General features: G+C 72.7%; 56 protein-coding genes and 2 riboswitches (1 of these 58 cut by a window edge). Of the genes, 15 read left to right on the top strand and 41 right to left on the bottom strand.

Translation table 11 applies throughout. The annotated features are described in order from the left end of the window. From ABZ877_RS16275 to ABZ877_RS16220, 12 genes are all read right to left on the bottom strand, one after another. Positions 1–428, bottom strand: the start of a protein-coding gene (locus ABZ877_RS16275; protein ID WP_361070662.1) for a glutamate--cysteine ligase. Its footprint begins 670 nt before the window's first position; 428 of the gene's 1098 nt are visible here — the first part of the coding sequence; its start codon is at positions 426–428; its stop codon lies beyond the left edge, outside the window. Between the two features lie 64 nt (positions 429–492). Beyond that, entirely contained in the window at positions 493–1557 is a 1065-nt protein-coding gene (locus ABZ877_RS16270; protein WP_361070660.1) for an LCP family protein, read from the bottom strand. 50 nt (positions 1558–1607) lie between these two features. Next, positions 1608–2207 carry a transglycosylase SLT domain-containing protein gene (locus tag ABZ877_RS16265; RefSeq protein ID WP_361070657.1) on the bottom strand — a complete coding sequence of 200 codons (600 nt, stop codon included), beginning with the start codon at positions 2205–2207 and terminating at the stop codon, positions 1608–1610. Positions 2208–2522: 315 nt separating this feature from the next. Continuing rightward, positions 2523–3350 (bottom strand): aldo/keto reductase, encoded by an 828-nt coding sequence (locus tag ABZ877_RS16260; RefSeq protein ID WP_361070655.1) that lies wholly within the window; start codon positions 3348–3350, stop codon positions 2523–2525. A 51-nt stretch (positions 3351–3401) separates the two neighbouring features. Then, on the bottom strand, positions 3402–4817 hold the full coding sequence (locus tag ABZ877_RS16255) for an NAD-dependent succinate-semialdehyde dehydrogenase (RefSeq protein WP_361070652.1): 1416 nt from the start codon (positions 4815–4817) through the stop codon (positions 3402–3404). A 140-nt stretch (positions 4818–4957) separates the two neighbouring features. Further along, the gene (locus ABZ877_RS16250) at positions 4958–5671 is read right to left on the bottom strand and encodes a GAF and ANTAR domain-containing protein (RefSeq protein WP_361070649.1); all 714 of its coding nucleotides are present in this window, start codon (positions 5669–5671) and stop codon (positions 4958–4960) included. A gap of 168 nt (positions 5672–5839) precedes the next feature. Next, positions 5840–6505, bottom strand: a complete 666-nt coding sequence (locus ABZ877_RS16245) for an HAD family hydrolase (RefSeq protein ID WP_361070646.1) — start codon at positions 6503–6505, stop codon at positions 5840–5842. A 35-nt stretch (positions 6506–6540) separates the two neighbouring features. Continuing rightward, complete coding sequence (locus ABZ877_RS16240) at positions 6541–7107, bottom strand: type 1 glutamine amidotransferase domain-containing protein (RefSeq protein WP_361070643.1); 567 nt, start codon at positions 7105–7107, stop codon at positions 6541–6543. Between the two features lie 75 nt (positions 7108–7182). Beyond that, the gene (locus ABZ877_RS16235) at positions 7183–8256 is read right to left on the bottom strand and encodes an iron-containing redox enzyme family protein (RefSeq protein WP_361071087.1); all 1074 of its coding nucleotides are present in this window, start codon (positions 8254–8256) and stop codon (positions 7183–7185) included. 5 nt (positions 8257–8261) lie between these two features. Then, positions 8262–8504: a CDGSH iron-sulfur domain-containing protein gene (locus tag ABZ877_RS16230; protein ID WP_361070640.1), complete on the bottom strand. Its 243-nt coding sequence runs from the start codon at positions 8502–8504 to the stop codon at positions 8262–8264. After that, positions 8488–9186, bottom strand: a complete 699-nt coding sequence (locus ABZ877_RS16225; RefSeq protein WP_361070637.1) for a HemK2/MTQ2 family protein methyltransferase — start codon at positions 9184–9186, stop codon at positions 8488–8490. Before ABZ877_RS16225 ends, ABZ877_RS16230 begins: the two co-directional genes overlap by 17 nt. Before the next feature lie 223 nt (positions 9187–9409). Next, positions 9410–10594, bottom strand: coding sequence for an alcohol dehydrogenase catalytic domain-containing protein (locus ABZ877_RS16220; RefSeq protein ID WP_361070634.1), 1185 nt, complete (start codon positions 10592–10594; stop codon positions 9410–9412). 219 nt (positions 10595–10813) lie between these two features. On the opposite strand from ABZ877_RS16220, the gene ABZ877_RS16215 reads away from it, so the two are divergent. After that, positions 10814–11200, top strand: a complete 387-nt coding sequence (locus ABZ877_RS16215) for a hypothetical protein (RefSeq protein ID WP_361070631.1) — start codon at positions 10814–10816, stop codon at positions 11198–11200. Positions 11201–11212: 12 nt separating this feature from the next. Here the strand turns inward: ABZ877_RS16215 and ABZ877_RS16210 are convergent, their stop codons facing one another. Further along, complete coding sequence (locus ABZ877_RS16210) at positions 11213–12286, bottom strand: aromatic acid exporter family protein (RefSeq protein WP_361070628.1); 1074 nt, start codon at positions 12284–12286, stop codon at positions 11213–11215. Positions 12287–12552: 266 nt separating this feature from the next. Continuing rightward, positions 12553–13416, bottom strand: a complete 864-nt coding sequence (locus ABZ877_RS16205; protein ID WP_361070625.1) for a SigB/SigF/SigG family RNA polymerase sigma factor — start codon at positions 13414–13416, stop codon at positions 12553–12555. A 378-nt stretch (positions 13417–13794) separates the two neighbouring features. On the opposite strand from ABZ877_RS16205, the gene ABZ877_RS16200 reads away from it, so the two are divergent. After that, a complete protein-coding gene (locus tag ABZ877_RS16200; protein WP_361070622.1) occupies positions 13795–15072 on the top strand; it encodes a YeeE/YedE family protein in 1278 nt (425 codons plus the stop codon). A 243-nt stretch (positions 15073–15315) separates the two neighbouring features. Here ABZ877_RS16200 and ABZ877_RS16195 read toward each other — a convergent pair whose 3' ends face one another. Further along, on the bottom strand, positions 15316–18327 hold the full coding sequence (locus tag ABZ877_RS16195; protein WP_361070620.1) for a family 16 glycoside hydrolase: 3012 nt from the start codon (positions 18325–18327) through the stop codon (positions 15316–15318). A 314-nt stretch (positions 18328–18641) separates the two neighbouring features. Between ABZ877_RS16195 and ABZ877_RS16190 the strand changes: the two genes are divergently transcribed. Together ABZ877_RS16190 and ABZ877_RS16185 are read left to right on the top strand one after the other, a co-directional pair. Next, complete coding sequence (locus ABZ877_RS16190) at positions 18642–19457, top strand: DUF1206 domain-containing protein (protein WP_361071084.1); 816 nt, start codon at positions 18642–18644, stop codon at positions 19455–19457. 100 nt (positions 19458–19557) lie between these two features. Next, entirely contained in the window at positions 19558–19926 is a 369-nt protein-coding gene (locus ABZ877_RS16185) for a hypothetical protein (protein ID WP_361070617.1), read from the top strand. Between the two features lie 9 nt (positions 19927–19935). Here ABZ877_RS16185 and ABZ877_RS16180 read toward each other — a convergent pair whose 3' ends face one another. Then, positions 19936–20826 carry a LysR family transcriptional regulator gene (locus tag ABZ877_RS16180; protein WP_361070615.1) on the bottom strand — a complete coding sequence of 297 codons (891 nt, stop codon included), beginning with the start codon at positions 20824–20826 and terminating at the stop codon, positions 19936–19938. 121 nt (positions 20827–20947) lie between these two features. Between ABZ877_RS16180 and ABZ877_RS16175 the strand changes: the two genes are divergently transcribed. Further along, entirely contained in the window at positions 20948–22177 is a 1230-nt protein-coding gene (locus ABZ877_RS16175; protein WP_361070612.1) for an MFS transporter, read from the top strand. A gap of 15 nt (positions 22178–22192) precedes the next feature. On the opposite strand, the gene ABZ877_RS16170 is transcribed toward ABZ877_RS16175, so the two are convergent. The 4 genes from ABZ877_RS16170 to ABZ877_RS16155 form a co-directional block, all read right to left on the bottom strand. Then, complete coding sequence (locus ABZ877_RS16170; protein ID WP_361070609.1) at positions 22193–23233, bottom strand: LacI family DNA-binding transcriptional regulator; 1041 nt, start codon at positions 23231–23233, stop codon at positions 22193–22195. A 9-nt stretch (positions 23234–23242) separates the two neighbouring features. Beyond that, positions 23243–25708 carry a glycoside hydrolase family 3 C-terminal domain-containing protein gene (locus ABZ877_RS16165; protein WP_361070607.1) on the bottom strand — a complete coding sequence of 822 codons (2466 nt, stop codon included), beginning with the start codon at positions 25706–25708 and terminating at the stop codon, positions 23243–23245. A gap of 63 nt (positions 25709–25771) precedes the next feature. Beyond that, positions 25772–27547: a discoidin domain-containing protein gene (locus tag ABZ877_RS16160; protein ID WP_361070604.1), complete on the bottom strand. Its 1776-nt coding sequence runs from the start codon at positions 27545–27547 to the stop codon at positions 25772–25774. Positions 27548–27953: 406 nt separating this feature from the next. Beyond that, positions 27954–29036, bottom strand: a complete 1083-nt coding sequence (locus ABZ877_RS16155) for a DUF1996 domain-containing protein (RefSeq protein WP_361070602.1) — start codon at positions 29034–29036, stop codon at positions 27954–27956. A gap of 252 nt (positions 29037–29288) precedes the next feature. Here ABZ877_RS16155 and ABZ877_RS16150 point away from each other — a divergent pair, with 252 nt between their 5' ends. Further along, entirely contained in the window at positions 29289–29870 is a 582-nt protein-coding gene (locus tag ABZ877_RS16150) for a histidine phosphatase family protein (RefSeq protein ID WP_361070599.1), read from the top strand. Positions 29871–29935: 65 nt separating this feature from the next. On the opposite strand, the gene ABZ877_RS16145 is transcribed toward ABZ877_RS16150, so the two are convergent. The 8 genes from ABZ877_RS16145 to ABZ877_RS16110 form a co-directional block, all read right to left on the bottom strand. Beyond that, positions 29936–30697: a CbtA family protein gene (locus ABZ877_RS16145; RefSeq protein WP_361070596.1), complete on the bottom strand. Its 762-nt coding sequence runs from the start codon at positions 30695–30697 to the stop codon at positions 29936–29938. A gap of 22 nt (positions 30698–30719) precedes the next feature. Continuing rightward, positions 30720–30941: a CbtB-domain containing protein gene (locus ABZ877_RS16140; protein ID WP_361070594.1), complete on the bottom strand. Its 222-nt coding sequence runs from the start codon at positions 30939–30941 to the stop codon at positions 30720–30722. A 65-nt stretch (positions 30942–31006) separates the two neighbouring features. Continuing rightward, positions 31007–31092: riboswitch (cobalamin riboswitch) on the bottom strand. Between the two features lie 97 nt (positions 31093–31189). After that, a complete protein-coding gene (locus ABZ877_RS16135) occupies positions 31190–32251 on the bottom strand; it encodes an enoyl-CoA hydratase/isomerase family protein (RefSeq protein WP_361070591.1) in 1062 nt (353 codons plus the stop codon). Positions 32252–32381: 130 nt separating this feature from the next. Beyond that, positions 32382–33455, bottom strand: coding sequence for an ABC transporter ATP-binding protein (locus ABZ877_RS16130; RefSeq protein WP_361070588.1), 1074 nt, complete (start codon positions 33453–33455; stop codon positions 32382–32384). Beyond that, the gene (gene modB / locus ABZ877_RS16125) at positions 33452–34303 is read right to left on the bottom strand and encodes a molybdate ABC transporter permease subunit (RefSeq protein ID WP_361070585.1); all 852 of its coding nucleotides are present in this window, start codon (positions 34301–34303) and stop codon (positions 33452–33454) included. Before modB ends, ABZ877_RS16130 begins: the two co-directional genes overlap by 4 nt. Then, a complete protein-coding gene (gene modA / locus ABZ877_RS16120) occupies positions 34300–35127 on the bottom strand; it encodes a molybdate ABC transporter substrate-binding protein (protein WP_361070582.1) in 828 nt (275 codons plus the stop codon). The genes modB and modA overlap by 4 nt, the downstream gene beginning before the upstream one ends. Positions 35128–35337: 210 nt before the next feature. Further along, the gene (locus ABZ877_RS16115) at positions 35338–35733 is read right to left on the bottom strand and encodes a helix-turn-helix transcriptional regulator (protein ID WP_361070580.1); all 396 of its coding nucleotides are present in this window, start codon (positions 35731–35733) and stop codon (positions 35338–35340) included. Between the two features lie 80 nt (positions 35734–35813). Continuing rightward, complete coding sequence (locus ABZ877_RS16110) at positions 35814–36908, bottom strand: chemotaxis protein (protein WP_361070577.1); 1095 nt, start codon at positions 36906–36908, stop codon at positions 35814–35816. Positions 36909–37066: 158 nt separating this feature from the next. Further along, positions 37067–37264, top strand: a riboswitch (cobalamin riboswitch). A gap of 64 nt (positions 37265–37328) precedes the next feature. Between ABZ877_RS16110 and ABZ877_RS16105 the strand changes: the two genes are divergently transcribed. Genes ABZ877_RS16105 through ABZ877_RS16095 form a run of 3 tightly spaced genes read left to right on the top strand, consistent with a single transcriptional unit; the run spans position 37329 to position 40173 of the window. Continuing rightward, entirely contained in the window at positions 37329–38363 is a 1035-nt protein-coding gene (locus tag ABZ877_RS16105) for an ABC transporter substrate-binding protein (protein WP_361070575.1), read from the top strand. Then, positions 38360–39391: an iron chelate uptake ABC transporter family permease subunit gene (locus ABZ877_RS16100; protein WP_361070572.1), complete on the top strand. Its 1032-nt coding sequence runs from the start codon at positions 38360–38362 to the stop codon at positions 39389–39391. Before ABZ877_RS16105 ends, ABZ877_RS16100 begins: the two co-directional genes overlap by 4 nt. Next, a complete protein-coding gene (locus ABZ877_RS16095) occupies positions 39388–40173 on the top strand; it encodes an ABC transporter ATP-binding protein (RefSeq protein WP_361070569.1) in 786 nt (261 codons plus the stop codon). The genes ABZ877_RS16100 and ABZ877_RS16095 overlap by 4 nt, the downstream gene beginning before the upstream one ends. 3 nt (positions 40174–40176) lie before the next feature. On the opposite strand, the gene ABZ877_RS16090 is transcribed toward ABZ877_RS16095, so the two are convergent. Further along, a complete protein-coding gene (locus tag ABZ877_RS16090) occupies positions 40177–40797 on the bottom strand; it encodes an L-threonylcarbamoyladenylate synthase (protein ID WP_361070566.1) in 621 nt (206 codons plus the stop codon). Positions 40798–40956: 159 nt separating this feature from the next. On the opposite strand from ABZ877_RS16090, the gene ABZ877_RS16085 reads away from it, so the two are divergent. Next, the gene (locus tag ABZ877_RS16085; RefSeq protein WP_361070563.1) at positions 40957–42108 is read left to right on the top strand and encodes a hypothetical protein; all 1152 of its coding nucleotides are present in this window, start codon (positions 40957–40959) and stop codon (positions 42106–42108) included. Positions 42109–42131: 23 nt separating this feature from the next. Here the strand turns inward: ABZ877_RS16085 and ABZ877_RS16080 are convergent, their stop codons facing one another. Next, positions 42132–42497, bottom strand: a complete 366-nt coding sequence (locus ABZ877_RS16080) for a hypothetical protein (RefSeq protein WP_361070561.1) — start codon at positions 42495–42497, stop codon at positions 42132–42134. 75 nt (positions 42498–42572) lie between these two features. Between ABZ877_RS16080 and ABZ877_RS16075 the strand changes: the two genes are divergently transcribed. Both ABZ877_RS16075 and ABZ877_RS16070 read left to right on the top strand, forming a co-directional pair. Continuing rightward, complete coding sequence (locus ABZ877_RS16075; RefSeq protein WP_361070558.1) at positions 42573–42944, top strand: DUF779 domain-containing protein; 372 nt, start codon at positions 42573–42575, stop codon at positions 42942–42944. 38 nt (positions 42945–42982) lie between these two features. Continuing rightward, positions 42983–44215 (top strand): phosphodiester glycosidase family protein, encoded by a 1233-nt coding sequence (locus ABZ877_RS16070; protein WP_361070555.1) that lies wholly within the window; start codon positions 42983–42985, stop codon positions 44213–44215. Between the two features lie 18 nt (positions 44216–44233). On the opposite strand, the gene ABZ877_RS16065 is transcribed toward ABZ877_RS16070, so the two are convergent. The 6 genes from ABZ877_RS16065 to ABZ877_RS16040 form a co-directional block, all read right to left on the bottom strand. After that, the gene (locus ABZ877_RS16065) at positions 44234–44428 is read right to left on the bottom strand and encodes a hypothetical protein (RefSeq protein WP_361070554.1); all 195 of its coding nucleotides are present in this window, start codon (positions 44426–44428) and stop codon (positions 44234–44236) included. 111 nt (positions 44429–44539) lie between these two features. Then, entirely contained in the window at positions 44540–45397 is an 858-nt protein-coding gene (locus tag ABZ877_RS16060; RefSeq protein WP_361070551.1) for a phosphatidylinositol-specific phospholipase C/glycerophosphodiester phosphodiesterase family protein, read from the bottom strand. A gap of 198 nt (positions 45398–45595) precedes the next feature. Next, positions 45596–46705 carry an acyl-CoA dehydrogenase family protein gene (locus tag ABZ877_RS16055; protein ID WP_361070549.1) on the bottom strand — a complete coding sequence of 370 codons (1110 nt, stop codon included), beginning with the start codon at positions 46703–46705 and terminating at the stop codon, positions 45596–45598. Next, a complete protein-coding gene (locus ABZ877_RS16050) occupies positions 46702–47889 on the bottom strand; it encodes an acyl-CoA dehydrogenase family protein (RefSeq protein ID WP_361070546.1) in 1188 nt (395 codons plus the stop codon). The genes ABZ877_RS16055 and ABZ877_RS16050 overlap by 4 nt, the downstream gene beginning before the upstream one ends. Next, on the bottom strand, positions 47886–48872 hold the full coding sequence (locus tag ABZ877_RS16045; RefSeq protein ID WP_361070543.1) for an NADPH:quinone oxidoreductase family protein: 987 nt from the start codon (positions 48870–48872) through the stop codon (positions 47886–47888). The genes ABZ877_RS16050 and ABZ877_RS16045 overlap by 4 nt, the downstream gene beginning before the upstream one ends. Positions 48873–48974: 102 nt before the next feature. Continuing rightward, positions 48975–49550 carry an XRE family transcriptional regulator gene (locus ABZ877_RS16040; protein WP_361071081.1) on the bottom strand — a complete coding sequence of 192 codons (576 nt, stop codon included), beginning with the start codon at positions 49548–49550 and terminating at the stop codon, positions 48975–48977. A gap of 152 nt (positions 49551–49702) precedes the next feature. Between ABZ877_RS16040 and ABZ877_RS16035 the strand changes: the two genes are divergently transcribed. Then, a complete protein-coding gene (locus tag ABZ877_RS16035) occupies positions 49703–50722 on the top strand; it encodes an NAD(P)/FAD-dependent oxidoreductase (protein ID WP_361070540.1) in 1020 nt (339 codons plus the stop codon). A 35-nt stretch (positions 50723–50757) separates the two neighbouring features. Here the strand turns inward: ABZ877_RS16035 and ABZ877_RS16030 are convergent, their stop codons facing one another. Next, positions 50758–51189 carry a PPOX class F420-dependent oxidoreductase gene (locus ABZ877_RS16030; RefSeq protein ID WP_361070537.1) on the bottom strand — a complete coding sequence of 144 codons (432 nt, stop codon included), beginning with the start codon at positions 51187–51189 and terminating at the stop codon, positions 50758–50760. Between the two features lie 125 nt (positions 51190–51314). On the opposite strand from ABZ877_RS16030, the gene ABZ877_RS16025 reads away from it, so the two are divergent. Then, the gene (locus ABZ877_RS16025; RefSeq protein ID WP_361070534.1) at positions 51315–51704 is read left to right on the top strand and encodes a hypothetical protein; all 390 of its coding nucleotides are present in this window, start codon (positions 51315–51317) and stop codon (positions 51702–51704) included. 17 nt (positions 51705–51721) lie between these two features. On the opposite strand, the gene hemC is transcribed toward ABZ877_RS16025, so the two are convergent. Further along, positions 51722–52654 (bottom strand): hydroxymethylbilane synthase, encoded by a 933-nt coding sequence (gene hemC / locus ABZ877_RS16020; protein ID WP_361070531.1) that lies wholly within the window; start codon positions 52652–52654, stop codon positions 51722–51724. 50 nt (positions 52655–52704) lie between these two features. On the opposite strand from hemC, the gene ABZ877_RS16015 reads away from it, so the two are divergent. Next, a complete protein-coding gene (locus tag ABZ877_RS16015) occupies positions 52705–53262 on the top strand; it encodes a hypothetical protein (RefSeq protein WP_361070528.1) in 558 nt (185 codons plus the stop codon). Here the strand turns inward: ABZ877_RS16015 and ABZ877_RS16010 are convergent. The 3 genes from ABZ877_RS16010 to ABZ877_RS16000 are packed head-to-tail and all read right to left on the bottom strand — an operon-like array spanning position 53259 to position 54505. Beyond that, positions 53259–53516, bottom strand: coding sequence for a hypothetical protein (locus tag ABZ877_RS16010; protein WP_361070525.1), 258 nt, complete (start codon positions 53514–53516; stop codon positions 53259–53261). The two genes, ABZ877_RS16015 and ABZ877_RS16010, sit on opposite strands and share 4 nt — an antisense overlap. Then, positions 53513–53731, bottom strand: coding sequence for a hypothetical protein (locus ABZ877_RS16005; RefSeq protein WP_361070522.1), 219 nt, complete (start codon positions 53729–53731; stop codon positions 53513–53515). Before ABZ877_RS16005 ends, ABZ877_RS16010 begins: the two co-directional genes overlap by 4 nt. A gap of 21 nt (positions 53732–53752) precedes the next feature. Beyond that, on the bottom strand, positions 53753–54505 hold the full coding sequence (locus ABZ877_RS16000) for a PIG-L deacetylase family protein (RefSeq protein WP_361070519.1): 753 nt from the start codon (positions 54503–54505) through the stop codon (positions 53753–53755). Positions 54506–54862: the final 357 nt, after the last annotated feature.

Raw genomic sequence — 54862 nt, 5'->3', positions numbered from 1 at the left:
CGGTTGAGCACCGCCACGCCTTCCTCGTCGGACTCGACGTGGACGTGGACGTGGCAGCCGCAGGTGAGCTGCTCCTGGGTGGTGAGGCCGAACTGCTCCTCGAGCCACTGGTAGCGCTCGCCGCTGCCGACGGTCGGGCTGACCGGGAGCGGTGAGGTGGCGAGGGCGGCGATGGTGGCGCCGAGGGTCTCCGCGTGGCGGGCGGCCTGCTCGCGCCAGCGGACGATCTCCTGGGCGAGGTCCGGCATCTTCTCGTGCGGGCTGGTGGCGAACTCCAGTTGCTGGCGGTGGAGTTCGGCCTCGAATGCCTCGCTGTCGCCCTGTCCGCCGCGCGCGGCCCGCGCCAGGACGGCGTGCGAGAGGGCTCGTGCCTCACCGCTCTCGCCGTCGACGAGCAGCAGCTCCTCTTCGACCCCGACACTGCGCATCCGTACCGTCCCCAATGTTGTGAGTGAGCAAATGAACGATCCGTTGTAGCAAACGGACCGGAACTCAGGAGTCCGCCGCCACCGGCGAGTCGGTCCTGTCGGCCACCGAGCCCCGCGTCGCCGACTTCGGCACGGGCCGGTCGTGGCGCAGCGCGCTCCAGACCCGCCGCGCGGCCTTGTCGAGCGGCAGCACCCGTCCGGGGCCCTGCGCGTCGTAGGTGACCGGCAGCGTGATCATGTCCGTGTTCTCCGGACTGATGCCCTTCAAGTCCTTGCCCAAGCCGAGCAGTTTGTCGGTGGAGGCCAGACCGGAGTCGGCGCTGACGGTCTTGGTGGCGGTGTCGGCGAGGTCGTAGGCCTTGGCGGGGTGGCTGAGTGGGTCGACGGTGTTCACGCGGTGGATCAGCGCCTTGACGAACGCCTGCTGGAGCTGGATGCGGCCCAGGTCGCTGCCGTCGGCGACGTGGTGCCGGGTGCGGACGAGCTGGAGGGCCTGCTCGCCCTTGAGGGTGTGCCGGCCCGCGGGCAGGTCGAGGCCGCTGCCGGGGTCGTCGATGGCCTTGCGGGTGGTGATGTCCACGCCGCCGAGTTCGTCGATGAGCTTGCGGAAGCCCTTGAAGTCGACTTCCAGGTAGTGGTCCATGCGGACGCCGGACATCTTCTCGACCGTCTTCACGGTGCAGGCGGGGCCGCCGACCTCGTAGGACGTGTTGAACATGGCCTCGTGCGCGGCGGGCGCGCTGCCGCCGTCCTCGGTCGCGCACCGCGGCCGTTCGACCAGTGTGTCGCGCGGGATGCTGACGACCGTGGCCTTCTTGTGGTCCCTGCTGACGTGCAGCACCATCGCCGTGTCGGCGCGGGCCCCGGCGATGCCGCGGCCGTACTCGCCGTGGGTGCCTGCCCGGGAGTCCGAGCCGAGCAGGAGGATGTTCATCGCGCCGTTGTGCTGGGCGCCGGGCCGGTCTTCGCCGAGGACGGCGTCCACGTCCGTGCCCTCGATGTTGCCGTTGAGGTGCTGCCAGGCGTACGCGGTGCCGCCCGCTCCGGCCAGGACCAGGCCCAGGGCGCCCCACGCGGTCCAGCGCAGGATCTTCTTCCGCCTCGTCCTCGTGCTGTCGTGCTGCGGCATGCGCTCCCCTTCGTCGTCGGGCCGTGTACCCGGTTTCGTCGGTTTGCTGCTCAGTAAGCCGAGTTCACATTGTCGATGGAGCCGTAGCGGTGGGCGGCGTAGTTGGCGGCCGCGGTGATGTTGGCGACCGGGTCGGTCAGGCTGTCCTTGGTGCCCTCGACGTGGAAGCGGTCGAAGGTGGGCTGGATGACCTGGAGCAGACCCTTGGAGGGGATGCCGTTGCGGGCGTTGATGTCCCAGTCGTTCACGGCGTTCGGGTTGCCGGAGGACTCGCGCATGATGTTGCGGTGCAGGCCCTCGTAGGAGCCGGGGATGCCCTTGGCCTTCATGATGGCGAGGGCCTCGCGGATCCAGCCGTCGAGGTTGTCCGGGTAGCTCACCGCGGCGGCCGCGGTCTTGGCGGGGGCCTTGGTGGCGGGCTTCGCGGGGGCGGCGGGCTTCGCGGCGGTCGTGACCGGGGTGGTCGTCTTGGCGCTCGGCGCGGCGGCGAACGCGGCGGCGTTCGCGGTCGAGGGGACCAGCGTGAGGGCGGCGGCGACGGCACCGGCGACGGCTATGCCGGAGAAGGAGAGCTTGCGCAGGCGCAGGGTGCTCTCGGTGCGGTCGGCGGCGTTGCGGTCGGTGCTGGTCTGCGTCAGGGCGATCGACATGCGGGGGTGACTCTCCAATGCGTGCTGTGGTGAGGGGCCCGGCGCGGTGTCGGCGACCGGAACGTTCACCAGGTTTAGGGACGCCTGGAGAGAGATGCAAGATTGTGACGTACTACGCCATTACGGAGAAAAGTCCGATTCGATCACCCAGGGGGGTTTGCGACCGCTCAAGCATCGCGAATCGGGCATTTATGGCACTACTACCCTCTTTCGCATGTGATCTGGCTCCTATGGGTGGGGTCACGGAAAACGCGCGGAAAACGCACGCGAAAAGGCCCGGTCCGAGGGGACCGGGCCTGGGCGGAAGCGGATGTGTCAGCCGTTGAACGTGTCCGGGTCGGGGCCCGTGCGCTCGTCGCGGTTCAGGGCGGAGATCGTGCCCATGTCGGCCTCGCTCAGCTCGAAGTCGAAGAGGTCGAAGTTCTCCTCGATCCTCTTCCGGGTCGAGGACTTCGGGAACACGATGTCCCCGCGCTGGAGGTGCCAGCGCAGCGTCACCTGGGCGGGCGTCTTGCCCACCGCCTGCGCGATGCGGTTGATCGCGGGATCGTCGAGGACCTTGCCCTGCGCGATGGGCGACCAGGCCTCGGTGGCGATGTGGTGCTCGGCGCCGAAGGCGCGGGCGTCGTCGTTGGTGAGGTAGGGGTGGACCTCGATCTGGTTGACCGCGGGCACCACCTCGGTCTCGCCCAGGAGGCGGCGCAGATGGTGCGGCTGGAAGTTGGAGACGCCGATGGCCTTGGCGCGGCCGGAGCGGTAGATCTCCTCCAGCGCCTTCCACGTCTCGACGAAGTCGCCCCTGCCGGGCAGCGGCCAGTGGATGAGGAAGAGGTCCAGGTGATCCAGGCCCAGCTCGTCCATGGTGGTGTCGAAGGCCCGCAGCGCGTCGTCACGGGCGTGCGCGCCGTTGTTGAGCTTGCTGGTCACGAAGATGTCGGCGCGGTCGAGACCGGAGTCGCGGACCGCCTCGCCGACGCCCTTCTCGTTGCCGTACATCTCCGCCGTGTCGATGTGCCGGTACCCGGCCTCCAGGGCGGCCAGCGTCGTCTCCCGGGTCTCCTCCGGCGGGATCTGGAAGGTGCCGAAGCCGAGCTGGGGGATCTGGACGCCGTTGTTGAGCGCGATGGTGGGGACTGCGGTCACAGTGGTTCTCCTGACTCGTGAGTAGAAGGGGTACGGGTACGGGGCCGGGTCTCAGCCCGCGATGCCGCTCAGCTCCGCGTCCGGCGGCAGGACGCGCACCAGCTTGCGGTTGACGAACTCCCGCATGCCGAGCTTCGACAGCTCCCGGCCGTAGCCCGAGCTCTTGATGCCGCCGAACGGCAGGTCGGGCTGGGTGGAGGTGGGGTGGTTGACCCAGACCATGCCGGTCTCCACCCGCTCCGCGACCCGGCGCCCGCGGTCCACGTCGGCGCAGAACACCGAGCCACCGAGGCCGTACCGGCTGTCATTGGCGAGCGCCACGGCCTCGTCCTCGTCGGCGACGCGGTACACCACGGCGGCGGGGCCGAACAGCTCCTCGCCGTAGGCGCGCATGCCCGGCTTCACACCGGTGAGGATCGTCGGCTCGACGAAGGCACCGGGCCGGTCGATGCGGTGGCCGCCGGTGACCAGCTCCGCGCCCTGCTCGACCGTCTCGCGGATCTGGTCGGCCAGCTCTGCGGCGGCCTTCTCCGAGGAGAGCGGGCCGAGGGTGGTCGACTCGTCGAGCGGGTCGCCGGGGCGCAGCTCCTCGAAGGCGCGGCGCAGCCCGTCGACGAAGTCGTCGTAGACCTCGTCGAGGACGATGAACCGCTTGGAGGCGACGCAGCTCTGGCCGGTGTTCGCCATCCGGCCCGCGACGGCGGCGCCGATGGTGCGCTCCAGGTTCTCGCCGTCGAGGACGATGAAGACGTCGCTGCCGCCCAGCTCCAGGAGGCTCGGCTTCATGTTCCGTCCGGCGCGCTCGGCGACCTGGGCGCCCGCGCGCTCGCTGCCGGTCAGGGAGGCGCCGCGCACCACGGGGCTGTCGATGATCCGCTCGATGTCCTCGTGGCTCACGAAGAGGTTCGTGTAGACGCCTTCGGGGGCTCCGGCGTCGCGGAACAGCGACTCCAGAGCGAGGGCGGACTGCGCGCAGATGCCGGCGTGCTTGACCAGGACGGTGTTGCCGAGCACCAGGTTCGGGCCCGCGAAGCGGACCACCTGGTAGAGCGGGAAGTTCCACGGCATGACGCCGAGCAGGGTGCCGAGCGGCTCGTTGACGAGGTATGCCTCGCCGTCCCGCACGTCCAGGGGCTCGGGGGCCGTGAACGCGGGCCCGTGCTCGGCGTAGTACTCCAGGATGGACGCGGCGAGATCGACCTCGCCGCGCGCCTCCGCGATGAGCTTGCCCATCTCCGTGGTGATGGTCCGCGCGAGGTCCTCCTTGCGCTCCCGCATCAGTGCGGCCGCGCGGCCGACGACGGCGGCGCGCTCCTTCACGGGCCGCGCGCGCCAGCTCTCGAAGGCGTGCCCCGCGGTCTCCAGCGCGGCGTCCACCTGGGCGCCCTCTAGGGCCGGGAACTCCGCGAGGGTCTCCCCCGTGTACGGGTTGACCGTCGCGAACGAGCTCTTCCGCTGGTCCGACATGAGAAACATCTCCAGAACGACTGCTGAGGGCGTTCGACGGAACGTGTCGTTCCGTCTCCTTCACAGAGGTCGGAGTACCCGGGCGCCCGGGGCGGAAACAGGACAAACGTCCCTGTCGGGCTCCGGTGGGGCGTGTGGCTCTACGGCGTGATGCACTCGGGGTCCGCGAGGATGTCCTCGGCGACGTCCGGCAGCGAGCGGCCGGAGCCGAAGGCGTGGGCCCGCATCCGGGTCAGCGCCTCGTCGGCCGTGATGTCCAGCTCACCGGCGAGGAGGCCGACGGCGGCGTGGGTGGGGCCCCAGTAGGAGTCCATGATGTCCTCGGGCTCCCACATCGGCAGGCCGCCCTGGTCCACGGTCTCCTGGTAGGAGTGGAGCAGTTCCCGGCTCGCGGCGCGGGCGGCGATGACACCGGCCCGGACGGTCTCCGGGTCCGGGTCATGAGGGTCGCGGCACAGCACGTCGACCGCGCCGAGGGTGCGATGGGCGTCGAGCCGCAGGGGAAAGGCGTAGATCGCGCCGACGTCGCCGAGCTGTTCCTGGGCGCAGGAGCCGAAGACGGGCCAGCCCGTCAGCTCGGTGTGCAGATCCCCGACCACGACCTTGTCGCCGGTCCGCGCGGCCGTCACGCAGGGCCCTTCGCCGAGGCCGAACTGGAGCTTCTCCAGGCGCAGCGCCGCGTCACTGGTCGCGCAGAGCAGTTGGCGGTGCGGGGTGTCCGTGAACAGCGAGAGCGTCCCGGCCTCCATCGACACGCTCTCCCTGATGGCCTCGCACAGGCGCCGGGGCAGCCGCGCCGGGTCGCCCTCGGCGGCCTCCCGTACCGACCGCTCCACAGCGATGCGGTCCACCATGGTGTCCCTCCTGCCTCGTTCGTCCTGCTCCCGGACTGGTCGGGTGTCCCACTGAACTCCGGGCAAACAGGGCAGGACAGCGGGGCGCACGCGAAAGTCCCGGGTCCGGCGTGGTGCCGTACCCGGGACTGCGTCGCGCGCTTTCTCCGCCTCGCGGGAATGCCTTTCCTACTTCTTACCGAAGGCGCTGTCGTCCAGCTCACGCAGGAGTTCGGCGGTGTCCGCGTAGACCGCCTCGGCGCCGGCCTTCTCCAGCTCCGCCCGGCTGATCCCGCCGCTGAGGACGCCGAGGGGGACGACGCCCGCGGCCCGCGCCGCCTTCATGTCCCACACCGAGTCGCCGACGAAGACACTGTCCTCCGCCTTCGCGCCGACGAGGTCGAGTGCGTGCTGGACCGGTTCGGGGGCGGGTTTGCCCTCCTCCACGTCGTCGGAGCTGGCCGTCGCGTCGATCGCGTCGTCCGCGTCGATCGCCGCGCGCAGCGCTTCGAGTTCGGAGCCCTCGGCGGAGGTGGCGAGCACGACCGACCAGCCGTCGGCGTGCAGACGCCGCAGCAGATCCGCGGCGCCCTGGACGGGGGCGAGGCGCTCGAACCAGGTGGCGTACAGCGTCTTGTGCGCGGCACTCAGTGAGGCGTCCTCTTCGGTGTCCCGGTCCTTGCCGAGCAGGTGGTCGAGGAGGTCGGAGGAGCCGAGGCCGATGGCGCCGTGCACCGCGGCCATCGGCACCCGGTGGCCTGCCTGCCGCAGCGCCTCCCACCAGCACACGGTGTGCAGATGGGTGGTGTCGGCGAGGGTGCCGTCCACGTCGAAGACGGCGGCGCGTGCACTCACGGGGGCTCCTTCCGGGGCAAAGGCTGATGGGCTGGTCAGGCGGCGGTGAGGGTCTCGCCGATGCCGCCCACGAAGTCGTCGAGGTCCTTCGGCGTCCGCGAGGTGATCAGCGTGAAGCCGGACGCGGTGCACCGGACGACGGGCTCGTCGACCCAGGCCTTGGCGCCCGCGTTCTTGATGTCCGTCTTGAGCGACGGGTAGGACGTGAGCGTCTTGCCGTCGAGGACGTCCGCCTCCACCAGGAGCCAGGGGCCGTGGCAGATCGCGGCGATCGGGCGCCCGGAGGCGACGAACGCCTTGGCCGTGGCGACCGCCTTCTCGTCGAGCCGCAGCGTGTCGGCGTTGAGCGTGCCGCCGGGCAGCAGAAGCAGGTCGTACCCGTCCGCGTCGACCGCTTCGATGGTGGTGTCCGGGTCCACGTTCTGGCCCGGGTCCTTGTCCCCGACGAGCGTCTGCACGGCGTCCGAGGACTGGGCGGCGATGGTGACGTCCGCGCCCTGCTCCTTCAGCTTCTTGACCGGGACGACCAGTTCGTCCTGCTCCACGCCGTAGTTGGTGACGAGAGCGAGGACACGACGGCCGTTCAGCGACGTTTCCACCATGATGGTGCGCCTCTCTGTGTGGGGGTTGCTTTGTCCCTTTCGGGTCTCCCTATGGAGTGACCGTTGCGGCCCCGGTCATTCCTCCCAATTTTCGACCGTTTTGTTCGTGTTTTCTTGCCCCGGCTCTCCGGGGGACGGCAGCGGGACGCGCAGGGCGCTCTCGCCCTCGCGCCAGCGCGACAGCAGGTGCGCGCCCAGGCGGTCCTCCAGGAAGCCGGTGGCGGTGACGCCGAAGGCCACGTCCTCGTCGAGGCCGGGCTCGGCCTCCAGCAGTCCGCCGACCACCTCGCGCCGCACGATCTGCTCGTGCACGGCGTCCGCCTCGACGTGCTCGTCGTAGAACCGCTGCGCGGCCGGGCCCGCTCCCAGGCGCCGGAGCGCTTCCGCGAGGCGGCGCGAGCCCGGCGAGGAGGTGATCTCGACGGTCGCGAAGTGGCCGACCAGGGCGCCGCGCAGACTGCGGTGCAGGCCGAACAGCGACATCAGGTTGACCGTGGCGAGGGCCTCCGCGGGGGCCGCTTCGAGGTAGCGGCCGTACGTGGTGTCCAGGCCGAGATCGGCCATCAAGGCGGCGAAGAGACCGGCGTGGATCTCGTCCGCGCGGCCCCCGCCGAACTCGTCGAACTCGATCGCCACCATCGCCGCCTTCGCCCGGCCGTGCAGGCGGGGGATGACCCAGGCGTGCGGGTCCGCCTCCTTCAGGTGGTACAGCGAGCGCAGCGCGGCGTACTCGCGGAACTGCCACAGCTCGCCGTCGCGCTGGAGGTGGTGGCTGACACTGGCGTCGTCGAACCCGGCGGGCTCGATCTGCAGCGCGGCCAGGGTCCGCTCGGCGTCGGCCTCGGGGGTCGCGTCGACGCGCAGGGCGTCGAGGAAGCGGCGCTCCAGGGTCCGGCGCAGGTCGAGGAGGTGCGGCTCCCACTCCCGGTCGGCGTCGACGCCGTCGAACCCCTGGTAGTGCAGTTCGTAGAGCACGTACAGGGCCGTCTGGAGGTCGAGGCCGTACGGGTCCGCGCTCTCGGCGCTCTTCTGTGCGGCCGCCAGGGAGTCGGCCGGCAGGTCGTCCCCGCGCAGGGCGGTGACGACCGCGTCGGACAGGGGTCCGGTCGGGGCGGGGAGTCCGGGCTGTGTGCGCCGGGACTCCGTCATCGTGCTCACTGCTCGCTCCTCTCCGTGGGGGTGGCGCCGTCCTCGCCCGTGCGGCGGCGCTTGCGGTGGCTGGTGTCGCACCAGGGGTAGGTCTTGCTGCGGCGGCAGGTGCAGATCGCGGCCTGGAACCGCCGGGACACGTGGGTGGTGCCGTCGGCGTCGACCACCTCGACGGGCCCCTCGATGAGGAGGGGCCCTTCCGCGCGGTCGACGGTGACGCGGCGCGGTCGTTCAGAGGAGTTCGGCACGGATCACCACCAGCTCTTCGTGGGTCGCCGACTCGTCGAGCCGACCCTGGGCGCACAGCCAGGCGCGGCGTTCGAGGGTGACGGGCCCGAACGGTACGTACGTCTTGTCGATGACGGCCGCGCTCATGCCGAGCCCCGCGAGGCGCATGAGGCTCGCGTCGGCGTCGCACAACTGGGAGTGCACCATCAGCAGGGCGCCGCCGGGGCGCAGCGCGCGCGGCGCGGCGTCGCAGACGCGGTCGACGACGGAGCGGCCGTCGAGCCCGCCGTCCCAGGCGCGGGCGGGCCCGCGCGTGGGGAGGTCCGGCGACGGCGCGGGCACGTAGGGCGGGTTGCTGACGATGAGGTCGAAGGAGGCCGGCGGGAACGCCGTCGCCAGGTCGCCGTGGCGGACCGTCACCGCGGCGCGGTTGAGGCGGGCGTTGAGCCTGGCGGTCCACACGGCCCGCCAGGACAGGTCGACCGCGGTCACGCGGGCGCCGAGCCGGGCCGCGGCGACGGCGAGGGCTCCGGTGCCGGTGCCCAGGTCGAGGACGTCCGTGTGCTCGTCGACCTGCTCCTCGCGCAGCGCACGCAGGAGGAGGTCGGTGTCGTACTGCGGGGCGTACACGCCGCGCGGGGCCAGCAGGCGCGGCGTACCCAGTGGTTCACGGGGCTGCCTCGGCCGGGCATGTGTGGTCATCAGCACCTCACCCTGCTCTGTTCCGGTTCTCCGACGGAAACGCCTGCCCTTCCACCCTCCGCCGGGCCGCCCCCGATCACCAATCGGGAGGGGCACCGCTCGTGAGCGACGGGGGTGGATGGAGTGACAGGCGTTCGCTATCGAGACGGAGTGCCCCTCCTAGCTGCGCATACACCCGGAAACCGCAAGCCGGGGCGGCCGAGTGGGCTGCCGCCCGCCCCGGTCAGGGCTGCAGGAGGGTCTTCACCATGCCGTCCTTCTTGGCCTGGAACGTCGCGTACGCCTGCGGGCCCTCGGACAGCGGCAGGTGGTGGGTGGCGAAGCCGTCGACGCCGAGCGGGTCCTCGTCGGTGAGGTGCGGCAGGATGTCCTCGACCCAGCGCCACACGTTGGCCTGGCCCATGCGGATCTGGATCTGCTTGTCGAACATGGTGAGCAGCGGCATGGGGCTCGCCGCGCCGCCGTAGACGCCGCTGATGGAGAGGGTGCCGCCGCGGCGCACCGCGTCGATGCCGGCGAGCAGGGCGCCCATGCGGTCGACGCCGATCTTCTCCATCATGGGGCGGGCGAGCTTGTCGGGCAGGAGGCTGTTGACCCACTGCGCCGCCTGTGCGACGGGGGCGCCGTGCGCCTCGATGCCGACCGCGTCGATGACGGCGTCCGTGCCCCGGCCGTCGGTCAGGTCGCGGACGGCGTCACCGAGGTCCTTCTCGTGTTCGCGCAGGTCCAGGGCGGTGAAGCCGTTGTTCCGGGTGCGTTCGAGTCGGGCGTCGACCAGGTCCACGCCGATGATCTTCTCGGCGCCGCGCAGCCGGGCGATCCTGGCGCACATGTCGCCGATGGGGCCCTGGCCGAGCACGGTGACGCTGCCGCCTCGCGGGATGTCGGCGTAGGCGACGGCCTGCCAGGCGGTGGGCAGCACGTCGGAGAGGTAGACGTACCGGTCGTCCGAGGGGCCGTGCGGGACCTTGATGGGCAGCTTGTTGCCGAAGGGGACGCGCAGGAACTCGGCCTGGCCGCCGGGCACCTGCCCGTACAGCTTGGTGTAGCCGAACAGGGCGGCGCCGCTGCCCATGGACTTCACCTGCGTCGTCTCGCACTGGGACTGCAGGCCCTGATCGCACATCCAGCAGTCGTTGCAGGAGACGTTGAACGGGATGACGACCCGGTCGCCCACGGCCAGCTCGGTGACCTCGGGACCGACCTCCGCGACGACGCCCATCGCCTCGTGCCCGAGGATGTCGCCCGGGTCCAGGTACGGGCCGAGGACCTCGTACAGGTGCAGGTCGGAACCGCAGATCCCGGTGGACGTCACCTGGACGACGATGTCGTCCGGCTTCTCGATCCGGGGGTCGGGGACCTCCTGGATCTGGACATCGCGCTTTCCCTGCCATGTCAGTGCGCGCATGCTGCGCCTCCCAGCGTGAGTTCCTGCGGGTGGGGCTCAGCGGACCACGGCTCGGGTGCGGCCCCTCTCCAGGGGCTCACACCGTGCGGCGCCTCGCCATACGGACGCCGCCCGCGTACCCCTGCCGGGCACCTTGATGCGCGCCCGCGCATGTCACTGGGTGCGCGGGGCGCTCCGGTGGGTCACGCTGGGCGGAGACCGCCGATCCAGGAGACCCGCATGAACGCGACCGCCCCGACCCCCAACGAGCACCCGGTCACCGTGACCCTGAGCGACTGCTCGGACGACGACGCCCACCGCGTCCTCACGCACCTCGCCACGGAGTTCACCGACCGCTCCCCCGGCCAGGAGACGCCGGGCGGCGAGCACACCCGGGCCACGGTCTGGACCGCCGAGTTCGATGTGACCCCGACCGGTTCGGCGAGGGCGGCGACGGCGCGCGCGGACGGCCTCGACGGCTCCGTCTGCCTGACCGCGCAGGGCGCCCCGCACGACGTGACGACGGTGCGGACGGCGCTCGCCGAGGCGTACACCGTGCGGGACGCGGGATCGGTCTCCGGGGACCAGGAGCGCGAGTGCCAGTACCAGCTCACGTCGGCGCGCTGACCCGCGCTCCGCTCAGGCGTCGGCGGTGTCCCGCAGGACGTCGCACGTGTGCTGGAACTCCTCCATCAGCCGGGTGGCCTCGACGACGAGGACGCCGTACGGGCGGTTCGCGTCGGCCAGCGGCAGACCGTGCTCCGCGGCGGCGCCCAGGACGTCCTGGAGCGCCTCCTGCGCCCGGCCCGCCACCTCGTTCATCTGCTCGGCCTGCTTCCCCAGGGTGTCGCTGTCGAGCTCCGCGATGACGTGCGCGAGGTCGCGCAGACGCGCCGTGAACGCGCCGTAGGCCTTCAGGACCGGCGTGTAGGTGTACGTCTCCTCGGCCTCCCGCCACCGGGCGAGGCTACGGGTGAGCGACGCCAGCTGGTAGGCCGCCCGCTCCATGGCGGCGAGGACCTCGCGGTAGCGGGTGAAGGACAGGTCCCGGTGGGCGGGCAGCAGGCGCCGGGGGTTGAACGGCAGGCTGTTCTCGGCCGTGCTCAGCCCCGCGCGGGCCTGGCCCACCGCCGTCTGCGTGCGTTCGCCCGCCACCCGCCACCGCTCGGCGCGCTCCTCGCTCACGTCGCTGTGGGCGAGCCCGTCCGCCATGTCGTCGAGGAGGGTCTCCATCTCGGCGGCGAGCGCGTGCAGCCCCTGCTCGGCGCTGCGGTAGCGCAGCGGCGGCGCGACGCACAGGTTGACGATCAGGCCGATGCCGCAGCCGATGAGGACGAGCAGGACGATCTGGCTCAGTTCCTTGATGCGGTCGGCGTTGGACGTGGACTGCGAGTAGACCGAGAAGGCGAAGAACGCGGCCGTGGCGACCTGCGGCCCCTGTTCGCCCAGGGTGCGCACCTGGCCGATGGTCAGCGCGACGACGGCGACGAGGAGGAACGCGAACAGGTCGGGGCCCGCGCTGAAGCCGATCGCCGCCTGCACCGCCACGCCGAGGGCGACGGCGGCCACGTAGCGCAAGGTCTGCCAGATCGACCGGGAGATGGTGACGTGCATGGTCAGCACGGCGGAGAACGGCGCGAACGCGGGGGACGTCGCGTGCACGACGTCGTGGGAGACCCACCAGGCGAGCGTCGCCGCGACCACGCTCTTCATGATCCTCAGGACTGTCTCACGCTCGTACCCGGACGAGCTCCACGCGCGCGTGCACCATGCCCAGGCGTCCTTCAACCGACCCATCGCGCGCCCTGTCGTCCTTTCCGTGCCTGGTCCGAGGCGGTCCCGCACGTCGCGCCGGGGCCGGACAGGACAGGTAACCCACAACGCGGGCGCCGAAACAGGACGAAGGCGCTGCCGCGCGGGGTGTGCGGCAGCGCCTTCGTCCAGATGAGAGAGGAGCGGGGAGAGAGAAGAACGGTGGTTCAGTCGGTGGCCAGCAGCCCGGCGCGGAGCTTGCTCACCACGCGGGTGATCAGCCGGGAGACGTGCATCTGCGAGCAGCCCAGCTCGTCGGCGATCTGCTGCTGGGTGCGCTCCTCGACGAAGCGCAGGTGCAGCAGCTTGCGGTCCCGTTCGTCGAGGTCCGCGATGAGCGGGGCGAGCGAGTGGAAGTTCTCGACGAGCTCGAAGGAGTGCTCGTCGACGCCGATGAAGTCGGCCAGCATCGTGTCGGACTCGTCGTCCTGGCCGTTGACGGCCGCGTCCAGGGAGACGGCGTTGTAGCCGTTGGAGGCCATCTGGGCCTGCGCGACCTCGGCGGGCTCCAGCTGCATCAGCTCGGCCAGCTCGGCGGTGGAGGGCGAACGGCCGAGGCGCGAGCGCAGCTCCTCGGTGGCGCGGGAGAGTTCGAGGCGGGCCTCCTGGAGGCGGCGCGGCACGTGCACGGCCCAGGAGGTGTCACGGAAGAACCGCTTGATCTCACCGGTGATGTACGGCACGGCGAAGGAGGTGAACTCCACCTCACGGGTCAGCTCGAACCGGTCGATCGCCTTGATCAGCCCGATCGTGCCGACCTGGACGATGTCCTCCATCTCCTGCTGGCCCCGGTGCTTGAACCGGGACGCGGCGTACTGCACCAGGGAGAGGTTCATCTCGATGAGGCAGTTGCGCACGTAGCTGTACTCGTGCGTGCCCTCCTCGAGCTGGCTCAGGCGGTCGAAGAACCGCTTGCCGATCTCTCGCGCGTCCTTCGGCGCGATGGACGACGGATCCGTGTATGCGCGCTCGACCAGGTCCTCCGAAACCCGGTCGGACCGGGTCTGTTCCTGAGCCGTCACGGTGATCATTGAGTCCCGCTCCTTGTGAAATCGAGCTTGGCTGACGTCCCCCGTCGCGCGCCGGTTACCCGGTTCGCTCCCTCTCACACCTGCGGTTTTGCACAAGACCGACCTCGGGTTCGATTTCGCGCCAGGGCACCGCCCCGGCACGCCCGGATGTCCATGTATATGCCCGCTATGTGAGACGCATGCGGGCTCCTCGCACCGCCTTCCCTATGGTGGTGCGCATGTTCGGACCCGCTCGCCAGCTGGCTCTCGCGCTCTTCGCGGCCACCGCGTGGAGCGTCGACGACGCGCTCTGTCGCCGCTGACGCACGCCTCGCGGCCCTTTCCCCGCCGCGCCGCACCGCCCGTCCGGCCTTCCCCCCTCCCTCCTCGGAGACCCCCTTGACCACCGCTCCCTCCCCCGGGGCGTCGCGGGCCACCCTGCTCACGCCTTCCCCCACGTCCTCCCCCGCCCCCGTCGCCGCGCCCCTCCCGCGCGTCCGGCGGGCTCCCCTCGCCGTCGCGGGCGCCGTCGGCGCGGCCCTCGCCGGGTACGTCTTCGCCGAGCACGGCGCCAAGCCGGGCGTGCTGCTCCTGCTCGGCATCGGGCTCGGCTTCGCCCTCTTCCACTCCCGGTTCGGCTTCACCTCCGCCTGGCGCCAGCTCGTCGCGGTCGGCAACGGCACCGGGCTGCGCGCCCACACCCTGCTCCTCGGCACCACCGCGACGCTCTTCGCGCTGATCATCGGCACCGGCAGCGGCTTGTTCGGCTCGGTGCCCGCGCCCAGCGCAGGACCGATCGGCGTGGGCCTCCTCCTCGGGGCGTTCCTCTTCGCCGTCGGCATGCAGCTCGGCGGCGCGTGCGCCTCCGGCACCCTGTTCGCCGTCGGCTCGGGGCAGTCCACGATCGTGCTCACCCTCTTCGGGTTCATCACCGGGTCGACGCTCGCCGCCTGGCAGTTCACGCTCTGGAACGACCTGCCCGCGCTCGACCCGTTCCTCCTCTCCGACCACGTCGGCTGGTTCGGCTCCTGGGCGCTGACCCTCGTGGCGCTCGCCGCCGTCTGGTGGGTGGCGCGCACGGTCCAGGCCCGCCGCAACCCGCCGCCGGTCGGCACGCCGCCGTCCGCCCGCGGCGCCCTGGCCCGTACGGTCCGCGGGTCCTGGCCGCTCGCCGCGGGCGCCGTCGTCCTGGCCGTCCTCGGCGCCGGTGTGCTGCTCGTCTCGGGCGGTGCGTGGGGCATCACCAGCGCGTTCTCGCTGTGGGGCTCGAAGATCGTGGGCGCGTTCGGCGGCTCCCCCGAGACGTGGACGTACTGGCGGCAGCCGGGCAGCGCCGCGCAGTTGTCCGGGCCCGTGCTCGCCGACAAGAACAGCCTGACCGACATCGGCATCATGGTCGGCGCCGCCGTGGCCGCCGCCGCGGGAGGCGTGTGGAAGCTGCACCGGGGCATCCCGGCCCGCACGGCGCTCGCCGCGGTCCTCGGCGGCATCCTGATGGGCATCGGCGCCCGCCTCGCGGGCGGCTGCAACATCGGCGCCTACCTGGCGGGCATCGCCTCGGGCTCCCTGCACGGCTGGATCTGGGGAGCGGTCGCGATCCTGGGCACATGGGCGGGCCTGCGCCTGCGCCCCCTGTTCGGCCTGGGCAACCCGAGGCCGACGGACAGCGTCTGCTGACCGGCTCCGGCGGAACTCGTCCCGGGCGGCTCGTCCTCGAGCCGGGCCGCGCACCTCGGCTCCACCGCGGCGCCGCACCCCGCCGCCTCACCCACGGCCGCGCGGGGCCCTCGTCGCTCACGACGAGGCCGGCGTGGCCGCGAAGGTCACGCCGACACCGAGCCCGGTCGGCGGTGGTCGCGCCGCGTCCGCGCCCCGGGAGGTCTCCGGGGCGCGGACGCGGCGGACTCACCCGGCCGTGGCTCAGCCCAGCGGCGTCACCCGGAGGTTCCGGAAGCGGACCGGGTTGCCGTGGTCCTGGAGCCGGAGCGGCCCGGCCGCGGGGCCTTCCGGCACGCCCGCGCCGGCGGTCGGGCCGTCGAGGGCGATGTCGTCATGGACCTTCTTGCCGTTCCACACCACGGTCACCCGCGCGTCGGCGGTCTTCTTGCCGCTGTCGTCGAAGCGCGCCGCGCGGAACGTGATGTCGTACGTCTGCCATGTCTCGGGCGCCGTCGCCGCGTTGACGTCCGGCGCCTTCTTCAGATAGATCGCCCCCGCCTCGTTGGTGTCGAGGGTGGTGTCGCCGTACGAGTCCAGGATCTGGAGCTCGTAGCGGTCCTGGAGGTAGATGCCGCTGTTGCCGCGGTTCTGCCCGGTGACGTCGTCCGGCAGGAGCGGGACGCGGAACTCGGCGTGGAGGCGGAAGTCCTGGTAGGCGTCCTTGGTGCGGATGTCGCCGCAGCACACCTCCATCGACTTCTCGGCCGCGAGCGGCCACTGGATGGTCCGGCCGTCCGGATGCTGCCACTGGGCCTGCGAGGCGCCCGTGCCGTCGAAGAGGGCGACCGGGGAGCCCTGCGGGCGCACGGTGATCAGGTCGAGGTTGACATGGCCCGCGTCACCGGTGTCGAAACGGTAGGCGATCGTGTTCTTGCCCGCGCGCAGGGTGACGCGTTCGGTCTTCGTCGACCAGGTGTCCCAGTTTCCCGTCGAGGGGAGCTGGGTCTGCCGCAGCTTCTGCCCGTTGGCGTACAGGGAGAGGGACTTGGTGCCCTCGTAGGGGTTGGGTCCGTTGGAGTAGCGCAGGTTGACGTCGTAGACGCCCGCCTTGGGGACCGTCACGTCGAAGGTCGTGGCGGCCTTGCCCTCGGTGTTGTAGCGGTCGACGAAGCCGCTGCCGGAGAAGCCGGTGTGGTCGCGGTTGATCCCGGCCGTACCGGTCAGGCGCGCCTCCTCGGCCTCGTACTGCGTGGCGGCCGGCGGCTGCGCGCCCGGCATCTCGTTGAGCGTGTACCACGCCTCGGTGCTCCACAGCGTCTCGCCGGAGGCGGACGCGAAGGGGCGCGGCGAGCGGACGTGCACGACGCGGCCGGGCTTGAGCCCGTCGAGCCGCAGCTTCACCGTGCGGCCCTTGTCGGCGAGGGTCGCCGAGCGCACCGCGAGCTTCTCCTCGGCGATCTTCGGGCCGCCGTAGTCGCTGGTCGGCGTGTAGCGCCACTGTTCGGCGGTGTAGCGCTCGGCCAGCTTGTCCGCGGTCTCCTGCGACAGCGGCTGCGTGTACGTCAGGTCGAAGCCGCCGGGGACGGCGCGCATCTCCTTGATGTCGAAGGTGTTGCCGCCGTTCGGGGTGAGCTTCTGGAGGCCGAAGCGGAGCTTGCCCTCCTGGCCCCAGTTGCCGTCGGCGCCGAGCCCGCCCGTGTAGATCGCGCCGTCGGGGCCGACGGTGATCCGGTTGACCCCCGCTTCGAGCCCTTGCGTGTAGCGGAAGACGGCGCCCTGGTACTGCCCCTTCACCTTCTCCAGGTAGCCGCGCTGGAGACCGCCGTAGGTGACGTCACCGAAGAGCATCTGCCCGGCGAACTGCCCCTTGGTGAGGGTCAGCGGGGTGCTGGGCGAGTTGGCTATCTCGTTCTGCGGCAGCCAGAGCACCGGCTGGGTGACGGGCTTGTCGTCGAAGCGGCCGGACGGCTCCGTGTAGTGGTTGAAGAAGCGGTCCTGCTTGATCTGGACGAGCTTGGAGGCGGGCAGCCAGCCGCCCTGGTTGTCGGTGGTGAAGATCGACCCGTCGGGGCCCCAGCCGATCCCGTTCGGGGTGCGGAGCCCGCCCGCGACGGCGTGCAGCTCCCCCGTCCTCTTGCTGATCCTGTACGTCGTGCCGCGGCCGGCGACGGGCTGCGGGGTGGTGGTCGCGCCGCCGTAGTTGATGGCGACGGAGAGGTTCACGTAGAAGTAGCCGTCGCGGTAGAGCAGGCCGAAGGCGAACTCGTGGAAGTTCTTGCCCCACGGGAAGGTCGCGACCGTCTTGTACTCGTCGGTGACCCCGTCCTTGTTCGTGTCCACGAGCCGCGTCAGCTCGTGCTTCTGCGAGACGTACAGGGACCCGTCGACGTACTTGAGGCCCATCGGCTCGCGAAGGCCGCTCGCGATCTTCTTGACGCCGACCTTGGTGCGGTCGGTCTTCCCGGTGACGTGGTCGAGGAGGTACACCTCCCCCGCCACGTTGTCCGTGCCGCCCCACGTGCTGAGCGCGAGGCGCCCGTCGGGCAGCCAGTCCATGCCGGTGACCTGCGGCTCGAACCCGTCGGGGCGCAGATCGGTGAGGTCGAGGTCGGGGCGTACGCCGGTCAGCGGGAGGCCGTCGCCGGGGCTGTCCGTACCGGCCTCGCACTCCTTGCGGCCGGGCGCGGTGACGCGGACGACACCCGCGTCGGTGGTCAGGGACTCGTTCGGTACGACGGTGAAGTCGGCGGCGCCCGGCGGCTTCCAGGCGAGGGTGAGCTGCTGGCCGCCGCCCGCCTCGAAGTAGTCGACGCGGAACGGGTGGGAGCCCGCGGTGAGTTGCACGGCCCCGTCCTTGGGCTCGGCGCCGTGCAGCCCGTCGTGGTCGATGACCTCGCGGTCGTCGATGGTGAGCCGCGAGCCGTCGTCGCTGGTGAGCCGGAAGCTGTACGTCCCGTCGCTCGGAACGACGAGGTAACCGGACGCCTGCGCCGAGAAGTTGTCGGCGAAGCCGCCGAAGTCCTCGGTCGTGGACCAGTCCACGGTCTTCATCAGCTTGTCGTGGTTGGGCGTCTGGCCGGGCTTGAGCGTGCAGAGCTTGCTGAGCGGGACCTGCGTGTCGAAGACGCGCAGCGTCACGCCGGGTTCCTGGGGCGGTATGGCGGCGTCGGCGGCGACGGACGGGGGCGCGGCCCACACGCCTCCGGCCAGGAAGCCCCCGACGAGCAGGGTGGCGAGACGTCTGTGGGCGCGGCGGAACAGCCGTGGATGCATCGGTCCTCCAGGACGGGACCGGAGGCCGCCGGGTCGCACTCCGGTCGAGCTGAACGGCCCCGCGGGGGTGCGGAAGCCGGGGCTCCTACGGTTGATGCGCCGTCACGCTAGGGGACTTCTGCTCATCTCGTCCATACTTTGTCATCAACGAGTTCAAAGTCGGGCCATGATCTTTCCGTGCGCCCCCGCCGCCCCACCCGCATCACCCTCCCGGCCGTGTCGCCCGCCCCCGCATGTGCGGCCCGGACCGGGGAAGTTGTCGCCTGCGCCGCACCGGGCGCGACGGCGGACGAGGAGGGCAAGTGAGAGCGAGCATGGTCACGGGCAAGGCCAAGGCCCGGCAGGCGGCGAACAGTTCGGTCGTCGACACCGGGGCGCGCGTCGGACTGATCGCACGCGGCGTGCTGTACATCCTGATCGGCGTCCTGGCGCTGCGCGTGGCGTTCGGCGGCGAGAACCAGGAGGCCGACAGCAGCGGCGCCATCCGCGAACTGGCCCAGCAGCCGTTCGGCAAGGTCCTCGTGTGGGCCGTCGGGATCGGTCTGGTCGGCATGGCGCTGTGGCGGCTCAGCGAGGCGCTGTTCGGCTCGGCGGGCCCGAACGGGGACAAGCCCGGCAAGCGCGCGCTGTCGGCCGGCCGGTTCGTCTTCTACGGGGTGATGGCCTACTCCGTGCTGTCGTTCGCGGCGTCCGCCCGCAAGAACAAGGGCAGCGACGCGAAGTCCCACGACTTCACGGCCCGCGCGCTCGACCTCCCGGCGGGCCGCTGGCTGGTCGGCATCGCCGGGCTGGTGATCATAGGCATCGGGATCGGCGTCGGGGTGCGGGCGGCGCAGCGCAAGTACCACAAGCACCTCAAGAAGGCGCAGATGTCGCGGCAGGTGCGGCGCGGCATCGACGTGCTCGGCGTCAGCGGCGGCGTGGCGCGTGGCCTGATCTACGCGGGCGCGGGCCTGTTCATCCTGATCGCCGCCGCGCAGTACGACCCGGACGAGGCCAAGGGCGTCGATGGCACCCTGCGCGCCTTCGCCGGGACCCCGGCGGGCCCGTGGCTCCTGGCGCTGGTGGCGTTCGGGCTGCTCCTGTTCGGGCTGTTCTCGTTCGCGCTGGCGCGCTACCGCAGGGTCTGAGCGGGGGCGGCGCCGGACGGGGGCTGCATTCTTACTTACCGGTCAGTAGGATCATGCGGCAGCACCCGCCCGCAGCTCGACCGCACCCCCGGAGGCCCCCGTGCGCCGCGTCCGTTCGCCCCAGCTCCTCGCCGGTCTCCTGGCCGGCGCCGGGGTCGCCCACTTCCTGCTGCCGAAGCCCTTCGACTCGATCGTGCCGCGTACGCTGCCGGGCTCGCCCCGCGCCTGGACCTACGCCAGCGGCGCGGTCGAGCTGGCGCTCGCGGCCGGGATCGCGCTGCCGCACACCCGCAGGCGCACGGCCGGCGCCGCGGCCGCCTTCTTCGTCGCCGTCGCGCCCGCCAACGTGAAGATGGCCGTCGACTGGCGCGACCGCCCCGCCCCGCTGCGCCGCGCGGCCGCGGCCCGGGTCCCGTTGCAGGTGCCGCTGGTGCTGTGGGCGCGGAAGGTGGCGCGCGACGCGGCCTGAGCCATCCGCTCACCCCGACGGCACGAACTCCCGCAGCAGCTCGGTCAGCGCGCGGGCCGCGGCGCCCCGCGTACGGTCCGCGGGGGCCGCGAGGGAGAGTGGCCAGTGCAGGTCGGCGCCGGTCACGGGGATCACCGACAGGCCGTGCGCGGTGTCGGCGAGGAAGCGCGGGAGCAGCGCCACGCCGAGGCCCGCGCGCACATAGTCCGCGCTGGTGGCGATGTCGGTGATCTCGATGGTGACGTGGCGCGGCACCCCGGCCGCCGCGAACGCCCGGTCGGCGACGGCCCGGTTGCCGTAGCCGACGGGACAGTCGATGAACCGCAGCCCGGCCAGCTCACCGATCTCCACCTCCTCGCGCCCGGCCAGCGGATGGTCCGGCGGCACGACGAGGTACAGCGTCGAGCCGGTCAGCGGCAGCAGTTCGACGCCCGGCGGGCGCGGGCCCGGCAGGGAGACGAAGGCCAGGTCGAGACGGCGTTCGACCAGCGCCTCCAGATGGCCCCGCGAACCGGTCGGCGCGACGCTGATCTGCACCTGCACACCCGGGTGGCGGCGGTGGAACTCACCGAGCAGCGCGGGCAGGTCGATCAGCCGGATCGAGGTCAGCGTGCCGACGCGCAGGGTGCCGCGCAGCCCGCCGCGCACCTCCGCGACGGCGTCCGCCGCGTCCCGCGCGGCGTCCAGGGCGATCCGGGCCTTGGGCAGCAGGGCACGACCCGCGTCGGTGAGCAGCACCCGCTTGGAGTTGCGGTCGAGGAGCCGGGCGTCGAGCTCGCGCTCCAGGGCCTTGACCGCGGCGGAGACCGCGGACTGGACGATGTGCAGTCGGGCCGCGGCGCGCGTGAAGTTCTGTTCCTCGGCGACGGCGACGAAGTACTCGAGATGGCGTAGCTCCACGCGCTCGACTATCGCACATCGAGATCGCTGCCAGCTCGAAGATTCGTTGGACGCGATGGCAGGTGCGGGCGCACAGTGAGACACGTCCGCACCACGGATCTTGTCGAGATCGGAGCACGCCATGGCCACCATGACGACACCCCCACGCACCACCAGGTCCGCTCCGGAGGCCACCGGCTCCGCCCGCCACGGCGTCGGCTTCTGGGCGGTCGCCACCGCGTTCCTCGTCGCCATGGCGTTCTCCACCGTGCCGACGCCGCTGTACCCGCTCTATGAGGCGCGGGACGGCTTCTCCACCTTCATGGTCACCGTCGTCTTCGCCGTCTACTCGGTGGGCGTCATGGTCAGCCTCGTCCTCGCCGGGCACGTCTCGGACTGGGTGGGCCGCCGCAGGATCCTCCTGGCGGCGCTCGCCCTGGAACTGGTCGCGGCGCTGCTCTTCCTGTCGACCGCCGCGCTGCCCATGCTGCTCGTGGCCCGGTTCGTCACCGGTCTCGGCGTCGGCATGCTGACCGCCACGGCCACCGCGCACCTGCACGAACTGCACGCCGCGCACCGGCCCGGCGCCTCCGCGCAGCGGTTCGAGACGGTCTCCACCGCGGCCAACATCGGCGGCCTCGGGCTCGGCCCGCTCGTCGCCGGGTTCCTCGCCCAGTACGCGGGGGCGCCGCTGCGGGTGCCGTACGCGGTCTTCGCCGTGCTGCTCGTCCTGGTCATGGCCGCGCTCGCCCTGGCCCCCGAGACCGTCGCGGCGTTGCCGGTCCGGCCGAAGTACCGGCCGCAGCGGGTGAGCGCCGACCACGGGGACCGCGCCGGGTACGTCGCCGCGGCGGCCGCCGGCTTCGCCTCCTTCGCGGTGTTCGGCCTGTTCACGTCCATCGCCGCCGGGTTCGTCGGGCACACGCTCGGCCACCCGTCCCGGGCCCTCGCGGGCGGCATCGTCTTCGCGGTGTTCGGCGGCGCGGCCCTCGCCCAGACGCTGACCCAGCGGCTCGCGCCCCGTACGAAGATGACCGCGGGCCTGCTCGCCGAGGGTGCCGGGTTCCTGACGCTGGTGGTCGGCATGCACACCGCGAGCCTCGCCGCGTTCCTGACCGGCGGCGTCGCGGCGGGCGTCGGCGCGGGCCTGCTGTTCAAGGCCGCCGTGGGCCGGGTCGTCGCGATGGCCGCGCCCGCGCGCCGCAGCGAGGCCCTGGCGAGCCTGTTCCTCGTCGCGTACCTGGGCCTGAGCGTCCCCGCGGTCGCCATCGGCGTCGCCACGCTGGCGCTCACCGCCACGGCCGCGATGACCTGGTTCGCCGGGCTGCTCCTGGCGCTGCTCACGCTGGTGGCGGTGCTCGACCGCCGCTGAGAGCCCGGACGGATCTCAGGTCGACGCGCGGACCACCAGCTCGGGTTCGAAGATGAGCGAGGTCGGTTCCGTGCGTTCGCCCTCGATGTGCTCCTGGAGGATGCGCGCCATGGCCATGGCCATCTCCTCCACCGGCTGGCGCACGGTCGTCAGCGGCGGGGTGCAGGTGATCGCGATGCTGGAGTCGTCGAACCCGACCACCGAGACGTCCTCGGGGATGCGCCGCCCGCGCTCCCGCAGGACCTGGCACACGCCCTGCGCCATCAGGTCGTTGGCGGCGAACACCCCGTCCAGGTGCGGATGGTCGTCGAGGAGCCGCGCCATGGCGGCCGCCCCGCTGTCCAGCGTGAAGCCGCCCTCCGCGATCGGCACGTACGGCATCCCGGCCCGCTCCACCGCCTCCCGGAACCCGGCGAGCCGCTGCTGCCCGGCGGGCAGGTCGAGCGGGCCCGACACGGTCGCGAGGCGGCGCCGCCCGCGCTCCAGGAGATGCTGCGCCGCCATCCTGCCGCCCTCGCCGTGCGCCAGGTCCACGTAGCTGACCGGCGCGGGGAGGGCGGGCCGCGCGAAGCACACGGCGGGCAGCCGGTCCCGGGCGAGCAGGGGCGGCAGCGGGTCCTCCGCGTGCGTGGAGACGACGAGCGCGCCGTCGGCCCGGCCCTGGCGCAGATACGCCATCACCTCCTCGCGGGCGGCCCCCGACTCGGCGAACATGAGCACCGGGTGCATGGACCGCGTCCGCAGGAACGCCACGACACCGCTGACGATGCGGCCGAAGAAGGGGTCGGCGAAGACCCGCGCCGCGAACGCGTTCTGCGCGCCCTCGTCCTCCTCGCCCGCCCCCGACACCACCAGCGCGATGGTCTCCGCCCGCCGCGTGACCAGCGCACGCGCCGCCCTGTTGGGGGTGTAGCCGGTGCGCCTGATCGCCTCGCGCACGGTCTCGCGGATGGCGGGGTCCACGCTGGGGACGTCGTTGATCACTCGCGACACGGTCGCCCGTGAGACCCCCGCCTCACGCGCGACGTCCTCCAGCGTCAGGGACTGTCGTTGCATGCGGGCAGCTTAATCGGGCCTCCGCACCGCGCATAGAGCGCTCTCTGACGCTCGGCCGACGACCCGTACGCGCGTGGTGAGCGGCAGGTCGTCGGCCGAGCGGCCCACGTGCACGGTGAACCGGCCCGGCTCCCCCGCCCACCACTGCCCGGCGACGTCCCAGTGCCGCAGCGAGCGCGCCGCCACGACGACCTCGGCGCGCGCCGTCTCGCCGGGGCCCGCATGCACGGCGGCGTACCCGGCGAGCCAGCGCACGGGCCGCTCGATCCGCGAGTCGGGCCGGGAGAGGTAGACCTGCACGACCTCGCGGCCGGGCCGTCCGCCCGCGTTCCTGACCAGCGCGGTCACGGTGAACCCGGCGCCCTCGTCGACGGTTTCGGGGGCGTCGACATGCTCGTACGCCCATGTCGTGTAGCCGAGTCCGTGCCCGAACCAGTAGGCGGGGGCGCGACCATCGCGCAGCCAGCCCCGGTGTCCGACGTGGACGCCCTCGTCGTACGTGAGCCTGCCCCCGACCGGCCGGGTCGCCGTGACCGGGGCGTCCGCGAGGCGCGCGGGCCAGGTGGTGGGGAGCCGCCCGCCGGGCTCGACGTCGCCGAACAGGACGTCGGCGAGCGCGCCACCCGCCTCCTGTCCCGGCAGCCAGGTGAGCAGGACGGCGCCGACCTCGTGGCGCCACGGTAGTTCGACCGGGCCGCCGGAGTTGACCACCACGACCGTACGGGGGTTGGCGGCGGCGACGGCGCGCACGAGGTCGTCCTGGCGGCCGGGCAGGGCGAGGCCGGTGCGGTCGTGTCCCTCCGACTCGCTTCCGTCGGTGGTGCCGACGACGACGATCGCGGCGTCGGCGGAGCGCGCCGCGGCGACCGCCTGGGCGAGGGCGTCCGCGTCGGGGGTGGCGGGCGGGGCCGCCGTCAGGACGGTGGCGCGGCCGGTGTCGGGGGCGAGTTCGCGCCGCGCCACGACGAGCACGGGCACGCCCTCGGTGAGGGTGTGACGGGCCGTCGGCCCTGGCGGGGTGACATGGACGACCGCCGGGTCGTCGGTGCGGCGCGGGTACGTGCCGTCGATCAGCGGCCGCCCGTCCACGGTCAGCGACATCCGGCCGAACCCGCCGAGCCCGAACGTCCAACGGCCACCGGTCCCCGGCGTCAGCAGGGCGCTGATCTCCACGGTACGGGCGCCGTCCCGCAGGCCGGGTTCGAGCAGGCGACCCGTGCCCCGGTGCTCGGCGTACAGCTCGGCACCGTCGGCATCCAGCACACGGAGGAGCACGCCGGGGGCGCCGGAGCGCGGGTCGACGCAGTCACGGGGCCCGAGCGGGGCGGGCGGGGCGCCGAGGCCGGGGCCGGGGGCGTGCACGACGCGGGCCTGCCCCCGCAACCGCTCCCGTATCCCCTCCAGCGGTGACACGACCCGTTCGGGGAAGACACCGGCGCTGCCGCCGCCCTGTACGCGGGGCGCCGTGGCATGGGCGCCGATCACGGCGAGCGTACGCAACTCGCCCTGCCCGAGCGGGAGTACGCCGTCGTTTCTGAGCAGGACCGTGCCCGAGGCGGCGGCGCGGCGGAGCAGCCGGCGGGCGCCCGGAACCGTACGGGGCCGGGGGGCGGGCGCCCCGTTCAGCGCGCCGACGCGCTGGGCGAGGAGGATCAGCCGGCGCACCTTGTCGTCGATCACGGCCTGCGGGACGAGACCGGCGGCCACGGCGTCGGCGAGCGTCTCGTCCCAGGGGCCGCCGGGGCCCGGCATCGCGAGGTCGAGCGCCGCGTTTCCCGTGTCGACCGCCGTGCGCAGGGCGCCCCAGTCGGACACCACGACACCGTCGAAGCCCCACTCGTCCTTCAGCGGGCGCGCGAGGAGCGGACTGGCGGTCATCGTCGCGCCGTTGACGCGGTTGTATCCGGCCATGACCGCCCAGACCCCGGCCTCGACGGCGGCCTCGAAGGGGGCGAGGCAGACCTCGCGCAGGGTCCGTTCGTCGACCCGTACGTCCACCGTCAGACGGCCCGTCTCGGAGTCGTTGGCGACGAGGTGCTTGGCCGTCGCCGCGACGCCTCCGCCTTGGAGGCCGCGGATCAGCGCGGCACCGGTCCGGCCCACGAGCCAGGGGTCCTCCGAGAAGCACTCGAAGTGACGCCCGGCCAGCGGCGAGCGGTGCAGATTGAGGTTGGGGGCGAGGACGACGTGCACGCCTTTCCGACGCGCCTCCCGCGCGAGCAACCCGCCCACTTCTCGCACCAGTTGCTCGTCCCAGGCCGCCGCGAGCGCCGACGCGGAGGGGAGCAGGAGCGAGGTGAGGCGCTCGTCCCATGCCTCGCCCCGCACCCCCGCGGGCCCGTCCGAGGTGACGATCTCGTCCAGGCCCACGGCGGGTTCGGCGCGGGTGCGCCAGGTGGTGCCGCCCGTCAGGAGCCGCACCTTCTGCCGCGGACTCAGCTTCTCGGTCAGCCGGTCCGGCTCCTCGTCGGTCATGGCCCCCACCCCTCGTCTCCCCTGTATGTGCTGCCTGCTGCCTGGCGCGGATGCCGGCAGCGCTCAGCTGTAGATCCCGAACTCGTAGAGCGAGTAGCCGTATCCGGTGCCGCGGGCGGTGCCGTTCACGCGGACGTAGCGTCCCGTGCCGGTCACGTCGAAGTCGTCGACGCCGCCGTTGCCGTCGGTGACCTGGCGGACGGTCGTCCAGTTCTGGCCGTCGTCCGAGGTCTGGATGGTGTACGCCTTCGCGTACGAGGTCTCCCAGGTGAGCTGTACGTGCCGGAACGAGCGGCGCGAACCCAGGTCGACCTGGAGCCACTGCGGGTCGCTCCAGTCGCTCGCCCAGCGGGTGTCGTTCTTGCCGTCGACGGCCTGCGGCGCGGTGCACGGGCAGTCGCCGTAGTCGCTCGTCTGCTGCGAGGAGGCGGTGGCGGGCCGGTTCAGGGCGATGTTGGTGCCGTTGACGGGCGGCGGGACGACCCGTACGGAGCGGGTCTCGACGCCGACGTTGCCGTGGCCGTCGGTGGCCTTGACGTAGATCTTCCACACGCCGGGCTTGTCGGGGGCGGTCACCTTGAGCCGTCCGGAGCCCAGGTTGGTGACCTGCAGGGGCACGAGCTGCTTGCTCTGGTCGATGTAGTTGCTGTTGCTGAGGACCTGGTAGGAGAGCTGGTCGCCGTTCGGGTCGGTCGCCGTGGTGGAGATGATGAGGTCACGTCCGGCGGGCACGTTCGTGGCGCCGCCCTCGATGTCCATCCGCGAGATGACCGGCGGGGTGTTGTCGCGGGAGGTGTCCGCTCCGTAGGCCCGCTTCACGGCGTAGTAGGACAGCCGCTTCTCGCCCGCGGGCAGCAGGTTGAACCAGATGCCGCCGAAGTCGTACTCGGTGCCGTAGTGGAACATGGTGGCGCCGAGCGCGACGCCCTTGTGCCCGGTGACGCAGCCCCACGCCTTGGTGTAGCCCTCGGCCTTGGCCTGGTCGGTGGGTTCCTGCGGCACCCCGTTGGCGTCGTCCGGCACCTCCCACTCCCCCGCGGGCCCGGTCTCGGTGACGATGTACGGCTTGGTGTAACCGCCCTGCTCCCAGGCCGCCTTGACGTCACAGACGGCGTTGTAGGAGTTGACGGCGTACAGGTCGAGGTCGGGGGCGTTGCGCTTGTAGTAGGGCCAGGCGCCGACCCAGGCGTCGGTGGAGGTGACCGGGTGGTTGGGGTCGACGGCGTGGATCTTCTTGGTGATGTCGTTGACGAAGGTGGTGTAGGCGTTGCGCTGCCTCTCCAGTTCGTCACCGCTGTAGCAGTTCTGGAGGCCGAGGACGGACTCGTTGCCGACGTTCCACATCAGGACGCCCGGGTTGTCCTTGTAGGTCTGCGCCCACTTCGGGAACTCGTCGAGCATCTGGTTCTTGTACGCGGTGTCCGTCAGGTAGTTCACACAGCCACCGCTGCCCGGGCCGCCGCCGGGCTGGAGCCAGAACCCGGCGATGACCTTGACGCCGTGCGCGGCGGCGGAGTCGAACAGCGGCTTGCTGGAGGCGTCGGTGCCCCAGGTGCGGATGGTGTTGACGCCCATGGACCTGAGGTCGGGCAGGTACCGGTCCGCGTCCGCGACGGACGGGCCCCAGGTCAGCCCCTTGATCTGATACGGCGACCCGTTCACCTGAAGCTGCCAGTTGCCCTGCGAGCCGGTCACCTTAACGACGTCGGCGGCGGCGTGCGCGGCTTGCGAGGGCAGGGTGAGGAAACCGGCCGCGAGCACGCCGGCGGTGAGAGGGATCGCGAGGCGGCGCGTCGTGCGGCGGGCGGTGTGGGTGGTGCGGGTGGGGGTGGGGCGCATGGGGATACCTCCGGCGGGGTCGGGGGGCTGGAGCTGATGAGGGGATCCGAGGTTGCGGATGAGGAGGCCCTGGGGGCAGATGAGGGGGTGCGGATGAGGAGGCCCGGGGGCGGTTCAGGGGGTGCGGATGAGGAGGCCCGGGGGGCGGATGAGAGGGGCGGATGAGCAGGCCCGGGGGCGGCTAAGGGGGGCGGATGAGGAGGCCCGAAGGGCGGATGAGGGGGTGCAGATGAGCAGGCCCGGAGGGCGGATGAAGGGGTGTGGATGAGCAGGCCCGGAGGGCGGATGAGAGGGGCGGATGAGCAGGCCCGGGGGCGGCTAAGGGGGGCGGATGAGGAGGCCCCGGGGGGCGGAGCGGCGGCCGGTCAGGGGGGCCGCCGCTCCGGGGCGTGCGGGGTGGTGTCGGTCAGGGCAGTTCGTACCGGTCGTTGAGGACCGCGCCCCGCTCGGGGTGGTTCTGGTCGTAGCCGCGCGGGTCGCACTGGAGGCCGCCGACGACGCAGTGGTCGACCATCGCCTTCAGCGTGCGGTCGTCCCAGGCGTTGAAGAAGTCGTAGTGGAACGAGTAGCCGCGGCCGCTGGAGAGCCGGACCTTCGACAGGTCACCGTTGACCGGGAACGCCATCTTGAACTCGATCATCGGCAGCGCGACGGGGTGGTCGGCCGGGCAGACGTTGTCGTTCGTGCCCTGCTTCACCACCGGGTAGGCCATGTGGCTCTTGTGGTCCGGGGTGTCCAGGTACTTGCCGTCCCAGCAACTCGGGGCCTGCATACGGATGTTGACCTGGGTGTCCTGGGAGGTGGGGCAGGAGGCCGGGAAGTCGACGTTGAAGTAACTGTTGCCGCACTCCCAGCCCTCCACGAAGCCGGGGTGGTTGCGGAACTCCTGCGCGGTCTGCATCGGGTTCCCGACGACGAACCGCAGCCCCTTCGGGAAGGGCCGCACGCTCGTGTAGTCGGTGACCCCGGCCTTGTAGTAGATCGTCTGCTCGCCGACGGGGAGCACCGGCCGGTCGCCGTTGAGCATGGTCGGCATCCAGTAGCCGGACTTGTCGCCGGGCGCGAGGCACTTGGTGGAGCCGTTGTCCAGCGACGCGGTGGTGCTGTGCGCGTCGGTCGTGGTGTTGCCCATGAACGTGTGGTCGTGGGACTTCCCGGGCTGGCCCGGGTAGACGATCGGGTCGTCCGGCTTGGTGTGCGTGACGTAGCAGTGCGCCTGGAACTCGTGGAAGTACGCGTGCGGCGGCACCTTCGTGGAGGGTTCGACGCCGGTGACGGGCGGGTTGGCCGGAATGTAGCCGTCGCCGTCCGCGTCCTCCGCGGCGGCCTTGGTGGAGGCGGCCATCGTGTGGCCCTGGTGGTGCGACGTCTGCTGTGCGGGAGCCTCGGCGGCGCCCGCGGTGAGGGCGACACCGCCGACGCCCATCGTGGTCAGCACGAGTGCGCCGGATATGAGCAGCCCTGAGACGAGTTTCGATCTCCGTGCCATGGAGACCTCCTGCCGTGTCGGTACGAGGTGTGGGGCGTGCCGAGAGAGAACGAGAGAGCGCTCTCTCGCCGGGGAGTGTTCTCGCTCTGACGTGGCAGTGTCAAGAGTGGGTGAACGGCTTGTTGCCTACGGGTGTCGCGCTCCCGCCGCGTCTCGCCAAGCACATACGACCCGCAACCACCAGAAAGTGGGCGGCGATTGTGGGATGGCTGAGAGAGCGCTCCCGGACCGCCACGGACTAGGCTCGTCCCCGTGCACCAGACCAACCGCGTCCTGTTCGTGACGCCCGCGTTCAGCGTGGCGCAGCGGCGGGCCGCCTTCGACGCCGACGAGCCGCTCGACCCCGCGGGCGCGGCACGGGCCCGCGCGGCGGCGGGCGCGCTGCCCGCCGATGCCCGGGTCGCGAGGTCGCCGAGTGCGCGCTGCGCGGAGACAGCGGTGGCGCTGGGCCTCACGGAAGCAACAACTTCCGCTGATCTGGCCGGAGTTGACTCGGGAACGTGGCGCGGCAGGACGCTGGACGAGGTCGGCGCGGCGGACCCCGAGGCCCTGGGGCGCTGGCTCACCGAGCCGGAGGTCGCGGCGCCGGGCGGCGAATCGGTGGCTCAGGTGTGCGCGCGGGTCGGGCGCTGGCTGGACGGGGTGGAGCCGGGCGCGGGGCGCCTGGTCGCGGTCGTCGAGCCGGATGTCGTACGGGCGGCGACCGTCCACGCCACCGGGGCGCCGCCCGCGGCTTTCTGGCGCTTCGACGTACTCCCACTGACCGTCACGGAGTTCACCGGCCGCTTGGGCCGCTGGAACGTGGGGTTGGGCCGACCGCTGACGGCGGGTTGAGCCCCGTAGCCCATGGCGTCGCCGACCACGCTCCCGCTGGGGTCGGCGACGCGTTTGAGGGGCCGTCAGTGCTGGGCCGGTAGCGCTTCGGTCGGGGCCAGTGGGTGGGGGTGGAGCAGGCGCTCGGCCAGTTCGCCGAAGGCCAGGCCGAACGCGCCCCACAGCACCGTCTGCATGGCGAGGGCGGAGAGCCGGAAGCGCCAGAGCAGGGTGGCCGGGAAGTGGTCCGGCACATCGTCGACGACCGGCAGCAGCGCGAACGCGATGCCGGTCGCGACGGCGTAGGCGAGCACCGCGAGGACGGTGGCGTACCAGGTGCCGGTCCTGGGGGCGAGGCGCTTGCCCAGGAGGGTCGCGCCGACGGCGAGGAGTACGCTCAGCACGATCATCAGGAAGTACAGGGTGGTCCGCTTGCCGATGGTGTCGGGGTTGCCGACGGCGGGCGGGTTCGCCGGGTACTTCAGGAACGGGACGACGTAGACGGCGAGCAGGGCGCAGCCGGAGAGCAGCAGCGCCGTCGGGCGCGGGCCGAAGCGGCCCACCCTGCCGAGGGCGAAGCAGTAGGCGAGCGCCGCGATGCCGCCGAAGGCGACGCCGTAGACGAGAACGCCGGTGGCGAGTCCGGCCGTGGACTGGAGGGAGCGCGAGACGAGTTCGACTTCTTCGCCGCCGTGGGCGTGGCCCGCGTGGGAGGACTCCTCGAAGCGGATGGCGCTGTCGACGCCGGGTTCGCCGAGGAAGTACCCGACGATCAGGGCGAGCACGCCGGCGGCGAGACCGGCGAGCATGCCCCGGACGAGCAGATTGCGTACGGTGCTTGAGTTCATGGGCTCTGCGGTGTCCCTCTGGTCAGTGGCAGGGGAAACCGAGCAGGTGGCGGGCGTCGTGCACCCATTCATGGACTTCGGCGCCGCTGAACACGGAGGTGGCGCCCTGTTCCGCGCCGACGAAGTACAACAGGACGAGCATGAGGACGCCGAAGAAGACCGCCCAGGGGGCGATGGTCCGCAGCGGCAGCTTGCTCGGGATCTCAGGGGTGGTGGCAGTCGGCTGGGCGACGTGCTGTGCCATGGCAGGGGCCTCCTCGGGGATTCATTCGCGTCCCCTCTCGGTGGTGCACAGGACGACAGCCACGGGTCTGACTCACGAACGGGCCCGGGCCTGATGGGCAGGGACCGTTCGCACACAGTGGCGCGACCGTGCCGGAGTTCCACCGGCTTCCGTCGTGCTGTCGTCGATACGCACTGAAGGTACCGCCTGTCGCGTGCATGGCCAAGGCGGCCGGTACGGGCCCGCGCCCCGGGCCCGTACGTTCCGCATCAGGACGTGCGGCCGCCGAGCCCCAGTTCACGCTCGCCGAGCGGCGCGAAGTGCCGCTCCACATCGGCGTCGGTGACCTCGGCGAGGGTGCGCGGGGACCAGCGCGGCTGGCGGTCCTTGTCGATGACCTGGGCGCGGACGCCCTCGACGAAGTCGGGGTTGTGCAGGGCGACGCAGGACACGCGGTACTCCTGGTCGAGCACGTCCTCCAGGGAGCCGAGCGCGCGGGCCCGGCGCACGGCGGCGAGCGTCACCTTCACGGAGGTGGGCGACTTGCCGAGCAGCGTCTCGGCCGTCTCCTTGGCGGCGGGGTCGCCGTGGTCGAGGAGCCGGGCGACGATCTCCTCGGCGCTGTCGGCCGCGAAGCAGGCGTCGGTCCACGGGCGCTGGGCCGCGAGCACGCCCTCGGGCGCGGGGCGTGCGTGGCGGGCGACGGCGTCGCGTGCGGGCAGCGTCGCGAGGTCGGCGAGGAGCGCGGGCAGGGCGTCCGAGGGGACGTAGTGGTCGGCGAGGCCGCACAGCAGGGCGTCACCGGCGCCGATGTGCTCCCCGGTGAGGGCGAGGCGGGTGCCGAGTTCGCCGGGGGCCTGGGCGAGGAGGTGGGTGCCGCCGACGTCGGGGACGAAGCCGATGCCGGTCTCGGGCATGGCGACCCGGGAGCGTTCGGTGACGATCCGGATGTCGCCGTGCGCGGAGATGCCGACGCCGCCGCCCATCACGATGCCGTCCATCAGGGCCACGTACGGCTTGGGGTAGTGGGCGATGCGGGCGTTGAGGTGGTACTCGTCGCGCCAGAAGTCGGTGGAGGCGGTGCCGTCGCCGTCGCGGGCGTCGTCGTGCACGGCGCGGATGTCGCCGCCCGCGCACAGGCCGCGCTCCCCCGCGCCGCTGACGACGACGGTCTCCACGGTGTCGTCGTGCTCCCACTCCGTCAGCGCCCGGTCGACGAGGCCCACCATCGCGTGGTTGATCGCGTTGAGGGCGCGCGGCCGGTTGAGGACGAGATGGGCGGCGCGCCCGTCCCTGCGTACGAGGACGGGGGCTTCGTCGGGGACGTGCATGGTCTCGCCGTTCCTTTCCGAGGGGCACTCCGCGACGAGGACTGCCCGGTGACCGGTGATCGGTGATCAGTGAGCGGTGTCATCCTCTCCGATCCCCGCCGCGGGCCGTACGGCGGCCGTCCTGGCCCGTCTACGCCGGATACGCGTGGGTCTGCGTCGCCTTGACCGTGGCCCAGACCGCGGCGCCGGGGTGCAGGTTCAGCTCGGCCGCGGCCACCGTCGTCAGGTCGACGGCGAGCGGGAGTTCGCCGGTGAGGGCGGCTCGGACCCGGTCGCCGTGCGTCTCCATGCCGGTGACCTCGCAGCGCCACAGGTTGCGGGCGCTGGTGCCGGTGGGGCGTTCGCCGTGCAGGGTCACCGCACTGGGCGGGAAGGCGACGAACGCGGGGCCGTTCAGCTCCTCGGTGGTGGTGATCGCGGGCCCGTCGTCGAGGTGGACGGTGTGGCCTTCGGCGCGGCCCCGGTAGAGGTTGAGGCCGACGAGCCGGGCGATGTAGTCGGTGCGCGGGCGGCGGGCGATGTCGCCGGGCGCGCCCTCCTGCACGACGCGCCCGTCCTCCACGACGACGAGGCGGTCGGCGAGGACCATGGCGTCCAGCGGATCATGGGTGACCAGGACGGCGACGGCCTCGAACTCGGCGAGGTGGCGCCGGAGTTGGGCCCGTACGTCGAGTCGCGTACGGGCGTCGAGCGCGGCGAGCGGTTCGTCGAGGAGGAGCAGGCGCGGGCGGGTGGCCAGGGCGCGGGCGAGGGCGACGCGCTGCGCCTGGCCGCCGGAGAGACGGCGCGGCTTGGCCCCGGCGTGGGCGGTGAGGTCCATCCGGTCGAGCCATGCGGCGGCCTCGGTGCGGGCCTCGGCCTTGGTCCGGCCCTGGCAGCGCGGCCCGAACGCGACGTTGTCCAAGGCGCTGAGGTGCGGGAAGAGCAGGTAGTCCTGGAAGACGACGCCGACGGGCCGGGACTCGGGCGGCGTGCCGTCCAGTTCGGTGCCGTCCAGGCGCAGATGCCCGTCGTCGAGCGGGACGAGCCCGGCGAGGGCGCGCAGGGCGGTGGTCTTCCCGGCCCCGTTCGGTCCGAGCAGGGCGACGACGTCACCGGGGGCGGCGGTGAGGGCGATGTCGAGCCGGAAGGTACCGCGGTCGACGACGAGGCGGGCGTCGAGCCCGGGCGCGCCGTCCGTGCCCGGTGCGGTGCGGGGCGTCATGAGGCGGTCATCCAGCGGTCGCGCAGGCCCGCGAGGACCGTGACGGACACGGCGAGCAGGACCAGGCTGAGGGCGATGGCCGCGGCCGGGTCGCTCTGCATGGCGAGGTAGACGGCGAGCGGCATGGTCTGGGTGCGGCCGGGGAAGTTCCCGGCGAAGGTGATCGTCGCGCCGAACTCGCCGAGGGCGCGGGCCCAGGCGAGGACCGAGCCCGCGGCGATGCCGGGGGCGATCAGCGGCAGCGTCACGCGGCGGAACGCGGTGAAGCGGGAGGCGCCGAGCGTCGTCGCCGCCTCCTCGTAGCGCGGGTCGGCGGCGCGCAGGGTGCCCTCGACGCTGATGACGAGGAACGGCATCGCGACGAACGCCTCCGCGATCACCACACCGGTCGTCGTGAAGGGCAGGGTCAGGCCGAACCACTGGTCCAGGTACTGGCCGACGACGCCGTTGCGGCCCAGCGCCGTCAGCAGGGCGACGCCTCCGACGACGGGCGGCAGGACGAGGGGCAGCGTCACCAGGGCCCGTACGAGACCGCGGCCGCGGAACTCGGTGCGGGCGAGCAGCCAGGCGAGCGGCACGCCGAGCACCAGGCTGACGAGCGTCGCCGACGTGGCGCAGACGAGGGAGAGTCGCAGCGCCTGCCACACCTCGGTGCTGGTCAGTTGGGACGGCAGGTCGCTCCACGGGGCGCGGACGAGCAGGGCGAGCAGCGGCACGACGAGGAACGCGAGGCCCACGAGGGCGGGCAGGAGCAGCGGCAGCGGGGCCGCGCGGCCACGGGTGCGACGGCGCCGCGGGCCGCCCTGGAGGGTGTCGGCCGCGGCGGCGCGCTGGTCGGGCTGGGTCACGGCTTGCGGAATCCGGCCCCGGTCAGCACCTTCTGGCCGTCGTCGGAGCGGACCAGCGCGATGAACGCCTTCGCCGCCGCCGCGTTGGGCGCGTCCTTCAGGAGGGCGATCGGGTAGTCGTTGACGGCGTCGGCCGATTCGGGGAACTCCACGCCCTCCACCTTGTCACCCGCCGCCTTCACGTCGGTCCTGTACACGACGGCGGCGTCGGCCTCCTTCAGCTCGACCTTGGTCAGGGCGCTCTTGACGTCCTGCTCGTACGAGACAGGGGTCAGCTTCAACTCGCTCGCGTCCAGCGCCTTCTTCGCGGCGGCGCCGCACGGCACGGTCTTGTCGCAGAGCACGACCTTGAGGCCCGGCTCGGTGAGGTCCTTGAGGGACGCCACCTTGTCCGGGTTGCCGGGCAGGGTGGCGATCTCCAGCTGGTTGCGGACGAAGGTGACCGGGGCGCCGGCCGCGTCGCCCGCGTCGGTGACCGTCTTCATCGTCTTAGGGCTCGCGGCGGCGAACACGTCGGCGGGGGCGCCGCCCGTGATGCCGGCGGCGAGGCTGTCGCTGCCGCCGAAGTTGAAGGTGACCTTGGTGCCGGGGTGCGCCTTCTCGAACTGCTTGCCGAGCGTCGTGAAGCTCTCCTTGAGCGAGGCGGCCGCGAACACGGTGACCGTGCCGGACGGCTTCCGCTCCGCCGAGGACGACGAGCCGGACTCGCCGCTGGAGTCACCGCCGGAGTCGGAGGAGCCACAGGCGCTCAGGGTCAGCAGCGCGGCGGCGGCGAGACCGCCCAGGGACAGCATCCGCCGGGTCCGGCGCGCGGAACGGGTCATCACGGGTCCACTCCCTCGGTTCCTGAGCGTTGCTCACGGCCGTGCGACGGGTGCGGCCATCGCCGGACTACGTGGATCATACTGCCGCATCTGCGAGGCTCCCGTCTTCTGTCGCATCGCATGAGCGGGGCTGCTGGGGCTTGGACCTACGCATGTGCGCCAGTGGGATTCTCCGCGCCGCGTCGGCGCCGGACTGGAGTGCTCAGCGCGTCAGGCCCGGTCGATGTGGACGTTGGTCGACTTCACGCGGGCCGTCGCCTCCATGCCGACCTCAAGGCCCAGCTCCTCGACGGCCTCCCGGGTCAGCAGTGACACCAGGCGGTGGGGTCCGGCCTGGATCTCGACCTGCGCGGCCACGTCGCCGAGTTTGACGGCGGTGACGATGCCGGGGAACGCGTTGCGCACGGAGGTGTACGAGACGTCCTCGTCGCCGCCCGCACCCTTGGCCAGCTCCACGGAGAACGCGGCGAGGTCCTTGCCGTCGATGAGCCGGCGCCCGGTCTCGTCCCGGTGCGTGACGACCCGGCCCGCGTCGGCCCAGCGCCGCGCGGTGTCCGGGCTCACCCCGAGCAGCCGCGCCGCCTGGCCGATTGTGTAGGACTGCATGGTCCACAAGATAGCGACCGGCACCACGAGAGCTCGCCTCCCGAGGGGTTCCTCTCCGGTCGTCAGTTCCTCTCCGGTCGTCAGAAGCGCAGGACGGCGGCCACGTGCCCCGCCTCCTCCAGCGTCCCGTCGGGGACGAAGTCGACCCGTGCGCCGGTCTCCAGGGCGGATTCCACGATCTCGTCGACGATGTCGTGGACGGCGTCCAGGTCGTCGTCGGCGGCGGGCTGGAGGTGGCCGTCGCCCGCCCGTACGGTGGCGCGGTAGTGCTCCTCGACCACGAGCCGGTGGATGCGGCCGTCCGACGCCTTCTCCCAGACCTCGTCCACACCGGCGGCGTAGGTGTTGCCGCCGCGCGCCCGGTCGAGGGCGGCGAGCGCGTCGGCGACCGCCCGTTCGGCCTCCTCGGCGCGGGCGGGGCCGACGGCCCGGGCGACCGTCTCCGGCGTCGCCTGGGCGAGTCCGCCGACGGGGACCTGGACCGCGTCGTGCGCGGTGCTGCCCGCGTCGGCGAAGAGGGCGAGCGCGGCTGGGTCGCCGGTGAGGTGGAGGGGGCGCGGCGCGGCGCGCAGGACGGCGGCGAGGGCGGTGTCCGCCTCCCGGAAGAACTGCCGGGTCTCCTCGCTGTGGAAGGTGCTGGGCAGGTCCCCGACGCGCTCCTTGCGCTCGGAGTCGGGGCGGTCAAGGCCGCGGGTCTGCGGGAAGCCGTGCGCGGTGTGCTCGGTGACGCGGGCGCCCCGGCCGTCCCAGAGGGTGATCCGGTCGGCGGCCACGGCGAGGACCCAGTAGGGGCGCTGCGCGGCGTCGGCGGCGACGAGGTTGCGGGTGAGGAAGGTGTCCGCGAGCACGACGCGCTCGGGCACGGTCCGGTCGACGAGCCACGCCTGGTGCTCGCCGGGCGCCGCGAAGACCAGGAGGCCGTCACGGACGTACGCGAGGTCGATCTCGGCCACCGCGGCCTCCAGCTCGGCGACCACCTCGTCCCGGCGCTCCTCGGTCACGCCGGGGTCCGTGTCGAGCTGGCGCACGGCCTCGCGGACGAGGTTGTCGAGGCGGACGGGGTCCTGCGCGTTGGCGGGCTGCGTCCGGTGGGTGGGCATGGTCAGGGAGACGGCCGGGTAGGGCCGCGGCGCGCGCAGGTCCCGCAGGATCACCGGGTTCAACGAGGAGTGCATGCCTGAGTGCCCTTCTGCCGACGCCACGCCTTCGGTTGCCACCACGCTTCCCATGCTGGGCGCGGGCGGGCATGACCGCCATTCTTGGCGCGACGAGACGTGTGGCCGGTCCGGCGGGGGCGGTGAACGATGGTGGGGGGGGCCGGGCAGGCCCGTGATACGTTCCGTAAGCCAGTCGTACCTTTGTGCGTTTTCGAACGCGTACGGGTCAGGGAATCCGGTGGAAGTCCGGAGCTGACGCGCAGCGGTGAGGGGGACGGGCGGGGCCACTGCCACTGAGCCGCGTGCCGGTTCGGGAAGGCGCTCCGCCAGGACGATCCCGAGTCCGAAGACCTGCTGGCGGCCTCCGGACCGGCATCCGGCCGGGGGTGAACCGTAGGCCGGCTCCGCGTATGGGCCCTGGACGCTTAAGGAACACCCGTGCCCTTCGCACGTCGACTCCGCCCCCTCGCACCGCTGCTCGCGGGCGCCTTCCTCCTCACCGCGTGCGGCAGCGGCGGCGCGGGCCCGGCCGGCACCGCCAAGGGTGCCGACGCCGCCGTCACGCTCGACAACTGCGGCGCGAAGGTCCGCGTCGCGCACACCCCGCGCCGCGCCGTCGCCCTGGACCAGGGAGCGGCGGAGATCATGCTCTCCCTCGGCCTCGCGGACCGGATGGCGGGGACGGCGACCTGGACCGACCCGGTGCTCAAGGGGCTGGAGAAGGCGAACGCCCAGGTGCCTCGGCTCGCCGACCGCTACCCCTCCTTCGAGAAGGTCCTCGACGCCGAGCCGGACTTCGTCGCCGCCTCCTTCCAGTACACGCTCGGCAAGGGCGGCGTCGCACCGCGCGAGAAGTTCGGGGAGCTCGGCGTGCCCGCCTACCTCTCCCCCAGCGACTGCGCGGGCAAGGACAACAGCGGCGACGGCGACGGGGTGCGTACCAGCGCGCTGACCATGGACACCGTCTACGGCGAGATCCGCGACCTGGCGCGGATCTTCGACGTGAGGGAGCGCGGCGAGAAGCTCGTCGCGCGGCTCAAGTCCCGTGTCGCCGAGGCGAGGGCGGGGGTCGACGGCCACGGCGTGAGCGTCCTGTACTGGTTCGCCAACTCCGACTCGCCCTACATGGCCGGGTGTTGCGGCGCGCCCGGCATCGTCACCAAGGAGCTGGGCGTGCGCAACGTCTTCGACGACACGCGCGAGGAGTGGCCGCAGATCAACTGGGAGACGGTCGCGGACCGCGACCCGGACGTCCTGGTCATCGGTGATCTGACGCGCCGCTCGCAGTCCGCCGAGTCCGCCGCGCAGAAGATCGGGTTCCTGGAGTCCGACCCGGTCACCAGGAACATGACGGCCGTACGGAAGGAGCGGTACGTGCTGCTCAGCGGGCAGGCCCTGAACCCCACCATCCGGACCGTCGAGGGCGTGGAGAAGGTGGCCGCCGCGCTGCGCGAGTTCGGCCTGGACACGTGAGACACGTGAGCGCGGCGGTGATCCGGCCCGCCCTCTGCTGGGCGGCGGGCCTGGCGGTGCTCTGCGCGTCGGTCGCCGTCGCCATCACGATCGGCCCCGCGCACATCCGCGTGGCCGACGTGTGGTCGGCGGTCGGTGCCCGCCTGGGCTGGGGCACCTCGGACCTCTCCCCGATCCGCGACGGCATCGTGTGGAACCTGCGGCTGCCACGCACCCTGCTCGCGGCGGTCTGCGGCGCGGGGCTCGCGGTCTGCGGCACGGTGTTGCAGGCGCTGCTGCGCAACCCCCTCGCCGACCCGTTCGTGCTCGGCGTCTCCTCGGGTGCCTCCACCGGGGCCGTCCTGGTCGTGGTCCTCGGCCTCGGCGGCGGCGCGCTCTCCGTCTCCGGCGGCGCCTTCCTCGGCGCGCTCTGCTCGTTCGCGCTCGTCCTCATGCTCAGCCACATGCTGGGCGGCACGACCGACCGGGTGGTGCTGTGCGGGGTCGCCGCGATGCAGTTGTTCTCGGCGCTGACCTCGTTCGTGGTGCTGACCGCAGCCGACGCGGAGACGACCCGCGGCGTCCTGTTCTGGCTGCTCGGCTCGCTCGGCGGCGTCGGCTGGACCGAGGTGTGGCTGTGCCTCGCCGTGCTCGCGGTGACGCTCGCGGTGTGCCTCGGGTACGGGAGGACGCTGGACGCGTTCGCCTTCGGGCAGGAGGCCGCCGCCGCGCTCGGCGTGCACGTCGCGCGGACCCGGCTCGTCCTGCTCTGCGCGACGGCGCTGCTCACGGCGGCGCTGGTCAGCGCGGCCGGGGCGATCGGCTTCGTCGGGCTCGTCCTTCCGCACGCGGCGCGCGCCCTGGTCGGCGCCGGGCACACCCGGCTGCTCCCGGTCACGGCGGTCGCCGGGGCGGTGTTCCTGGTCTGGGTCGACACCCTGGCCCGTACGGTCCTCGAACCGCAGGAGGTTCCGGTGGGGGTGGTGACGTCGCTGATCGGCGTGCCCGCGTTCGTGCTCGTCCTCTTCCGGGGACGGGGCGTCCGGTGAGCGCGGGCCTGGCGGCGGACCGCGTCTCCTGGTCGGCGGGCGGCGCGCTGGTCCTGGACGGGGTGAGCCTGACGCCCCGGCCCGGCGCCGTCACCGGCGTCCTCGGGCCCAACGGCTCCGGCAAGTCGACCCTGCTGCGCCTGCTCGCCGGGGTCCTCGCCCCGGCGTCCGGTGTCGTCACGCTCGACGGCAGCGCGCTGGGCGGCGTACCGCGCAGGACGGCCGCCCGGCGCATCGCGCTCGTCCACCAACAGGCGGACACGCAGGTGGAGTTGACGGTCGCCGACGTCGTACGGCTCGGCCGCGTCCCGCACCGCAGGGCCTGGTCGTCCCTCTCCGCCGCCGACGAGACGGCGGTCCGCGACGCGCTGGAGCGCACCGGTCTGACCGGCCACGCGGACCGGCTGTGGCACACCCTGTCGGGCGGCGAGCGGCAGCGGGCGCAGATCGCGCGCGCCCTCGCGCAGGAGCCGCGCGAGCTGCTGCTCGACGAGCCGACGAACCACCTGGACATCCAGCACCAGCTCGAACTCCTCGACCTGATCTCCGGACTCGGGCTGACCAGCGTCGTCGCCCTGCACGACCTGAACCTGGCCGCCACCTACTGCGACCAGGTCGTCGTCCTGCGCCGGGGCCGGGTCGTCGCGGCGGGCGCGCCCGGCGCCGTCCTCACCGAGGAGCTGATCGCCGACGTCTACGGCGTCCGCGCGCACCTCAGCAGGCCGGGACCGGGCGAGCGCCCCCACATCCGCTTCCTGGGGACGCTCACCGGCCACCGGTAGCCGTCACTCGAAGCGGTCGGGGTCCCCCGCGCCGCGCCGCACGACGGTGGCCTCGCCGTCGGAGAAGTCGACGACGGTCGTCGGCTCGGTGCCGCAGTCACCGGAGTCGAGCACCGCGTCCACCGCGTGGTCGAGGCGCTCCTTGATCTCCCAGCCCTGCGTCAGCGGCTCGTCCTCGCCGGGCAGCAGCAGGGTGCTGGAGAGCAGCGGCTCGCCCAGCTCGGCGAGGAGCGCCTGCGTCACGACGTGGTCGGGGATGCGGACGCCGACCGTCTTCTTCTTCGGGTGCTGCAGCTGGCGCGGCACCTCGCGCGTCGCGGGCAGGATGAACGTGTAGCTGCCCGGGGTCGCCGCCTTGACCGCGCGGAACACGTCGTTGTCGATGTGCACGAACCTGCCCAGCTGCGCGAAGTCCTGGCAGACCAGGGTGAAGTGGTGCTTGTCGTTGAGGTGCCGGATCGCGCGGATCCGCTCGACGCCCTCGCGGTTGCCGAGGCGGCAGCCGAGCGCGTAGCAGGAGTCCGTGGGGTAGGCGATCAGCGCGCCGTCGCGGACGGAGTCGGCGACCGCGCCGATGATGCGGGCTTGCGGGTTCTCGGGGTGCACGTCGAAATAGCGGGCCATCCGTCGACCCTACGGGATCAGTGGCGAACGCCACGGCGTTGCGGGGCGGCGCGAGGCGCGTACACGCGCGACAATCCCGACACCCGCCCACCCTGCCCTCTTCCGGCGGGCGATCCACGGCCCATACTGGTCGTGCCCCGACCACTCACAGAAAACCCCATGGCCAAAAACAGCGACCCCTCGATGACCGTCCCCGACACCGCCTGGCTCGGGCACGGACGCCACCTCGGCCCCGAACCCGAGCAGGACGTACGGCGCAACCTGATCGCCCTCAAGGCGGCCGGGGTGCTCGACGACTTCCTCGACCTCGAACCGGCCGAGGCGGCCCGCTCCACCGTCCTGCACCCGCGCGACGAGACCGCCGACCCGGGCCCCACCGCACGCCGTCTGTTCGAGGCGCGCTGGCGGGTCGCCGACGACGTCACGGTGCGCGCGCAGTTGACGACGTACGAGCCCGAGGGGCGCCGCAAGGACGGCGACGGTGTGATCTGGGTCCTGGCGGCGGAGGCGGAGCGGGCGTGGCACCCGCACTGGGCCTCGCCCGTCACGATGTTCTGGCCGGACAGCGACATAATCCCGTGGGACCACGCCATGATCCCCGGCGTGCGCCTGCGCGCCGTGAACCACCTGCCGAAGGACGACGACGAGCTGCGCCACCGGCTGCGGGACTGCACCCGCGAGAGCTGGTACGTGCACGTCCTGGTGCACGAGGCGATGACGCCGGACGTACGGGGTCAGCAGCCCGTCATCCAGTTCCTGCCGCCGAGCCTGCGCCACCGGGTGATCGAGCACCGGGCCACTCCGGAGCAGGCGCAGATCGCCGACTTCGCGATGAAGCGGGAGCTGAAGCTGCGGATGCCGCGCGGCGGCGCGGTGCTCCTGCCGACGGCCCCGCTGGAGCCGGGGTACGACGCGGAGCGCTTCGCCGTGCGCAATGTGTTCCTCGACGGCTCGGAGCCGGTCGAGCTGCTCCAGCGGATCAACGAGTACGCGGCGCTGCCCCAGCCCCTCACCCCGGACGCCGAGCGGGCCCTGCTGCGGCTGCGGCACGGCTGGCACCTGCTGACGCACGAGGAGGAGCTGGTCCACGCCCAGGCGATGGTCGGCCGGTACGCGGAGGCGCTCGACGCCATGACGAAATCGCGCGACCTGTACCGGGAGGCGGCCGAGGCGGCCCAGGCGGCGCTCGCCGAGGTCGGGGCGGCCGCCCCGCCGCCCGGACCGGCCGGGACCGGCCAGTCCAGGGCGGACGGCTCACCGCTGAGCGCGCTCACGAAGGCGTTCGGCCGCTTCCGCGACCCGCACAAGTAGCCGCGGAAGGTCTCACGGGCGGGTCAGTCCTCCTCGTCCGCCTCCAGGCCGCCCGGGTCGGACATCCGCAGCGCGATCTCCCGCAGCAGCTCGGTGGAGCCCACGTCGGTCCGCCCCTCGTCGTGCACCTTCGCGAGCTGCGTGAAGAGGAACGCGAACGCCTCGACGAGCGACACGCTGGCCGGCATGAGCGCGGCGATGGCCAGCTCGGCGGCCTCCTCCGGGTCGGCCCCGGCCGGGATCTCGATGGTCGGGAACACCTCCGACACGAGCCGCCCGAGCTGGGTGAGGTCGTTGTCGAGCTCGGCCCCGTCGTTGATTCTGCGCACCATCTCCTGCGTCTCGGTCAGTACGCCGATGGCCCGCAGAACGATCTCCCTCTGTTCCATGTGCGGAGCCTATGCGTGCGGGCCGCCCGCGCGTGCAACGTGGTCGCAACGTCCTGTCGTCTTCACTGCGGTGTCATGAGCGACGACGCCCGTGACGACGTGCCCCGTGTGGAGCTGACCCCGGCCGCCGCCGAGCTGCTGCGGCGGCTGCGCGCGGACCACGGGCCGCTGATGTTCCACCAGTCCGGCGGCTGCTGCGACGGCAGCGCGCCCATGTGCTACCCGGCGGGCGAGTTCCGCACCGGAGCCGCGGACATCCTCCTCGCCGAGCTGGCCGTCGACGGGGTGGCGGAGACGGTGCCGTTCTGGATGTCGCGGAGCCAGTACGAGGTCTGGAGCCACACCCGGCTCATCGTCGACGTCGTCGAGGGGCGCGGCAGCGGGTTCTCCCTGGAGGCGCCGGAAGGAGTACGTTTCCTCATCCGTTCCCGGCTCGTCGGCGCGTAGCCGTCGACGGGGCCGCTGTCGTCTGCTGAACTCCCCTGATGCAGACGAGAGTTGGCAAGAGACGCAAGCAGGTCCTCGCGAGCCTGGCGCTCGTGGGCGCGCTGACCGGTACCGGTCTGACGGTGGCGGCACCGGCGGGCGCGGCCACGGAGGCCGGGCGGGTCGCGCCGGGCGTGTCGTACGCCGAGTTCGACGTGCCCGGCGCCAGGGGCACCGCGCACGCCCATCTCCTCACCGTCGACCTGCGCGACCCGCGCGTGCGCGTGGACCTGCTGCACCCGGGCGCGGTCGGGGCCCGCGCCACCGTCTCCGCGATGGCGGACGCGAGCGGCGCCGTCGGCGGGGTCAACGGGGACTTCTTCAACATCAGCGAGGCCCAGCACCCCGGCGTCGAGGCGACGGGAGCGGCGGTCGGCCCGGCGGTCGCGAGCGGCCACACCCTGAAGGCGGCCGTGCCGGACGGGCAGCGGTTCGGGCCCGCCCTGCCGCCCGGCACCTCCACGCGGGACGTGCTCGGCGTCGGCGTGGACCGGCGGGCGCGGCTCGACAGCATGGCCCTGGACGGCTCGGTGCGCACGCGGACGGACCGGCTGCCCCTCGGCGGGCTCAACCAGTACGCGCTGCCCGTCGGCTCGGTCGGCGCGTTCACCCCGCAGTGGGGCAGTGTCTCGCGGGTGCGGGCCACGTGCGGCACGGACACGCAGCGGGCGGCGCCGTGCAGCACGGACACGTACGAGGTGACGGTGCGCCACGGGCGTGTCGTCTCGGCGGCCGACACGCCGGGCGCCGGTCCGATCGCGGACGGCACCACCGTCCTGGTGGGCCGGGAGGCGGGTGCGCAGTGGCTGCGGAAGCTGTCGGCGGGCGATCCGGTACGGGTGCGGCACCGCCTGGTGGCGGAGCGCTCGCGCGTGCCGTACCGGTTCGCGGTCGGCGGCTACCCGGTCCTTCGTGACGGCGCGCCGCTGCCCGGCCTGGACGCGAGGACGTCGGCGGTCCGTACGGCGGCGGGCATCGGCGGCCACGGCCGCACGCTCTACCTCCTCGCCCTGGACGGCGCGCCCGCGTACCGCACGGGCCTGTCGATCGCGGAGATCGCCGCGACCATGCGCGCGCTCGGCGCGGACGACGCGTTCTCGCTCGACGGCGGCGGTTCCTCGACCCTGGTGGCCCGCGCACCGGGAGCGCCCTCGGTGACGGTCCTCAACCACCCCACGGACGCCCCCGAACGGGCGGTCGCCAACGGCATCGGGGTGTGGACGCGCCGCTGAGCCCCTTGCCGTACGGGGTCAGGGCTGGAGGCTGCTGACCAGGCCGGCGGTGGCGTTCAGGCCGTCGTTGATGGTCGGGGCCACGTTCGTGCCCGCGAGCAGGAAGCCGAGCAGGACACACACGAGAGCGTGCGAGAACTTCATGGCCCCGTTGCGCAGGAAGATCACCGCGACGACCAGGAGCAGCAGCACGATGGAAATGGACAGAGACACCGTCGAACCTCCTCCGCCACGCCGGCACCGTGGCTTTCGGCCGCAAGTGTGGCGCAGCGGAGGCCGTTCGGCGGTGTCTGACCTGTCCCCCGATCGGGTGTTATATCTGGCTCACCCGTTATGGGCGGTGAGGAAGTGCTCCAGGCCGGCGAGGTCGTCGGTGTTGAGGTGGTCGACGCCCGCCGCGAGCAGTTCGGTCCAGACCGCGTCGCGGGCGGGGCCCGGGAGGTCCGGCGTGGCCCAGAACCGTACGCGCTGGCCGCGCTTGTGGGCGGCGGCGACGATGCCGCGCAGCTTGGCGCGCTCGGCGGCGGGGATCGGGCCGACGCCCTGCCAGCTGAAGTTGTTGGACCAGTTGTCGCTGATCAGCGGAGCGAACGACGCCGGGGCGGGCGTCCCCAGGTCGGTGAGGCGCCCGTCGTAGAAGGCGCTGCGGGCGCGCTGGGCCTCCATCGGGGCGCGGGCGGCGCGGTCCCCGGAGACGACGGCGGTGATCGGACCGGTGCGGACGCGGCCGTGGGCGTAAGTCGTGAACAGGCCGCGATACCGCCGCAGTTGCCGGTCGAGTTCGAGGTAGGTGGCGGCGCCCTCGGTCTTGATGTCGATCAGCAACTGGAACGGTATCCGCCACCCCCGGTAGACGGACCCGTGCTGGGCCCGCACGCGGGCGGCGAGCGGGGCGAGGTACAGCGATTCGAGCGTACGGCTCGGGTCCAGGTCGACGGGGTCGTGCGCGACGAGCAGATCGCCGTCGACGAGGTAGATGTCGGCCTCGACGCTGTTGAACCGGTGGTCCAGCGCGTCGAAGAGGGGCCGCGGGTGCTCGTAGTCGTTGTGCGCGTGGGCCCGCAGCAGCGGCCGCGGCCCGCGCTTGCCCTCCCCGGCGTGGGCGAGCTGCGGCGCGGCGGCGCCTGCGGCGAACGCGGCAGCGAGCGTACCGAGGGCTCTGCGACGGGTGGTCGGGGCCATGGGTGCCTCCCGTGTCGGTCGGAGGGGACGGACGGACACGGTGAGTATGAGGCGCGCGGAACACCAAGGGGCAGCCCTGAACCGGGAGTTGGCCGGACTGCCGCGCATGGTTCATACGGACGTCATGGCGGGCCCGCACCGCGGGCCGCCCCCTCGGCGTGCTCGTCGCCGTGCCGGGGGGCGGTGTCTATCGGCCGGTCACGGCGCCTGGAGGTCGGCCAGTTCGGCCACGTGTTCGCGGTGGCGGCCCGGGGTGCCCAGGGCTATGGAGTCCGCCTTGGCGCGCTTCAGGTAGAGGTGGATCGGGTGTTCCCAGGTCATGCCGATGCCGCCGTGCAACTGGAGCGCCTCCTCGGCGGCGCGGACCGCGACCGGCGCCGCGTACGCCTGGGCGACGGCGACCGCGAGGTCGGTGTCGGTGCTGTCGGAGGCGAGCGCGTCGGCCGCGTTGCGGGCGGCGGCGCGGGTGTTGACGACCTCCAGCCAGAGCTGTGCGAGCCGGTGCTTGAGGGCCTGGAACGAGCCGACGGGCCGGTTGAACTGGTTGCGGTCGCGCGTGTAGCGCACCGTCTCCGTCAGCAGCCAGTCGGCGATGCCGAGTTGCTCGGAGACCAGGAGTCCGGCACCCGCGCGCAGGGCCCGCCGGATCGCGGGGGCCGCGTCCGTGGTGAGGAGGCGGGCCGTCGCCGCCTCGAACGTCACGGCCGCGAGCGGGCGTGTGCGGTCGAACGAGATCTGGGGCTCGACCGTGACTCCGGAGGCCGTGGCGTCGACCGCGTACAGGCCGTCCGGCGTGGGGACCAGGAACACGTCGGCCGCCGCCGCGTCCGCCACCGCCGTGACACGTCCGGTCAGGGCCCCGTCCGACGCCCGTACGGAGTCGGGGCAGGCACCCGGCGCCGCCGACAGCGGGACCGCGAGCGCACCCACGGTCCGGCCCGACGCCAGGGCCGTGAGCAGGGCCCGCGCCTCGTCGGTGTCGCAGCCGAGCAGCGCTTCCGTCGCGATGACCGCGCTGGTCAGGTACGGGACGGGCGCGACGGCCCGGCCCAGTTCCTCACAGACGACGGCCGCTTCGCGGTGGGAGGCGCCCTGGCCGCCGAGGTCCTCGGGGATCAGGAGCCCCGCGAGGCCCATGGACTCGGCGAGGTTCTTCCACAGGGCGCGGTCGTGCGGCTCGTCCGTCTCGACGCGGGCGAGCACGGTGGCGGCGTCGCTGTGGTCGGCGAGGAGGTCGCGGACGGCCGAGCGCAGCGCCTCTTCCTCCTCGGAGTAGAGCAGATCGGGCTGGGTGCTCCGGGTACTCATCGGGCGAGGTCCTTCCAGGCGACGTCCTTGTCGGTGCGCGGCTCGGGCGGCAGGCCGAGGACGCGTTCGGCGACGATGTTCAGCAGGACCTCGCTCGTCCCGCCCTCGATGCTGTTGCCCTTGGCGCGGAGGTAGCGGTATCCGGCCTCGCGGCCCGCGAAGTCGACGAGTTCGGGGCGGCGCAGTGTCCAGTCGTCGTACAACAGGCCCTCCTCGCCGAGGATTTCGACCTCCAGGCCGCTGATCTCCTGGTTGAGGCGGGCGAAGCCGAGCTTCATGCCGGCGCCCTCGGGGCCGGGGTGGCCCGCGACGAGCTGCTGGCGCAACCGCTCACCGGTGAGCCGGGCCACCTCGGCGTCGACCCACAACTTCACCAGACGCTGGTGCAGGTCGGGCGTGCGCAGTTCGGGGCGTTCGCGCCACGTCTTGGCGACGATGCCGATGAGGCCGCCCTCGCGCGGCAGGCGCATGCCGCCGATGGCGACGCGCTCGTTGTTGAGGGTGGTCTGGGCGACCTTCCAGCCGTCGCCGACGGCGCCGAGGCGGTGGGCGTCGGGGATGCGGACGTCGGTGAGGAACACCTCGTTGAACTCGGCCTCGCCGGTGATCTGGCGCAGTGGCCGCACCTCGACGCCGGGGTCGGCCATGTCGCAGACGAAGTAGGTGATGCCCCGGTGCTTGGGCACGTCCGGGTCGGTGCGGGCGATGAGAATGGCGAACCGGGCGTTGTGCGCGCCGGACGTCCACACCTTCTGCCCGTTGACGATCCAGTCGTCGCCGTCGCGAACGGCGCGGGTGCCGAGCGCGGCGAGGTCGGACCCGGCGCCGGGCTCGCTGAACAGTTGGCACCAGATCTCGTCGCCGACCCAGAGCGGCTTGAGGAACCGCTGCTTCTGCTCGTCGGTACCGTAGTGGAGGATGGTCGGGGCGGCCATGCCGAGCCCGATGCCGTTGCGCCGGGGCGCGTTGTCGGGGGCGCCGGCCGCTTCCAGTTCGGCGTCGACGACGGCCTGGAGCGCGCGCGGCGCGTCGAGCCCGCCGAGCCCCTTCGGGTAGTGCACCCAGGCGAGTCCGGCGTCGAAGCGGGCGCTGAGGAAGTCGGCGCGGGGCGTGGTGGCGGGCGGGTGGGCGGCCAGGAACTCCTGGGTGAGGGTGCGCAGTCGCGCGGCGTCGGGGGTGGTCATGCCGCGGCTCCTTCCTTACGCGCGTGGAGGCCGGGGACGACGACGACGCGGCCCGTGGTGACCCCGTCGGCGACGCGCTGCACGGCGGACGCCGCCTCCGTCAGGTCGACGCGCTCGCTGACCAGCGGCTTGATGGCGCCGCGCGCGGCCAGCTCGGTGAGCTGGGCGTGGCAGTGCGCGATGAGCTTCGGGTTCTTGGTGGCGTACAGGCCCCAGTGCAGGCCCATGATCGAGTAGTTCTTGACCAGGGCGTGGTTGAGCGCGGGGCTCGGGATGGTGCCGCTGGCGAAGCCGACGACGACGATGCGGCCCTCGAAGGCGACCGTCTTGGCCGACTGCGTGTACGCCTCGCCGCCGACGGGGTCGTAGATCACGTCGGCGCCGTGGCCGCCGGTGGCTTCCTTCACGGCGGCGATGACGTCCTCGCTACGCCGGTCCACGACCACGTCGCAGCCAAGGTCGCGCGCGACCTTCGCCTTGTCGGGGCCGCCGACGACGCCGATGACGCGGGCGCCCGCGGCCTTGCCGAGCTGGACGGCGGCGCTGCCGACCCCGCCCGCGGCGGCGTGCACGAGCAGCGTCTCGCCCTCCTGGAGGCGGGCGCGCTGGTGCAGGCCGAACCAGCCGGTCTGGTAGCCGATGTGCAGGGCGGCGGCCTCCGCGTCGTCGAGGGCGTCGGGCGCGGGCAGCAGGGCGCGCGCGTCGGCGACGACGTACTCGGCGAGGCCGCCGTGCGGCAGCGCCGGGGTGGCGATGACACGGCGCCCGTCCTCGGTCTCGCCGCAGATCTCCACGCCCGGGGTGAACGGGAGCGGGGGCCTGACCTGGTACTGGCCCTTGCAGAGCAGCGCGTCCGGGAAGTTGATGTCGGCCGCGAGCACCTTGAGCGACACCTGCCCGTCACCGGGCACGGGGCGCTCGATCTCCTCGAGCCGCATCACCTCGCTCGGCTCGCCGTTCTCGTGCACTTGCCATGCCTGCATGCGGGGCCTCCACGGACTGGCTACCAGGTTCGCGTTCAGCCGCATACTAAGCGGTCGCTTGCCCCCTTGGGAATGCCGATCCCGGACACCGCCGCACGCCGCTCAGTCCGATCCGCCCCGCGACGGCCGTGCCCGCACATGCATCCGCTCCCCCTGCGGCCCGAACAGGCTCAGGAACTCGGCGGGCCCGTCCTTCGTCGCCCCGAACCAGTGCGGCACACGGGTGTCGAACTCCGCCGCCTCACCGGGACCGAGGATCACATCGTGCTCGCCGAGCACCAGTCGCAGCTTGCCGGAGAGCATGTACAGCCACTCGTACCCCTCGTGCGTCCGAGGCTCCGGCTCGTCCGTGCGCGCCGGCTCGATCACCTTGTACGCCTGGAGCCCGCCGGGCTGACGGGTGAGCGGGATCATCGTCCGGCCGTGCCGCACGATCGGCTTGGCGCGCACGCGCGGGTCGCCGACGGGCGGCGCCCCGACCAGCTCGTCGAGCGGCACCTGATGGGCGCGGGCGATCGGCAGGAGCAGTTCGAGGCTGGGCTTGCGCAGCCCCGACTCCAGGCGGGAGAGCGTGCTGACCGAGATGCCGGTGGCCTCGGAGAGCCCGGAGAGCGTGGCGCCGCGCTCCTTGCGCAGGGCGCGCAGGCGCGGCCCGACCCCGCCGAGCACGGCGTCCATGCTCGCCTCGGGCGCCTCGTCCGTGGGGTGGGGAGAGTTCCGCTTCATGGGTCCATTGCAGTTTCGGCAAGTCCGTTTGTCAATGGCGCGGGTCCGGATGCACCGTCGGACGCGGCAGGAGACAGGCACGTATCGCAGACGAGGTGGTCCCCATGAACAACCGGCAGCGCGCGCGGGACGCGTACGACGTCGTGGTCGTCGGCGGAGGGACGGCGGGCCTCGCGGCCGCGCTGGTCCTGGGCCGCTCGCGCCGCTCGGTCCTCGTCGTCGACGCGGGCGAGCCGCGCAACGCGCCTGCCGCGCACATGCACGGCTACCCCTCGCGCGACGGCATGCCGCCCGCCGAGTTCCTGGCGGAGGTGCGGCGCGAGACCGAGGCGTACGGGGTGGAACTGGTCCGGGACCGGGTGGCGGCGGCGGAGCCGGACGGGTCCGGCGAGTTCCGCGTCCTCCTGGCGGACGGCGGCCAGGTGCACGCCCGTCGGCTCGTGGTCGCCACCGGCCTCGTGGACGAGCTGCCCGGCCTCCCCGGCGTCGCCGAGCGATGGGGCAAGGACGTCATCCACTGCCCGTACTGCCACGGCTGGGAGGTCAGGGACCAGGCGATCGGCGTCCTGTACGCGAAGGCCTTCGGCATCCACCAGGCCCTGCTGTTCAGCCAGTTGTCCGACGACGTGACACTGTTCCTGGACGGCGCCGCCGAGGACGACCTGCCGGACGCCGACTGGCAGATGCTCGCGGCGGCCGGCGTGAGCGTGATCGGCGGCAAGCTCGACGGGCTCGTGGTGCGCGACGACGCGCTGAGCGCGGTGCGCCTCGCCGACGGCCGGGAGTTCGCCCGCTCGGTGTTCGTCGTGGCGCCGCGCATGGTCCCGCGGGACGGGCTGCTCACCGCGCTCGGCGCCCGCACGAAGGAGACCCCGGCCGGGCCGTTCACCGACGTGGACCCGATGGGGCAGACCAGCGTGCCGGGCGTGTACGCGGCCGGCAACGCGACGGGCCCGGCCGAGCAGGTGGTGAACGCGGCGAGCGCCGGATACCGGGCCGGGGCCGCCCTGCACGCCGACCTCCTCCACACCGACCTGGAGCGCGCGGCGGAGCGGCGGCGCGCCGGGGTCTTCTCGCCGGAGGGCGAGCGCGCGGTGGCCCGGGCGCGGGCGCGCCGCGTATGAGACACCCGCACGGGCGGCGGCGACTAGGACAGAGGTCAGCGAATCCGCTGCCCGTACACGTGGTCGACCGTCATCTCCATCAGCACCCGGCGGTCGGCGACCATCACGGCCCGGTACTCGTCCCAGTCGGGGTGCTCGCCCGCCGCCTTGCGGTAGTAGGCGACCAGCGCCTCCACCTCGGGCCCGTGCGGGTCGTCGCCGGGCCCGACGAGCCGCACCGTGCCCTCGGCGGTGGCCCAGGCGCCCGCGTCGGGCGCGGTGACCTCCAGCGCGGCGCGCGGATCGCGTCGCAGGTTCGCCGTCTTGGCGCGCCCCTCGGTCATGGACACGTACAGCGTCTCGGTCGTCCGGTCGTAGAACGGCGTGACCGGCGACAGCTGCGGACGCCCGTCGCTCTTGATCGTCGCCAGGACGCCGAGCCGGCTCTCGGCGAGCAGGGAGCGCGGATCGAAGGCTGCGGTGGTCATGGTCACCTCTCCGTCGGACGGAAGGACACGATGCGGTGCGCTGCGCTGGACCCATGGTGCCTCATCGACAACAGACACCCTGTTCGTGGCGTCGTACATCCTTCAGGACGTGCGTCCTTCAGGACGTGCTCGGGCTCGACGCGTTCGACATGTCCCTGGTCATGCTGCCCGCCGCGCTGTGCATGGTGCTTGCGGCGCCGCTGACGGCGCTGTCCGTCGGTGCCTGCGCGTTCGCTCTGGGCACGGGGTTCGGCACCGTCATGGTCACCGCGACGGAAGTCCTCGTCCGCCGGGCGGCGGCCGCCGACGCCGGGGTGGCGGGCGGGCTCCAGCAGACGGCGATGAATGTCGGCCCGACGCTCGGGACGGCCATCGCCACGACGCTGCTCGTGTCCGGCCGGGACCTCACCGCGTCGATGGGGCCGACGCTCACCGTTCTCGCGGTCCTGTCGTGCGCGGGCGCGGCCGCCGCGAGCAGGCTGCCGCGCGCCGCCCGGCCCCTGCCCGTCGAGTAGGGGTTCGAAGGCGGGTCTCAGTGCGCGATGGAGTCGATCAGCTCGCGCGCGCCCTGCCGCAGCAGCGCCACCGCCACCGACATGCCGAGCGTCGCGGGGTCCAGCGGGCCGGCCCACTCCTGGGCGTTGAGCACCCGCTTCCCGTCGGGCGTGAACACGCAGGCCCGCAGCGACAGATCACCGCTGCGCTCCGCACGCGCGTACCCGGCGACCGGCGAGTTGCAGTGCCCTTGCAGGACGTGCAGGAACATGCGCTCGGCGGTCGCCTCCCGCCAGGTGTCCCGGTGGCCGAGCCCGCTCACCGTCTCCAAGGTCGCCTCGTCGTCGGCGCGGCACTGCAGCGCGAGGATGCCCGCGCCGATGGGCGGGCACATGGTCTCGGGCGACAAGGCGTCGGTGATCAGGTCCGGGCGGCCGATCCGCTCCAGGCCCGACACGGCGAGGAGCAGCGCGTCCGCGTCGCCCGCCGCCAGCTTCTCCAGCCTGCGGTTGGCGTTGCCGCGCATCGGGACGCACGTCAAGTGCGGGTGGCTGGCCGCAAGTTGGGCGACACGGCGGACGGACGAGGTGCCGATGCGGGTGCCCTCGGGCAGCTCGTCCAGCGTGCGCCCCCGCGGGTCGATCAGCGCGTCGCGCACGTCGTCGCGCTCCAGGTACGCGCCGAACGTGCACCCCTCCGGCAGCGGCCGGTCCGCCGGAATGTCCTTCAGGCAGTGCACGGCCAGGTCGGCGCGGCCGTCGAGGAGCGCCTGGTCGACCTCCTTGGTGAAAGCGCCCTTGCCGCCGAGCTTGGCGAGATCCCCCATCCACTTGTCGCCGCTGGTGGTGACGGGGACGACCTCCGTACGCACGCCCGGGTGCAGAACGGCGAGTTCGGCACGGACCCGCTCCACCTGGGCGAGCGCCATCGGCGAGGAACGGGAGACGATACGGATCAGCTCGGCAACCATCCCGACACCATAGTGCTTGCGCCGCCCCCCTCATGCCTACGCTGCCCTCCATGAACGGCAACGAGAACGGGAACGCCCCAGAAGCACTCCTGCTCGGCGGCCGCGCCGGGGTCGGCAAGACGACGGTGGGCTGGGAGGTGTCGGTGCTGCTGCGCGCCGCGGGCGTACCGCACGCGGTGATCGAGGGCGACTTCATGGGCCAGATCCACCCCGCGCCGGACGGCGACCCGCGCCGCTCGGAGATCACCGAACGGAACCTCACGGCGGTCTGGGCCAACTTCGCCGCGACCGGCTGCCGCCGACTCATCTACACGAACACGGCGAGCGTCCTCACGGAGACCACAGGCATGTTCGAACGCGCCCTGGGGCCGCGGACCAGGATCACCCGCGTCCTGCTGACAGCCACCGACGCCACCGCCCACGCCCGCCTCTCCGGCCGCGAACTCGGCTCGGAACTGGCCCACGAACTGGCGTCGAGCGCCCGCAAGGCGCGGCTCCTGGACCGGGAGTCCCACCCGGAGACCGTGCGCGTGGCGACGGACGACCGGTCCGTCATCGCCATAGCGCGCGACGTGGTGGCCGCCACGGGATGGACCGGGCCGTCCTAGGCGGTGCCGAGGGGGCAGGAGCGGGCGTGGTGCCAGAAGTGGCGGGTCTGCGCGCTGTCGTCGTCGCTTCCCTCGGGCGCGCCGCACGTGCACTGCCCGGCGCGCGGGTCGATGAGGTCGGCGGCGTCCCGATGGCCGGTGTCGCGCAGCTCCACGGCCAGTTGATGGGCGTAGTCCTCGACCAGAGCGGCGGCCGTCTCCCGGGTGCAGCCGCCGCGGCGCAACTCCTGGATCAGCCGGGAGCGCGCCATCATGGGCGCGGCTCGTCCGGCGCGCCCTCCACGAGGCGCCGCAGGTCCTCGCGGCTCCACCCCGTGATCCGGGCGACCTCGTCCTCGTCGCCGGGGCGCGCGTCCTCCTGGCGCAGGGCGGCGAGCGCCTCCGTCCGGAGGTCGAACTGGGCGCCCTCCAGCGCCTCCACGGCTTCCCTGTAGCGCTGAGCTGCGAGTTCGAGCTTGGCAGTGTCCACGCCCCGAGTCTCGCACAGCCGTCAGCGCGGAAAGAGTTCGAACGGCACCGCGGGCCTTCCGCCGAACCGGTCGGCGGCCACCTGCGCGTTCCGCGTCAGGAAGGTGCGGCAGTACGTCTCCGGGTCCTCGTCCGTGAGCACCTCGATGTACGTACGGTGCTCCAACAGCGACTGGATCGAACGCTCCAGCCCCGCCCTGGCGTCGACCGCGTGCGTCGGCTGCGACGAACCGGCGACAGCCACCCACCGCACCCCGCCCCACGGTTCCAGACCCTGCTCCGTCAGCTCGGGGAAGATCCAGCGGTTGCCCGCGTCGGCGGCGGCGTCCAGCGTGGCCCGGCCCACCGCCACGTGATCGGGGGTGTTCCAGTAGACGCCGCCCCACGTGTCCCGGTGGTTGAGCGTGATGACCAGTTCCGGGCGGTGGCGGCGGATCGCGGCGGCGATGTCGCGGCGCAGCGCCGTGCCGTACTCGACGACGCCGTCCCTGTGGTCCAGGAACTCGACGGTGCCGACGCCGACGACCGCGGCGCTCGCCCGCTGCTCCCGCTCGCGCAGCGGGCCGCACCTGGCCGGTTCCAGCGTGTCGATGCCGGCCTCTCCGCGGGTCGCCAGGACGTACGTGACCTCCCGGCCGGCGTCCGTCCACGTGGCGACCGCGGCCGCGCAGCCGTACTCCAGGTCGTCGGGGTGCGCCACGACGGCGAGGGCTCTCGCCCAGTCGTCCGGCATCGGCTCCAGGGGGGTCAGGGCGGGTGGGTCGGCGTTGGTCATACCTCCGAACGGTAGCGCTCCGCTCGGGGCGGGGGTCGGAATCGGCGGCGCTTGGGTGGGGGTGGCTGCGGGTGAGCGCCGCAGGAGGTTCGGTCGTTTGCCAGCCGTCGCGCCGTCGTGGCCGGTCGCGCAGTTCCCCGCGCCCCTGGGGGGTTCGGTCGTCGGCCGGCCATCGCGCCGTCGTGGCTGGTCGCGCAGTTCCCCGCGCCCCTGGGGGGTGCGGCTGCGCCGCTACCCCCATACGGTCGTCAGTCGGGCGCGTCGCTTCGTCGTGGTTGCTCGCGCAGTTCCCCGCGCCCCTGGAGGCGGCGCCTCCAACGGGCGCCCCGCGATGGCGCACGAAGTGCGCATCGCAGG

This window comes from Streptomyces sp. NPDC046939, from assembly GCF_040644575.1.
GTDB lineage: Bacteria > Actinomycetota > Actinomycetes > Streptomycetales > Streptomycetaceae > Streptomyces.
Note: the sequence above shows the minus strand (reverse complement) of the source record. Positions and strands in the feature narration are given on the sequence as shown.

Bases quoted from the DNA above. Each gene is read 5' to 3' on its own strand.
- ABZ877_RS16270 (WP_361070660.1), bottom strand. From the start codon at position 1,557: ATGCCGCAGCACGACAGCACGAGGACGAGGCGGAAGAAGATCCTGCGC.
- ABZ877_RS16265 (WP_361070657.1), bottom strand. From the start codon at position 2,207: ATGTCGATCGCCCTGACGCAGACCAGCACCGACCGCAACGCCGCCGAC.
- ABZ877_RS16255 (WP_361070652.1), bottom strand. From the start codon at position 4,817: ATGTCGGACCAGCGGAAGAGCTCGTTCGCGACGGTCAACCCGTACACG.
- ABZ877_RS16250 (WP_361070649.1), bottom strand. From the start codon at position 5,671: ATGGTGGACCGCATCGCTGTGGAGCGGTCGGTACGGGAGGCCGCCGAG.
- ABZ877_RS16240 (WP_361070643.1), bottom strand. From the start codon at position 7,107: ATGGTGGAAACGTCGCTGAACGGCCGTCGTGTCCTCGCTCTCGTCACC.
- ABZ877_RS16235 (WP_361071087.1), bottom strand. From the start codon at position 8,256: ATGACGGAGTCCCGGCGCACACAGCCCGGACTCCCCGCCCCGACCGGA.
- ABZ877_RS16225 (WP_361070637.1), bottom strand. From the start codon at position 9,186: ATGACCACACATGCCCGGCCGAGGCAGCCCCGTGAACCACTGGGTACG.
- ABZ877_RS16220 (WP_361070634.1), bottom strand. From the start codon at position 10,594: ATGCGCGCACTGACATGGCAGGGAAAGCGCGATGTCCAGATCCAGGAG.
- ABZ877_RS16215 (WP_361070631.1), top strand. From the start codon at position 10,814: ATGAACGCGACCGCCCCGACCCCCAACGAGCACCCGGTCACCGTGACC.
- ABZ877_RS16210 (WP_361070628.1), bottom strand. From the start codon at position 12,286: ATGAAGAGCGTGGTCGCGGCGACGCTCGCCTGGTGGGTCTCCCACGAC.
- ABZ877_RS16205 (WP_361070625.1), bottom strand. From the start codon at position 13,416: ATGATCACCGTGACGGCTCAGGAACAGACCCGGTCCGACCGGGTTTCG.
- ABZ877_RS16195 (WP_361070620.1), bottom strand. From the start codon at position 18,327: ATGCATCCACGGCTGTTCCGCCGCGCCCACAGACGTCTCGCCACCCTG.
- ABZ877_RS16190 (WP_361071084.1), top strand. From the start codon at position 18,642: ATGGTCACGGGCAAGGCCAAGGCCCGGCAGGCGGCGAACAGTTCGGTC.
- ABZ877_RS16175 (WP_361070612.1), top strand. From the start codon at position 20,948: ATGGCCACCATGACGACACCCCCACGCACCACCAGGTCCGCTCCGGAG.
- ABZ877_RS16170 (WP_361070609.1), bottom strand. From the start codon at position 23,233: ATGCAACGACAGTCCCTGACGCTGGAGGACGTCGCGCGTGAGGCGGGG.
- ABZ877_RS16165 (WP_361070607.1), bottom strand. From the start codon at position 25,708: ATGACCGACGAGGAGCCGGACCGGCTGACCGAGAAGCTGAGTCCGCGG.
- ABZ877_RS16160 (WP_361070604.1), bottom strand. From the start codon at position 27,547: ATGCGCCCCACCCCCACCCGCACCACCCACACCGCCCGCCGCACGACG.
- ABZ877_RS16155 (WP_361070602.1), bottom strand. From the start codon at position 29,036: ATGGCACGGAGATCGAAACTCGTCTCAGGGCTGCTCATATCCGGCGCA.
- ABZ877_RS16145 (WP_361070596.1), bottom strand. From the start codon at position 30,697: ATGAACTCAAGCACCGTACGCAATCTGCTCGTCCGGGGCATGCTCGCC.
- ABZ877_RS16140 (WP_361070594.1), bottom strand. From the start codon at position 30,941: ATGGCACAGCACGTCGCCCAGCCGACTGCCACCACCCCTGAGATCCCG.
- ABZ877_RS16135 (WP_361070591.1), bottom strand. From the start codon at position 32,251: ATGCACGTCCCCGACGAAGCCCCCGTCCTCGTACGCAGGGACGGGCGC.
- ABZ877_RS16130 (WP_361070588.1), bottom strand. From the start codon at position 33,455: ATGACGCCCCGCACCGCACCGGGCACGGACGGCGCGCCCGGGCTCGAC.
- modA (WP_361070582.1), bottom strand. From the start codon at position 35,127: ATGACCCGTTCCGCGCGCCGGACCCGGCGGATGCTGTCCCTGGGCGGT.
- ABZ877_RS16115 (WP_361070580.1), bottom strand. From the start codon at position 35,733: ATGCAGTCCTACACAATCGGCCAGGCGGCGCGGCTGCTCGGGGTGAGC.
- ABZ877_RS16110 (WP_361070577.1), bottom strand. From the start codon at position 36,908: ATGCACTCCTCGTTGAACCCGGTGATCCTGCGGGACCTGCGCGCGCCG.
- ABZ877_RS16090 (WP_361070566.1), bottom strand. From the start codon at position 40,797: ATGGCCCGCTATTTCGACGTGCACCCCGAGAACCCGCAAGCCCGCATC.
- ABZ877_RS16085 (WP_361070563.1), top strand. From the start codon at position 40,957: ATGGCCAAAAACAGCGACCCCTCGATGACCGTCCCCGACACCGCCTGG.
- ABZ877_RS16080 (WP_361070561.1), bottom strand. From the start codon at position 42,497: ATGGAACAGAGGGAGATCGTTCTGCGGGCCATCGGCGTACTGACCGAG.
- ABZ877_RS16075 (WP_361070558.1), top strand. From the start codon at position 42,573: ATGAGCGACGACGCCCGTGACGACGTGCCCCGTGTGGAGCTGACCCCG.
- ABZ877_RS16070 (WP_361070555.1), top strand. From the start codon at position 42,983: ATGCAGACGAGAGTTGGCAAGAGACGCAAGCAGGTCCTCGCGAGCCTG.
- ABZ877_RS16060 (WP_361070551.1), bottom strand. From the start codon at position 45,397: ATGGCCCCGACCACCCGTCGCAGAGCCCTCGGTACGCTCGCTGCCGCG.
- ABZ877_RS16055 (WP_361070549.1), bottom strand. From the start codon at position 46,705: ATGAGTACCCGGAGCACCCAGCCCGATCTGCTCTACTCCGAGGAGGAA.
- ABZ877_RS16050 (WP_361070546.1), bottom strand. From the start codon at position 47,889: ATGACCACCCCCGACGCCGCGCGACTGCGCACCCTCACCCAGGAGTTC.
- ABZ877_RS16045 (WP_361070543.1), bottom strand. From the start codon at position 48,872: ATGCAGGCATGGCAAGTGCACGAGAACGGCGAGCCGAGCGAGGTGATG.
- ABZ877_RS16040 (WP_361071081.1), bottom strand. From the start codon at position 49,550: ATGGACGCCGTGCTCGGCGGGGTCGGGCCGCGCCTGCGCGCCCTGCGC.
- ABZ877_RS16035 (WP_361070540.1), top strand. From the start codon at position 49,703: ATGAACAACCGGCAGCGCGCGCGGGACGCGTACGACGTCGTGGTCGTC.
- ABZ877_RS16030 (WP_361070537.1), bottom strand. From the start codon at position 51,189: ATGACCACCGCAGCCTTCGATCCGCGCTCCCTGCTCGCCGAGAGCCGG.
- hemC (WP_361070531.1), bottom strand. From the start codon at position 52,654: ATGGTTGCCGAGCTGATCCGTATCGTCTCCCGTTCCTCGCCGATGGCG.
- ABZ877_RS16015 (WP_361070528.1), top strand. From the start codon at position 52,705: ATGAACGGCAACGAGAACGGGAACGCCCCAGAAGCACTCCTGCTCGGC.
- ABZ877_RS16010 (WP_361070525.1), bottom strand. From the start codon at position 53,516: ATGATGGCGCGCTCCCGGCTGATCCAGGAGTTGCGCCGCGGCGGCTGC.
- ABZ877_RS16000 (WP_361070519.1), bottom strand. From the start codon at position 54,505: ATGACCAACGCCGACCCACCCGCCCTGACCCCCCTGGAGCCGATGCCG.